At 43.9% G+C, this 56,101-nt stretch carries 62 protein-coding genes, 4 pseudogenes and 2 riboswitches (2 of these 68 running past the window's edge); of the genes and pseudogenes, 54 read left to right on the forward strand and 12 right to left on the reverse strand.

Annotated elements, in window-relative coordinates; translation table 11 throughout:
- The 3 genes from QFZ77_RS18250 to QFZ77_RS18260 all read right to left on the reverse strand — a co-directional run.
- Positions 1-115: the beginning of a hypothetical protein gene (locus QFZ77_RS18250; protein WP_307441622.1), read on the reverse strand. 152 nt of this gene lie to the left of the window's left edge; 115 of the gene's 267 nt are visible here — the first part of the coding sequence; the start codon lies at positions 113-115; its stop codon lies off the left edge, out of view.
- 606 nt (positions 116-721) lie between these two features.
- Positions 722-2,341 carry an ATP-dependent nuclease gene (locus tag QFZ77_RS18255; protein WP_307441625.1) on the reverse strand — a complete coding sequence of 540 codons (1,620 nt, stop codon included), beginning with the start codon at positions 2,339-2,341 and terminating at the stop codon, positions 722-724.
- A gap of 14 nt (positions 2,342-2,355) precedes the next feature.
- Positions 2,356-3,147, reverse strand: a complete 792-nt coding sequence (locus QFZ77_RS18260; RefSeq protein WP_307441627.1) for a restriction endonuclease — start codon at positions 3,145-3,147, stop codon at positions 2,356-2,358.
- Positions 3,148-3,315: 168 nt separating this feature from the next.
- Between QFZ77_RS18260 and QFZ77_RS18265 the strand changes: the two genes are divergently transcribed.
- The 3 genes from QFZ77_RS18265 to QFZ77_RS18275 all read left to right on the forward strand — a co-directional run bounded on the left by QFZ77_RS18265 (position 3,316) and on the right by QFZ77_RS18275 (position 5,503).
- Positions 3,316-4,050 carry a uracil-DNA glycosylase family protein gene (locus QFZ77_RS18265; protein WP_307441629.1) on the forward strand — a complete coding sequence of 245 codons (735 nt, stop codon included), beginning with the start codon at positions 3,316-3,318 and terminating at the stop codon, positions 4,048-4,050.
- A 3-nt stretch (positions 4,051-4,053) separates the two neighbouring features.
- The gene (locus QFZ77_RS18270; RefSeq protein ID WP_307441630.1) at positions 4,054-4,275 is read left to right on the forward strand and encodes a hypothetical protein; all 222 of its coding nucleotides are present in this window, start codon (positions 4,054-4,056) and stop codon (positions 4,273-4,275) included.
- Between the two features lie 97 nt (positions 4,276-4,372).
- The gene (locus QFZ77_RS18275; RefSeq protein ID WP_307441631.1) at positions 4,373-5,503 is read left to right on the forward strand and encodes a copper amine oxidase N-terminal domain-containing protein; all 1,131 of its coding nucleotides are present in this window, start codon (positions 4,373-4,375) and stop codon (positions 5,501-5,503) included.
- Positions 5,504-5,647: 144 nt separating this feature from the next.
- Here QFZ77_RS18275 and QFZ77_RS18280 read toward each other — a convergent pair whose 3' ends face one another.
- A complete protein-coding gene (locus QFZ77_RS18280; protein ID WP_307441632.1) occupies positions 5,648-5,884 on the reverse strand; it encodes a helix-turn-helix domain-containing protein in 237 nt (78 codons plus the stop codon).
- Positions 5,885-6,031: 147 nt separating this feature from the next.
- On the opposite strand from QFZ77_RS18280, the gene QFZ77_RS18285 reads away from it, so the two are divergent.
- From QFZ77_RS18285 to QFZ77_RS18295, 3 genes and pseudogenes are all read left to right on the forward strand, one after another.
- A complete protein-coding gene (locus QFZ77_RS18285; protein WP_307441634.1) occupies positions 6,032-6,763 on the forward strand; it encodes a hypothetical protein in 732 nt (243 codons plus the stop codon).
- A 302-nt stretch (positions 6,764-7,065) separates the two neighbouring features.
- A pseudogene (locus tag QFZ77_RS18290) lies at positions 7,066-7,164 on the forward strand (sporulation initiation factor Spo0A C-terminal domain-containing protein); the annotation flags it as partial.
- 39 nt (positions 7,165-7,203) lie between these two features.
- The gene (locus tag QFZ77_RS18295) at positions 7,204-7,434 is read left to right on the forward strand and encodes a helix-turn-helix domain-containing protein (protein WP_307441636.1); all 231 of its coding nucleotides are present in this window, start codon (positions 7,204-7,206) and stop codon (positions 7,432-7,434) included.
- Between the two features lie 173 nt (positions 7,435-7,607).
- On the opposite strand, the gene QFZ77_RS18300 is transcribed toward QFZ77_RS18295, so the two are convergent.
- Positions 7,608-7,703: a YjcZ family sporulation protein gene (locus QFZ77_RS18300; protein WP_082615175.1), complete on the reverse strand. Its 96-nt coding sequence runs from the start codon at positions 7,701-7,703 to the stop codon at positions 7,608-7,610.
- A gap of 413 nt (positions 7,704-8,116) precedes the next feature.
- Between QFZ77_RS18300 and QFZ77_RS18305 the strand changes: the two genes are divergently transcribed.
- The 3 genes from QFZ77_RS18305 to QFZ77_RS18315 all read left to right on the forward strand — a co-directional run bounded on the left by QFZ77_RS18305 (position 8,117) and on the right by QFZ77_RS18315 (position 10,002).
- Positions 8,117-9,013, forward strand: coding sequence for an MBL fold metallo-hydrolase (locus tag QFZ77_RS18305; RefSeq protein WP_307441638.1), 897 nt, complete (start codon positions 8,117-8,119; stop codon positions 9,011-9,013).
- Positions 9,014-9,021: 8 nt separating this feature from the next.
- Entirely contained in the window at positions 9,022-9,498 is a 477-nt protein-coding gene (locus QFZ77_RS18310) for an SRPBCC family protein (RefSeq protein ID WP_307441640.1), read from the forward strand.
- Between the two features lie 78 nt (positions 9,499-9,576).
- Entirely contained in the window at positions 9,577-10,002 is a 426-nt protein-coding gene (locus QFZ77_RS18315) for a hypothetical protein (RefSeq protein WP_307441642.1), read from the forward strand.
- A 66-nt stretch (positions 10,003-10,068) separates the two neighbouring features.
- On the opposite strand, the gene QFZ77_RS18320 is transcribed toward QFZ77_RS18315, so the two are convergent.
- Positions 10,069-10,647 (reverse strand): guanylate kinase, encoded by a 579-nt coding sequence (locus QFZ77_RS18320; protein ID WP_307441644.1) that lies wholly within the window; start codon positions 10,645-10,647, stop codon positions 10,069-10,071.
- 163 nt (positions 10,648-10,810) lie between these two features.
- On the opposite strand from QFZ77_RS18320, the gene QFZ77_RS18325 reads away from it, so the two are divergent.
- From QFZ77_RS18325 to QFZ77_RS18375, 11 genes and pseudogenes are all read left to right on the forward strand, one after another.
- Positions 10,811-11,041, forward strand: coding sequence for a hypothetical protein (locus QFZ77_RS18325; protein WP_307441647.1), 231 nt, complete (start codon positions 10,811-10,813; stop codon positions 11,039-11,041).
- 42 nt (positions 11,042-11,083) lie between these two features.
- Positions 11,084-11,285, forward strand: a riboswitch (cobalamin riboswitch).
- 141 nt (positions 11,286-11,426) lie between these two features.
- A complete protein-coding gene (gene cobJ, locus QFZ77_RS18330; RefSeq protein WP_307441648.1) occupies positions 11,427-13,121 on the forward strand; it encodes a precorrin-3B C(17)-methyltransferase in 1,695 nt (564 codons plus the stop codon).
- Between the two features lie 19 nt (positions 13,122-13,140).
- The gene (locus tag QFZ77_RS18335) at positions 13,141-14,085 is read left to right on the forward strand and encodes a sirohydrochlorin chelatase (RefSeq protein WP_307441650.1); all 945 of its coding nucleotides are present in this window, start codon (positions 13,141-13,143) and stop codon (positions 14,083-14,085) included.
- Positions 14,082-14,849, forward strand: coding sequence for a precorrin-6A reductase (gene cobK / locus QFZ77_RS18340; RefSeq protein ID WP_307441653.1), 768 nt, complete (start codon positions 14,082-14,084; stop codon positions 14,847-14,849). Before QFZ77_RS18335 ends, cobK begins: the two co-directional genes overlap by 4 nt.
- 14 nt (positions 14,850-14,863) lie before the next feature.
- Positions 14,864-15,514, forward strand: coding sequence for a precorrin-8X methylmutase (locus QFZ77_RS18345; protein ID WP_307441655.1), 651 nt, complete (start codon positions 14,864-14,866; stop codon positions 15,512-15,514).
- A gap of 5 nt (positions 15,515-15,519) precedes the next feature.
- Complete coding sequence (locus tag QFZ77_RS18350) at positions 15,520-16,650, forward strand: cobalt-precorrin-5B (C(1))-methyltransferase (RefSeq protein ID WP_307441656.1); 1,131 nt, start codon at positions 15,520-15,522, stop codon at positions 16,648-16,650.
- The gene (gene cbiE / locus QFZ77_RS18355; RefSeq protein ID WP_307441658.1) at positions 16,647-17,882 is read left to right on the forward strand and encodes a precorrin-6y C5,15-methyltransferase (decarboxylating) subunit CbiE; all 1,236 of its coding nucleotides are present in this window, start codon (positions 16,647-16,649) and stop codon (positions 17,880-17,882) included. Before QFZ77_RS18350 ends, cbiE begins: the two co-directional genes overlap by 4 nt.
- On the forward strand, positions 17,875-18,585 hold the full coding sequence (gene cobI, locus QFZ77_RS18360; RefSeq protein WP_307441659.1) for a precorrin-2 C(20)-methyltransferase: 711 nt from the start codon (positions 17,875-17,877) through the stop codon (positions 18,583-18,585). The genes cbiE and cobI overlap by 8 nt, the downstream gene beginning before the upstream one ends.
- The gene (cobM, locus tag QFZ77_RS18365; protein WP_171692432.1) at positions 18,586-19,362 is read left to right on the forward strand and encodes a precorrin-4 C(11)-methyltransferase; all 777 of its coding nucleotides are present in this window, start codon (positions 18,586-18,588) and stop codon (positions 19,360-19,362) included.
- Positions 19,359-20,516 carry a cobalt-precorrin 5A hydrolase gene (locus QFZ77_RS18370; RefSeq protein ID WP_307441660.1) on the forward strand — a complete coding sequence of 386 codons (1,158 nt, stop codon included), beginning with the start codon at positions 19,359-19,361 and terminating at the stop codon, positions 20,514-20,516. The genes cobM and QFZ77_RS18370 overlap by 4 nt, the downstream gene beginning before the upstream one ends.
- A pseudogene (locus tag QFZ77_RS18375) lies at positions 20,516-21,905 on the forward strand (cobyrinic acid a,c-diamide synthase CobB). The gene QFZ77_RS18370 and the pseudogene QFZ77_RS18375 overlap by 1 nt, the downstream one beginning before the upstream one ends.
- Before the next feature lie 46 nt (positions 21,906-21,951).
- Here QFZ77_RS18375 and QFZ77_RS18380 read toward each other — a convergent pair.
- Positions 21,952-22,218: a hypothetical protein gene (locus QFZ77_RS18380; RefSeq protein WP_029192924.1), complete on the reverse strand. Its 267-nt coding sequence runs from the start codon at positions 22,216-22,218 to the stop codon at positions 21,952-21,954.
- A gap of 180 nt (positions 22,219-22,398) precedes the next feature.
- Here QFZ77_RS18380 and QFZ77_RS18385 point away from each other — a divergent pair, with 180 nt between their 5' ends.
- Positions 22,399-22,653 carry a hypothetical protein gene (locus QFZ77_RS18385; RefSeq protein WP_307441662.1) on the forward strand — a complete coding sequence of 85 codons (255 nt, stop codon included), beginning with the start codon at positions 22,399-22,401 and terminating at the stop codon, positions 22,651-22,653.
- Between the two features lie 329 nt (positions 22,654-22,982).
- Entirely contained in the window at positions 22,983-23,159 is a 177-nt protein-coding gene (locus QFZ77_RS18390; RefSeq protein ID WP_307441664.1) for a hypothetical protein, read from the forward strand.
- A gap of 82 nt (positions 23,160-23,241) precedes the next feature.
- On the opposite strand, the gene QFZ77_RS18395 is transcribed toward QFZ77_RS18390, so the two are convergent.
- Positions 23,242-23,427, reverse strand: coding sequence for a hypothetical protein (locus QFZ77_RS18395; protein WP_047674694.1), 186 nt, complete (start codon positions 23,425-23,427; stop codon positions 23,242-23,244).
- 130 nt (positions 23,428-23,557) lie between these two features.
- Between QFZ77_RS18395 and steA the strand changes: the two genes are divergently transcribed.
- The 3 genes from steA to QFZ77_RS18410 are packed head-to-tail and all read left to right on the forward strand — an operon-like array spanning position 23,558 to position 26,309.
- Positions 23,558-24,712, forward strand: a complete 1,155-nt coding sequence (gene steA / locus QFZ77_RS18400) for a putative cytokinetic ring protein SteA (RefSeq protein ID WP_307441667.1) — start codon at positions 23,558-23,560, stop codon at positions 24,710-24,712.
- Positions 24,709-25,440 (forward strand): glycosyltransferase family 2 protein, encoded by a 732-nt coding sequence (locus tag QFZ77_RS18405; RefSeq protein ID WP_307441669.1) that lies wholly within the window; start codon positions 24,709-24,711, stop codon positions 25,438-25,440. Before steA ends, QFZ77_RS18405 begins: the two co-directional genes overlap by 4 nt.
- Positions 25,410-26,309 (forward strand): MraY family glycosyltransferase, encoded by a 900-nt coding sequence (locus QFZ77_RS18410; RefSeq protein WP_307441670.1) that lies wholly within the window; start codon positions 25,410-25,412, stop codon positions 26,307-26,309. The genes QFZ77_RS18405 and QFZ77_RS18410 overlap by 31 nt, the downstream gene beginning before the upstream one ends.
- Positions 26,310-26,318: 9 nt before the next feature.
- Here QFZ77_RS18410 and QFZ77_RS18415 read toward each other — a convergent pair whose 3' ends face one another.
- The gene (locus QFZ77_RS18415) at positions 26,319-26,576 is read right to left on the reverse strand and encodes a DUF2627 domain-containing protein (RefSeq protein ID WP_057306385.1); all 258 of its coding nucleotides are present in this window, start codon (positions 26,574-26,576) and stop codon (positions 26,319-26,321) included.
- Between the two features lie 169 nt (positions 26,577-26,745).
- Between QFZ77_RS18415 and lpdA the strand changes: the two genes are divergently transcribed.
- The 4 genes and pseudogenes from lpdA (at position 26,746) to QFZ77_RS18435 (ending at position 31,698) form a co-directional block, all read left to right on the forward strand.
- Complete coding sequence (gene lpdA, locus QFZ77_RS18420; RefSeq protein ID WP_307441672.1) at positions 26,746-28,170, forward strand: dihydrolipoyl dehydrogenase; 1,425 nt, start codon at positions 26,746-26,748, stop codon at positions 28,168-28,170.
- 108 nt (positions 28,171-28,278) lie between these two features.
- A pseudogene (locus tag QFZ77_RS18425) lies at positions 28,279-29,290 on the forward strand (thiamine pyrophosphate-dependent dehydrogenase E1 component subunit alpha).
- 3 nt (positions 29,291-29,293) lie between these two features.
- Positions 29,294-30,274, forward strand: coding sequence for an alpha-ketoacid dehydrogenase subunit beta (locus QFZ77_RS18430; RefSeq protein ID WP_307441674.1), 981 nt, complete (start codon positions 29,294-29,296; stop codon positions 30,272-30,274).
- A gap of 68 nt (positions 30,275-30,342) precedes the next feature.
- A complete protein-coding gene (locus tag QFZ77_RS18435) occupies positions 30,343-31,698 on the forward strand; it encodes a dihydrolipoamide acetyltransferase family protein (protein ID WP_307441676.1) in 1,356 nt (451 codons plus the stop codon).
- Between the two features lies 1 nt (position 31,699).
- Here the strand turns inward: QFZ77_RS18435 and prli42 are convergent, their stop codons facing one another.
- Complete coding sequence (prli42, locus tag QFZ77_RS18440; protein WP_307441679.1) at positions 31,700-31,882, reverse strand: stressosome-associated protein Prli42; 183 nt, start codon at positions 31,880-31,882, stop codon at positions 31,700-31,702.
- Here prli42 and QFZ77_RS18445 point away from each other — a divergent pair.
- Together QFZ77_RS18445 and QFZ77_RS18450 are read left to right on the forward strand one after the other, a co-directional pair.
- Positions 31,881-33,011 carry a M20/M25/M40 family metallo-hydrolase gene (locus QFZ77_RS18445; RefSeq protein ID WP_307441680.1) on the forward strand — a complete coding sequence of 377 codons (1,131 nt, stop codon included), beginning with the start codon at positions 31,881-31,883 and terminating at the stop codon, positions 33,009-33,011. The two genes, prli42 and QFZ77_RS18445, sit on opposite strands and share 2 nt — an antisense overlap.
- Before the next feature lie 210 nt (positions 33,012-33,221).
- Complete coding sequence (locus tag QFZ77_RS18450) at positions 33,222-34,334, forward strand: DUF3866 family protein (protein ID WP_307449625.1); 1,113 nt, start codon at positions 33,222-33,224, stop codon at positions 34,332-34,334.
- Here the strand turns inward: QFZ77_RS18450 and mciZ are convergent.
- On the reverse strand, positions 34,234-34,440 hold the full coding sequence (mciZ, locus tag QFZ77_RS37855) for a Z-ring formation inhibitor MciZ (protein WP_373462621.1): 207 nt from the start codon (positions 34,438-34,440) through the stop codon (positions 34,234-34,236). The two genes, QFZ77_RS18450 and mciZ, sit on opposite strands and share 101 nt — an antisense overlap.
- Positions 34,441-34,529: 89 nt before the next feature.
- Here mciZ and QFZ77_RS18455 point away from each other — a divergent pair, with 89 nt between their 5' ends.
- The 18 genes and pseudogenes from QFZ77_RS18455 to QFZ77_RS18540 all read left to right on the forward strand — a co-directional run bounded on the left by QFZ77_RS18455 (position 34,530) and on the right by QFZ77_RS18540 (position 50,408).
- On the forward strand, positions 34,530-35,084 hold the full coding sequence (locus QFZ77_RS18455) for an NUDIX hydrolase (RefSeq protein WP_307441681.1): 555 nt from the start codon (positions 34,530-34,532) through the stop codon (positions 35,082-35,084).
- A pseudogene (locus tag QFZ77_RS18460) lies at positions 35,085-36,264 on the forward strand (endonuclease Q family protein).
- A 61-nt stretch (positions 36,265-36,325) separates the two neighbouring features.
- The gene (spoIIM, locus tag QFZ77_RS18465) at positions 36,326-36,967 is read left to right on the forward strand and encodes a stage II sporulation protein M (protein WP_307441682.1); all 642 of its coding nucleotides are present in this window, start codon (positions 36,326-36,328) and stop codon (positions 36,965-36,967) included.
- Between the two features lie 105 nt (positions 36,968-37,072).
- Entirely contained in the window at positions 37,073-37,558 is a 486-nt protein-coding gene (fur, locus tag QFZ77_RS18470; protein WP_057306375.1) for a ferric iron uptake transcriptional regulator, read from the forward strand.
- Between the two features lie 180 nt (positions 37,559-37,738).
- The gene (gene ald, locus QFZ77_RS18475) at positions 37,739-38,854 is read left to right on the forward strand and encodes an alanine dehydrogenase (RefSeq protein ID WP_307449627.1); all 1,116 of its coding nucleotides are present in this window, start codon (positions 37,739-37,741) and stop codon (positions 38,852-38,854) included.
- A 58-nt stretch (positions 38,855-38,912) separates the two neighbouring features.
- The gene (locus QFZ77_RS18480; protein WP_307441686.1) at positions 38,913-39,152 is read left to right on the forward strand and encodes a DUF4227 family protein; all 240 of its coding nucleotides are present in this window, start codon (positions 38,913-38,915) and stop codon (positions 39,150-39,152) included.
- 92 nt (positions 39,153-39,244) lie between these two features.
- On the forward strand, positions 39,245-40,141 hold the full coding sequence (gene xerD, locus QFZ77_RS18485; RefSeq protein ID WP_307449630.1) for a site-specific tyrosine recombinase XerD: 897 nt from the start codon (positions 39,245-39,247) through the stop codon (positions 40,139-40,141).
- Between the two features lie 108 nt (positions 40,142-40,249).
- Complete coding sequence (deoB, locus tag QFZ77_RS18490) at positions 40,250-41,425, forward strand: phosphopentomutase (RefSeq protein WP_307441688.1); 1,176 nt, start codon at positions 40,250-40,252, stop codon at positions 41,423-41,425.
- Between the two features lie 56 nt (positions 41,426-41,481).
- Positions 41,482-42,309, forward strand: coding sequence for a purine-nucleoside phosphorylase (locus tag QFZ77_RS18495; RefSeq protein ID WP_057306372.1), 828 nt, complete (start codon positions 41,482-41,484; stop codon positions 42,307-42,309).
- 18 nt (positions 42,310-42,327) lie between these two features.
- Complete coding sequence (locus tag QFZ77_RS18500) at positions 42,328-43,182, forward strand: purine-nucleoside phosphorylase (protein WP_307441689.1); 855 nt, start codon at positions 42,328-42,330, stop codon at positions 43,180-43,182.
- 152 nt (positions 43,183-43,334) lie between these two features.
- The gene (locus tag QFZ77_RS18505; protein WP_307441690.1) at positions 43,335-43,772 is read left to right on the forward strand and encodes a flagellar protein; all 438 of its coding nucleotides are present in this window, start codon (positions 43,335-43,337) and stop codon (positions 43,770-43,772) included.
- A gap of 179 nt (positions 43,773-43,951) precedes the next feature.
- A complete protein-coding gene (locus tag QFZ77_RS18510) occupies positions 43,952-44,335 on the forward strand; it encodes a cupredoxin domain-containing protein (protein ID WP_307441691.1) in 384 nt (127 codons plus the stop codon).
- A gap of 119 nt (positions 44,336-44,454) precedes the next feature.
- Positions 44,455-45,756, forward strand: coding sequence for a pyrimidine-nucleoside phosphorylase (locus tag QFZ77_RS18515; protein WP_307441693.1), 1,302 nt, complete (start codon positions 44,455-44,457; stop codon positions 45,754-45,756).
- 160 nt (positions 45,757-45,916) lie between these two features.
- Entirely contained in the window at positions 45,917-47,092 is a 1,176-nt protein-coding gene (locus QFZ77_RS18520; protein ID WP_307441694.1) for a D-alanyl-D-alanine carboxypeptidase family protein, read from the forward strand.
- Positions 47,093-47,253: 161 nt separating this feature from the next.
- Entirely contained in the window at positions 47,254-47,607 is a 354-nt protein-coding gene (gene spoIIAA / locus QFZ77_RS18525; RefSeq protein WP_047674049.1) for an anti-sigma F factor antagonist, read from the forward strand.
- A complete protein-coding gene (spoIIAB, locus tag QFZ77_RS18530; protein ID WP_029192951.1) occupies positions 47,604-48,050 on the forward strand; it encodes an anti-sigma F factor in 447 nt (148 codons plus the stop codon). Before spoIIAA ends, spoIIAB begins: the two co-directional genes overlap by 4 nt.
- An 11-nt stretch (positions 48,051-48,061) precedes the next feature.
- Positions 48,062-48,817, forward strand: a complete 756-nt coding sequence (sigF, locus tag QFZ77_RS18535; RefSeq protein WP_029192952.1) for an RNA polymerase sporulation sigma factor SigF — start codon at positions 48,062-48,064, stop codon at positions 48,815-48,817.
- Positions 48,818-48,977: 160 nt separating this feature from the next.
- The gene (locus QFZ77_RS18540) at positions 48,978-50,408 is read left to right on the forward strand and encodes a SulP family inorganic anion transporter (RefSeq protein ID WP_307449634.1); all 1,431 of its coding nucleotides are present in this window, start codon (positions 48,978-48,980) and stop codon (positions 50,406-50,408) included.
- An 82-nt stretch (positions 50,409-50,490) separates the two neighbouring features.
- Here QFZ77_RS18540 and QFZ77_RS18545 read toward each other — a convergent pair whose 3' ends face one another.
- On the reverse strand, positions 50,491-50,700 hold the full coding sequence (locus tag QFZ77_RS18545) for a DUF378 domain-containing protein (RefSeq protein ID WP_307441697.1): 210 nt from the start codon (positions 50,698-50,700) through the stop codon (positions 50,491-50,493).
- Positions 50,701-50,878: 178 nt separating this feature from the next.
- On the opposite strand from QFZ77_RS18545, the gene QFZ77_RS18550 reads away from it, so the two are divergent.
- The 5 genes from QFZ77_RS18550 (at position 50,879) to QFZ77_RS18570 (ending at position 55,799) form a co-directional block, all read left to right on the forward strand.
- On the forward strand, positions 50,879-51,511 hold the full coding sequence (locus tag QFZ77_RS18550) for a stage V sporulation protein AA (protein WP_307441698.1): 633 nt from the start codon (positions 50,879-50,881) through the stop codon (positions 51,509-51,511).
- Positions 51,508-51,930: a stage V sporulation protein AB gene (locus tag QFZ77_RS18555; RefSeq protein ID WP_307441700.1), complete on the forward strand. Its 423-nt coding sequence runs from the start codon at positions 51,508-51,510 to the stop codon at positions 51,928-51,930. Before QFZ77_RS18550 ends, QFZ77_RS18555 begins: the two co-directional genes overlap by 4 nt.
- A gap of 186 nt (positions 51,931-52,116) precedes the next feature.
- The gene (locus QFZ77_RS18560; protein ID WP_373462752.1) at positions 52,117-53,607 is read left to right on the forward strand and encodes a spore germination protein; all 1,491 of its coding nucleotides are present in this window, start codon (positions 52,117-52,119) and stop codon (positions 53,605-53,607) included.
- A 160-nt stretch (positions 53,608-53,767) separates the two neighbouring features.
- Positions 53,768-55,099 (forward strand): diaminopimelate decarboxylase, encoded by a 1,332-nt coding sequence (gene lysA / locus QFZ77_RS18565; protein ID WP_307441703.1) that lies wholly within the window; start codon positions 53,768-53,770, stop codon positions 55,097-55,099.
- A 268-nt stretch (positions 55,100-55,367) separates the two neighbouring features.
- A complete protein-coding gene (locus QFZ77_RS18570; RefSeq protein ID WP_047674065.1) occupies positions 55,368-55,799 on the forward strand; it encodes a peptidylprolyl isomerase in 432 nt (143 codons plus the stop codon).
- A gap of 203 nt (positions 55,800-56,002) precedes the next feature.
- Positions 56,003-56,101: riboswitch (FMN riboswitch) on the forward strand (it continues 83 nt past the right edge of the window).

Consider the following 56,101-nt stretch of genomic DNA (forward strand, 5'->3'; position numbering starts at 1 on the left):
TTTGTTTACCCATTCCTGCCAAGCAAACTCCTAAGCCAATCACACATTTTAGATCATCACAGGATGCATCACAGAAAACTGCCATGAGAGATTTCTCTTTTTGATAACTGGTCATGTTATGATTCATCCCTAACCAAATCATTGTTAGTTAATATATTCAATAGCAATATAGCACAAGGTATTAATAAATTCAATAAAACATTAAATCTTACCATATTGTATGTACAGGTGTCAAATAAAATGAATTACCATTTATTTGTAAGTGATGCAAAATAAAAAGGAGTTGCTTTAGGTGTCAACTCCTCTTCTATATTTAGTTAAATAGTTATTAGTTCTTTTGATGCTCATAGCACAGAATACGGTTATAAAGCATTTGTGTTTGCCAAGCAGCAATCTTTGACCTTCTGTGTTACTTGCTTACCAAACTTGCACAGACGTGAATATCTACACCAGAAGAACCAACTGCAACTCCTAAGCCTACGATTAAGCTAACACCTAATAGTGGTGGTAGTAATTCAAACGTTTACTATAATAATTGAACAGAAGCTAAGGCAGAAGGTGCGTATAATATTAAAGATAATGAAAGTGTTGGTTGTGAGTAGTATAAGCCAGCGATTATTTAGTGGATATACCAATATACTAAGTAGTCATTTTTTGTATAATTTTTTTGCATAAAAGTAGCCACCAGTAATTATAACTGATGGCTCTTAGGCGTGAAAAATTACTGTTCATCGGTTGCTGCTACTTGGCGTTGTATTATAGACGATTTACTCTGTTCTAGGATTCTATCTCCAAGAGTTCGTATTGCATTTTTAATCTTGGTTGGAATTTCAGATTCAATCATTTCTAAAGCAACTTTTCTACCTATAGATTCGGGTGATTTTTTAATAATTTTTAATAGTTGATCTTTAACATCATCTTTATCACCAAAACTGATGGATTCAAAGTTCTTATCATGAAAAACCTTTTGTAACACATGTTTTGGATAATAATTCTCGATTTCTCTTTTGTCCAAGATAAAACAACTTTCACGCTTTAGATTAGTGTTTTTAATCAAGTATTCTGCAAACTCGTCTGGGTTTTTATCATCAGAATCCAGAAGTACAGCATATGGGATTCCTAAGTCATCAAGAATCTTTGCATTGGCAAAATAGAGTGCCTTATCCTTACCAGAAATAACAAGAATTTTGATGCCTATGCTATCTAAATTAATTCCTAGCTTCTTTGCCCAAATATCAATAACTGTTTCTTCAGTTCCACCCTCAACCATTAAGATGGCATCCCATTGTAGCCAGTCACTATTTCTTAGTTCAAGGTTCTCTTGAATAATGCTAATGTCCCTATCTTGCTTTATTCTTTTTGCAGTAACTTTCCCGTATTCATTACGCTTTAGAAGCGTGATTCCCTTTAGGTTACCTCTATCTATAAATACAGTTGAATGCGTTGTAAGAATAACTTGACCATCATTTGCTGTAATCGATTGAAGGGAATGAAATATTTTTCGTTGTGCTCCAACATGCAGGTAAGCATCTGGTTCTTCGATGCCAAAGATAAGATTTTTACCAATATGATGTTTTGCATAAGCCCTAAATAATGAAACTACCAACGAACTTTGGATACCTGAACCTTTACCGCTGATTGATGTTGTACTGAATCCATCATTTACGAGTAAGTCCATTTCTACTGCTTTATCAATAGACACATTAGACTGTGGGATTAACTTATGTACATCAGCAGTTTGTTCCTTTAAATAACCTTCAATATCTTCAACAATTGAACCTATATTATTAGATATTATTGATTTTAGTTTTTGTACACTATCAGTTACTTCTTTTTTCTTTAGAACTAAAGGCATAACGAGTTTTCCAAGTATAGAACCTGAAGTTAATTTAGTAGCTTTATCAATATCTCTTATTGATTCCACATAAATGAATTGAGGAAGGTGGGATGATATTTTTTTCCAATCAGCTGTTTTAAGTTTATCATCTTTCATATATACTTCTGCTGTCTTGAGTTTAGTTGCATCACTAGTGTCAAGGAAAATTATTTTCTTTACTTCTAACTTATCACTATCGAGATATGATTTTACCAAGCTATAAAATTCTTCATTCCCAAGTTCTTCCTCAGTTAGTTTAAAGGTTATTGAAATCTCTAGTTTATTCTCCCCATGCGATATTTCTTCCCTACTTGGTTTTAAATCGTTTAGAAAAATATCTAATGCTCTTAGTGTACTTGACTTTCCAATATCATTTTTACCAATTATAACACTAAATTCTTCGAATTTAAGGGATACATATAAAAGGCTTTTTAAGCCTTTTATAGAAACTCTGCTGATTAACAAATGGTTATCTCTCCTTAACTTCTTTGATGTTCATAGCACAGTATTTGATTATTAAAACGTTTAGGGTTCGCCAAACAGTAATCTTTCACCTTCTGTGTCACAGGCTTACTACAGCTTGCACATACGTTATTATTTTCATCATAAGAAGTAGCCGCGACTTCACGAATAGTGGTTACAATTTGTTGTTCTTGTTCTGAAACTTTTATAGTTTGAGAAGCATTGACACCAGCCATCTGCTCAATTAGAACATCCCTGTCCCATAACTTAATACCTAGTCGCTTGGCACCATCCCTAGCTTGCTCTGTAAACCTGCTGTTTGTAATAACCCAAGCTTCTGTTGCTTTATATACATCTTTGGCAGAGTAGGCTTGTTGTATCGCTTCATAACCTACGTTTTGCTTCCAACGCTTCGCTTGAACGATTACCTTCTTTGTAGCTGATTTTAAAATAAGGTCAGCACCATAATCTCCTTGACCACCAGTACGTTTTACTTCCCAACCTTGACGTTTGAAGAACTGTTCTAAGTATCGTTCAAACATAGTGCCACTCATATTATCTATTTCGTTGATGTTGGCTCTTTGAAGTTTAGCTTTTATGCTGGCAAGATAGATACCTAACGAAATTGCTAGAACGACAATTAGTATAATGAGAACTACATTTAGAAATGAACCACCAATTGGTTGGGCGTACTTACCCATAAAACCAATGTTAAACACTACAAAGAACACACACCCAATTAATGATTTGAAGAGAATTTCAATAATCATATCTTCAAACGTTTGCTTTTTACGCCTTCTTCTTGCCATGATGTACCCTCCTGATATATTGTGTAGGTACGTATTCTCCAAAATATTACAATACCCTTCATTTATAGGTCAATAGTCATAAATTACTCCTATTGATTATAGGGATGTGAGTTTTTATTGAGTTTAATTAGGTCTGTGATCTTGTCTTTTTAAGGAAAGGTGAAACGCTTGATTTCAAAATTAGTAGTTTATAGAGATTACATTACATCTTTGCCTTCAGGAAATCTAACTAAAGATGATTTATTGGTATCGAATCTACTTGTCGAAGAGCAAGGCGATTTGAAAATATACTATGCCCCATTTGACTACATAAATGAGCAAGCTAAGGTAATGATTGTAGGGATAACGCCTGGCTTTACACAAATGGAATTAGCTATAAGGCAAGCTAGGCAAGATTTATTAGATGGGGTTTCAGTGACAGAAATTGATAAGAGAGCCAAGCAGTTGGCTAGTTTTGCTGGTTCAATGCGTAAGAACCTAATAGCAATGTTGGATGAATTAGGCTTACCAGAATCGTTAGGTCTTAAATCAAGTGAATCGTTATTTGGTGAGCAAAGGGACTTGTTACATACTACATCAGTAATTAGATACCCTGTCTTTTTCAAGGGAGAGAACTATACAGGACACAAACCAGAAATCTTAAAATCCGAAATCTTGTATAACATTGCTTCTGAACTGCTGGGGAGAGATTTGAAGGCAACGAATAGCGCATTAATCGTACCGCTAGGTAAATCTGTTTCTGATGTATTGAGGACGTTTGTAAGTGACGGTTTACTTGAAGAGGATAGATGCCTGTTTGACTTTCCACATCCATCAGGAGCGAATGGTCATAGAAAAGCACAATTTGATAATTGTAAAGAAACACATAAGAATCAAGTGACTAAATGGTTTGTTAAAGTGTAAGCAATGAAAAGATGGCTTGAGATCATAACGATCAAAACAGATGAGCAGCTACAAAATTGCATTAACGCTAATATGGATGTTGAGGTATGGTTTGCTGGAACATTAGATTGTGCTTCTGAGATTAAAGAATTTGATGATAAAGTGGTTGTAGTTGAGGATGGTAAGTTTTTGCGGAGTAATTGTGTTTTGAAAATTAAGGGAAGCCATCTACGCCTAGTGAATTAAGTCTCAAAATGAATGCAAAACTGGAGAAATATAGTATACTAACTAGGGGAGTAAGGTAATAACTTCCATAAAACTCAGAATGAAGCTAGGAGTATATATGTTAAAGCGAACAATCACTACATTGGTATTAGGTGCAACAATTTTTTCTGTAACACCAGCTCAAGCAACTACAACACAAGACCTACGAATGATACCTGTAATCGTTAATGGTCAAAAAGTTAAGTTCCCTGATACAGAACCCTACATCGACGGTAATGGTCGCACATTGGTTCCTGTACGTTTCGTGAGTGAGAAACTTGGAGGAACTGTGACTTGGAACGAAGCAACTCAAACCGTTACAATCAAAAATGGATCTAAGGCAATCAGCTTGCCTATAGGCTCAAACGTTGCGACAGTAGACGGACAAGCTGTAACGCTTGATACTACCGCTGTACTAACGGAAGGACGTACAATGGTTCCTCTTCGCTTTGTAAGTGAAGCATTGTCATCAAAGGTAACTTGGGATGATGGTGGTCATGCTGTGCAAGTGAGTGATTCTGCGTATCAAGCAAAAGTTGCTAGTGGAGAAATGGTACTGGATGCTTGGGGACGTGAATTGAGTAAGGTGTGGGATGCTAAGTGGAACAAACTTACTGATATGCCTTCATATGTGTATGATTTGCAATCTTGGGCAGATACGAGCAACAAAGCATTCATGACAAAGTTTCCTTGGGTAGATAAACAGCATATAGACATGTGGTCTACTACAATTCGTAACTATTATCAGGCTCAGTTGAACGTAGATTATAGAACCATTGATGAAGATACATTTGTAGCTACAACTATGAAGAGTGTAGAAGGTGATGGTTACTCTCGTAGACAACTAGAAAAAACTTTTCGTAGTTATGTATCTTGGGTGAAGAAGAATCATGTAATAGCTAAAGGTTACGCTGATCCTGAGAACTCTTTGGTGTCTTACAGATCATCTGGTCCTGTTGTCTTGACTCATTTTAAGTTCTTCATAATTAAAGCAGATGAAACAGCTCAAACTTTCATGGACAACTGGGATGTGTCAGATCAATCCGATTCCTTTGAATTGGAAACTGGAGTATGGTACGAGGGTTATTCAGATGTAAGTCTTGGATCTCATTTTGCAAAAGAGCGTGAGGATCATTTCGGTGTAATTGCTGGTGAAAGCATGTTTGTTAAAGGTCACTATAAGTATGAGATTCTTTCATCGGAAAAGTAGGATTGAGGAAGCCTAGCTCTCTTAGTAAAACTTGTTATTACAAAGCATAGATAAAACTCGCATTTTATCTAAGTCAGTCGTAAGAAGGCACTAGAATGAAAGCAAACGCTCTAGGATTGCTCCTGAGCGTCTTTTTATGTTCGTTTAATGGTTCTGATTATCAAATTCTAACTCTACGAGCCTGACGAGTTCTGAAGGTTTCATTTTTAGTCCTTTGGCAATATCAAATAAACTTGTTAGCGAAGGTTGATATTTACCACTTTCAAGTTCAGAAATGTAGGTTCGTGCAAGGGTGCTATCAGTTGCTAATTGTTCTTGGGTTATGTTCTTTTTTATTCTGATGCTTTTAACGACTTTACCGAAAATTAGTTCAATTTGCAAGGAATGTTCTCCTTTTTGAATTAATTATCATGGAAAGCCGCATAAGTCATTGTCTGGTATACATAACAAAATGGTTTATATATCCACATTCTCGTGATATATTCAGATTGTTACACAATTGAAATATTAGAATGGGGATAATACAACATGGAAAACATGACAAGTCTACTTAGTGTTGATGAAGCTACAATTGAAAGAACTGAAGTAAGTAAAGCTTCAATAGTCCAGAAAATTGCACGTTATACATGGTGGATAGTATTTCTTTCAACATTTGTTCTTTGGTACAATTGGCAATTTTGGTGGGGAGTATTAACCTTTATCGGTTCAATTATGATTATGGGTATTGGTGAAGAACCCACAAACAAAGCGAAAGAAATCGCAAAAAATCAAAAAAATGAAAAACTTAATGAACTTCTGATTTCCAAAGGGATAAACTGCTCTCAAAAGTATGTTACTGAGAAGTATGATCTTGCAATTGCAGTTGATGAACAGAAAAATCGACTATGCTTTATTGATTATGAAGTTAGAGAGTTTTCGTTTGCCGATATACTAGAAGTAGAAATTGTTGAGGATGAAGTACAAATAACGAAAACCTCAAGGGGGAGTCAATTAGGTGGTGCAGTTATTGGCGGTGTTCTGGCTGGTGGAGTCGGAGCAATTATTGGAGGACTTTCAGGGCAAAAGACTTCAAGCAATGACAAAGTGAAGAGAATCTACATTAAGATGATCGTTAACGACACGCAAAGACCTTATGTCACAATTGATTTTCTGAATGAGAAGAAAGAGATACTTAAGAAGGATAAGAAGGTTATGAAGGCAACAAACGATGCCAATCATTGGTATGGATTGATGAGCGTATTGATTAAAAGGGCTGGATGACAGTAGATGATTTGAATGACAGGGCTTAATACTTTTTCATATATTGTCACACGTTTCTTCATTAATATAAATTCAAGCTGAAGCCCATAAGACTCCTTCGATATTGAAGTAACTTTTGGGGCTTGTTTTTTGTGTAATTATTTTGTGAGTTTATAGGCTTTGAACTTGTGTTCAAATCCATCTCATATTACAATAATCACAGACCAATAAATTATGGTCATAAAGCCTATAAATACCTAGTGAGATGGGAAAGCTATAGGTTATCACCAATTACAGAACCCTTGTTGTTCTAAGATGTGAAATTCGGATACACGATTAACATCTCAAAGTCGAAACCGACAAATTCAGAATTCATCGCGATGGTTGCTGATAAGCTTCGCATCGAGCATAAGGTTTCTTGAGAGGGTTAGAATCTTTGTAATATCTCGGAGGTCATCAGAATGAAATATGAGCTCGGTCGCTGCCTACTTAGTGAACGATTACTTGAATCCGACATGACTGCCTTTGAACTCGCTCGAACTTTGCTTTATAAGCCAGAGCGGATAACCGACTTTGTTGAAAACAAAAGAATCATGCCGCTTAAGTCTGCTATATCTATCGCTGACACTCTGGGGTGTGATGTGAATGATTTGTATGAATTGGTCACGATCGAGTCGAACGTATTAAATTGATGGTTGTAATCCTATATATCAAAAAGAGGGCGCTCTTATTCAGAGCGTTCTTTTTAGTTTATTTAAAACATACAATGAACTTTTCTTTGTTAATATGAACCATGGCGGGAACGGGGGAATGTCAGAAAGACTACCTATGAGGATAGGTAGCCCTTCTGTATTTGTTTTCTAAATTACCAAACAAAAGCGCTAGTGATGATAACCAGTAAAATGAACAGTACCAAGATTGCTGCTGAAGAAGTATAACCTACGCCAGTTCCACAACTCATCCGAATCAACCTCCAACTGATATTGGTTTGTGTTTCGAGATAGCTTATGACTATTTTTGAGGAATGTTTGGGCGAATCGACTGATTGTGCTATTGTCCCTATTTTTGAAAAAAAATCGGTTGTTAATCAAATCTTGGAACCATACGATGCGGATTTACGTTAATACATCTAGTCATAAAAAGACTATTCCTATAAGTTTAAGCTTGGAGGCGGCATAGAAGTTGTTACTTATATTGACGAGTTTCGTAGTGGGAATTGTGTGTGTTATTGTTCTTTTTGTGAATGTTTACCCTGTTTTCGGACGGAGACCCTCGAAGGAGAAGGCACAGTCTTTCTCGCGATCCTCTCAGTATTTGAATGGGAAATTCGAAAACCCTGTTCCTACCATGATGAATATGGGCTTGAGGAATACAATGGGGATCTTGCTCGATTTTGCGAAAAGCAGTCCGAATCGACGTCCAAAGACGCAATTAGAGATGGAAACCCCCAATTTGACCAAGGATCTGGAAACGAAAGTGACTTGGTTTGGTCATTCGGCTTCCTTACTAACGATCGATGGAAAAGCCCTTTTATTAGATCCCATGTTCGGGAAAGCTCCTTCGCCGTTTCCATGGTTCGGGAAGGGAAGGTATAGCGGTGGATTGCCTTTTGAAATTGCGCAGCTGCCCGTGATTGATGCCGTTATTTTGTCACATGACCATTATGATCATTTGGATTATGGATCAATCATGAAGATTAAGCATAAAGTGAACAAGTTTTTTGTCCCGCTTGGGGTTGGCGGTCATCTGATCAGATGGGGTGTGCAGCCTGAGAAGATCGAAGAGTATGACTGGTGGGATGAGTTTACGTTTGAAGGTTTAACGTTGGCTTGTACGCCAGCTACACACTTTTCGGGGAGAAGTATGACGGATCGTGGTGCTACCTTATGGTGTTCGTGGGTGATCAAAGGAAAGCAGTCCAGCATCTTCTTCAGTGGTGATAGTGGGTATTCCTCCCATTTCAAAGAAATTGGGCTTAAATATGGTCCGTTCGATCTTACTCTGATGGAGTGCGGACAATACGATGATCGCTGGTCTGATATTCATATGATGCCGGAAGAAACAGTCCAAGCCCATTTGGATGTGAAAGGGAAGCTGATAATTCCGATACATTGGGGAGCATTCACGCTGGCCTTACATGACTGGACAGAACCGGTAGAGCGTGCCACAAGGGCAGCACATGCTAACAAAGTGTCAATTGTCACACCAAAAATAGGTCAAACTGTCATCGTGAATGCCGCAGATTATCCGATAGACACTTGGTGGAAGTAGAGGAGTCAATGCCAACTATACGACAGAAGTTACTTATTCATGCACCTATCGAGGTGTGTTTTGATTTGGCAAGAAGTATAGATATCCATGCGGAATCAACCTCCCATACGAAGGAGAGAGCGATAACAGGTAGGACACAGGGGCTGATTGAGCGTGGAGAAACAGTGACTTGGGAAGCTTATCATTTAGGTATTAAGCAGCAATTGACTGCCCAGATTACTGAGATGGATAAGCCGCATTACTTTGTAGATGAAATGGTAAGAGGGGCATTCAAGCGATTTCGTCATACACATGAGTTTGTAACTGTAGAGCAAGGCACTTTGATGGTGGATACGTTCGATTACACCTCACCTTTTGGAGGATTGGGGAAGCTTGTTGATCACTTGTTTTTAGCAAAATATATGACTCAGTTTCTTGAAAAGCGTAATAACTATGTGAAGAAGGTTGCTGAAGAGATAGCCCAGTCTATCAGGTCTGCTAGGTAAGAACTGGATACTAAGACTCCCACATGGTATTATGGATAAGGCTGGTAGATCGAAGTGATCAGGAGAGAAGAAGAATCTATGGTTGAACAAAAAAGTGAACGAAAATTTCATTTTCTGGGTGTACTGCTTGGTATAGCGGTTGATAACTTGGGGACTTTGATATCGACTTCGTTAATTGGCGGTATCTATTTTGCTAATCGCCCAGTGGATGAGCAGGATGTAAGTGTTATATATTCGAATGTAGGCCTATTACTTTTGCTTCTGGTAATTGGATTGTTCTGGTCGTTTCTTGGCGGATTCATCGCCGCTAAGGTTGCGAAGCGTGCCGAATATTTCAATTCGGCCATTATTGGTGTCATCGGCGCTGCAATCGGATTTGATTCCATGTTAACCAATCATAGCATTCCGTTATGGTATGAGTTGATTGGCTTTGTTGTCATCGTGCCGGTCTCACTATTAGGCGGATTCTTGGCCTTGAAGAGGAAAAAAGCCCCATTAAAATGAATGTTGGATCGTAAAAAAGAGACTCGGTGATGTCGATCACCGGGTCTCTTGGCGTTAATAGCACACTTAACTGGTTGTAGTTGGCATATAGGCGAGCATGGTTGCCTTCACTTTGTCGATCGTTTCTTGTAAATTCATATTCTCAAAAACATGTTCACAATCCTTGCGGTAGGAGACTTCCTCTATGTAGTGGTTCATGTAGTGGTCTATGACGTCTGTTGGCGTGTTACGAGCAAGCATGCGTTCCATGATCGTTTGTTTGTTGACATAGATGAACAAGCGGATAGCTCTTTCTCCAAATGTATACTTGAAACGGTTAGCTGCATAACGATTCACAATGACATAGATAAGTCCGTCTTTGCGAAGCGCTTCATCGATGTCCGCTTTCTTAATACCATAGAAATTCCCGTCAATTTCAACAGTTTGAAAAAATTCACCTGCAATGTCACAATCGATGAACACTTTGCGTGAGATGAAGTTATAATCCTTCCCGTTGATTTCTTTGGGTCTAGGTGTTCGAGTTGTGTAGGAGACGACAGATGAGAAACCAAGCTCTTTGGCAATGTGATGGGCAATTGTTTTACGACCAGAACCGCTAGTGCCAGTAAAGACAAACACCAATCCATTCGTTTCATGACTGCTCATATCAATTCCTCCTTCATATAATGAAAGCGATATCTTGATAGATTCATTATAGTACGAAAATTCTGAAAATTAAAGAAATACTTTCTCGTTTAATAGGAATCAAAGGGTAAAAATACGCTATAATAGATAGCATCACTTCGTTTAAATGGAAAGGAACCTAACTATGCCTAAATATGCGAATTTAAGTGCGGAAGCAACGGAATTTTTACGTCAAAAAACGGGAAGCAATCACTTAGAGTGCTATACCTATATTGACCCGGAGCGTGGGAAGGATAGTTTTTTTATCGTTAAAACGATCAATAAGGTCATTCAAGTTTCTTTTGCAGAAATGACCTATAATCCAAGCAGTTACCAGAGTTTGATGGAAGGACTCTATCAAGCCATCTATGAATAAATACGTGACAACCCTATCAATAGATGGTAGGATGATCGTAATTGCATATCATTGGAATTAGGTGCCATATTTCCATTCGGATGTATGGTTAAAAGGGAAGACCGGTGAAATACCGGCACGGACCCGCCACTGTGAAAATCGCCGTTTATTACGGTAACTCCTTGCAACATGCCACTGGGTAACAACCTGGGAAGGCGCAAGGGGATGATGAAGTCAGGAGACCTGCCTAATTCAACAACACAATAACCCTACGAGGAATTAGGGAGTGTTAGAGAGCGGTTACTTCTGGTTTTGTTAACTGTAGTAATTTACCAAGCATTTCTAACATGACTTATGTTAGGGATGCTTTTTTTGTTTGTGTAATTACGGGGAAGGGTGATACAAATTGTCAGGAAAACTGCTCATTATCGGCTTTGGACCGGGGAGTTTTGAACATATTACGAAGCGTGCAAGGGAAGCGATTGGGGAAAGTGAAGTTATCATCGGATATAACACCTATGTAGATCTTATAGCAGGTCTATTAACCGATCAGCAAGTAGTTCGAACAGGCATGACGGAAGAAGTGAGTCGTGCGCAAGAGGCTGTGCGGCAAGCGAAGCAGGGGAAGAAAGTTGCCGTTATTTCCAGTGGAGATGCCGGCGTGTATGGAATGGCCGGTCTTGTCTATGAGGTATTGATGGAACAAGGCTGGACGCGTGAGGAAGGCGTTCAAGTGGAAGTGATTCCTGGCATTTCAGCTGTTCATTCGGCTGGATCTCTGCTAGGTGCTCCAATTATGCATGATTCATGCACCATTAGCTTAAGTGATCATCTTACGCCATGGGAGCTGATTGCGAAGCGGGTTGAGGCAGCGGGGATGGCTGATTTCGTCATTGCCCTCTATAACCCGCGAAGCGGTAGACGGACCAGACAGATTGTTGAGACTCAGCGTATCCTCCTTAAGTATCGTTCTCCTTTAACACCTGTTGGGATTGTCAAAAGTGCGTATCGAGATCGTCAACATATTGTTGTGACGACGCTTGCTGATATGTTGAATCATGATATTGGCATGTTAACGACAATTATTATTGGTAATTCCGCAACCAAGCTGTATGACGGACTCATGATTACACCACGCGGTTATCAACGGAAATACACATTAGGTGCTGAAACACAACCGCTCAAGCCACATCAAAGGTTGAAATCCGAGGCAGAGCCCTGGGCTTTGGAACAATTGGATGAGCAGGATTGGGATGAATCCATGGAGGAGTTAGATGAAGAAGATGAACTCTTGGAGGATGAGGTTACTGAAATTAAAGAACCTTCCCAGCTGAAGTCATCGCCGAATTTGTCACCTAGTAACTCCTTACAGCTTGCAATGGAAGCCTTGCAGCTAGTATCCAAAGGGAATGAAGAGGTGTCTTTTGAATTTGACAATAAGCTGACTGCGACCCAATCTATCTTTGAGTTTGCAGTAAGCCCCGGCATCGCGAATAAAAAATTAACAGCAGCCCAACTGTGTGCGTTAGGCGAGATTGTTGGAGATCGTGGAGATATTGAATATTCGCCACATCATCAACTGATTGTTCGTGTGCAAACCAATAACCCTAACCAGATTACATCCGAACTAAGTGCACTTGGTTTATTGTTATCACCGATTGGTGATGTTGCCCAAATCAAAGCATGCGATTTTTGTAATTTGGAAAAAGGTGAATCTATTCCTTATGCGGAAGCAATCCATCATCGAATTGGCAATCTAGAAGTACCTAAAGAGTTGAAAATTGGCTTTAACGGGTGTGGAATGGCTTGTTATGGGGCTGTTCAGCAAGATATCGGCATCGTCTACCGCAAAGAGAAATTTGATCTATTTCTTGGCGGAAAAACAGTAGGTCGAAATGCACATGCGGCTCAGCCTGTTGCAGAAGGAATTGAACCTGCGGAGCTTGTTGAATTAGTTGGCAGGATCGTGGAACGTTACCAAAAAGAAGGACATCCGAACGAACGGTTTCATAAATTTTTCAAGCGTGTCAAAGAAATTGAAGGTTACCGCCATCAAGAAATGGTAGGTTTCGTCATCGAAAATGCCATTTGCGGCGATTAGAATTAGGGGGAAATAAAGGATGAATGCTGTTTTATTTGTGGGTCATGGGAGTCGGGAAGAAGGCGGGAATGAGGAAGTTCGCCTCTTTGTTTCAGAAATAGCGAGTAAGATGCAAGAGCAAATTGTGGAGACATGTTTCCTAGAATTTGTTCAACCAACGATCATGCAAGGAATTGATCGCTGTGTAGAACTGGGGGCAACTCATATTGTGGTCATTCCTATTATCTTATTTGCAGCTGGGCATGCGAAAATTCATATCCCGTCTGCTGTTGATGATGCGAAATTTAAATATCCATTGGTGAAATTTACATACGGTAGACCTATTGGGGTACACGAACAAATTCTGGATATTTTATCCTCCAGGGTAGAAGATCTCGGAGTTCAAGTGAAAGAGGACTTAGGTGAAACAGCTTTACTTATAGTTGGACGTGGAAGCAGTGATGCAGATGCGAATAGTGATCTGTTTAAAATCTCTCGCTTATTCTGGGAGAGGCTTCAGGTGAAATGGGTGGAAACAGCCTTTATCGGAGTTACAGCACCTCTGATGGATGCTGGGATTGAGCGCTGTTTGCTGCTCGGCGCAAAAAAGGTTATCATTTTGCCGTATTTCCTGTTCACAGGCGTTTTGATTCAACGTATGGACCAAATGGTTCAAGGGTATCGGGAAACATATCCAGATAAACAATTCCAGATGGCTCCTTATTTTGGCTTCCATCCGATGCTGCAAGAGATTCTGATTGGACGCGCGCAGGAAGCGCTTCAGGATGAAGTGAAGATGAACTGCGACATGTGCCAATATCGTCTAGAGGCGATGAAGCATATCGATCATCATCACCATCATGATCATGACGATCATCACCATAATGATCACGATCACAAACACGAGCACGACCACGACCACGACCATGACCACGCCCATGACCACGACCATGACCATGACCATGCTAGAGGTGACAAACGATGATTCTCGTTCTTGCAGGTACGAGTGACGCTAGGGAGCTGGCGTTAGGGATTCGCGCAGCAGGTTATGCTGTGCTCACAACAGTTGTGACCGAAAGTGCAGCGAAGAGCATGGAGGCGGAAGGGCTTCCGGTACTCACAGGTCGCCTGACCGCGGAAGATATGAACCAGCTAATTCAAGAAAAAGGCTTACGCGTAGTAGTTGATGCGACCCACCCTTTTGCTGAGGAAGCGTCGAAGAATGCGATGGCGGCGGCTAAAATGGCAGCAGTGCCTTATGTTCGTTTCGAACGTCAAAGCTTGTCCATCGAGCAGGGGGCGCTTATCACGACGGTTGATGATTATAAACAGGCTGCAGAGTTAGCGGCTGAGAAACGTGGCAGCATTATGCTGACAACCGGCAGCAAAACGTTGAAGATTTTTGCTGATCGTCTGATTGGACTTCCCGATACGAGGCTTATTGCGCGGATGCTTCCGCGCCAAGATAATATGGAGAAATGCGAAGAATTGGGCATTGAACAGAAAAATATTGTGGCTATGCAGGGCCCTTTTTCCAAAGAGTTAAATAAAGCACTTTATGACCATTACAAAGTTACCTTAATGATAACGAAAGAAAGCGGAAAAGTCGGAGCCGTGGATGAGAAGCTCGAAGCAGCACTGGAAATGGGTATTCCGAGTATTGTGATAGGTAGACCAGAACTTGAATATGGGACGCTCTATTCTGACTTTCAAGGTGTTATACAATTTGTAAACGATAGCATTCATTAGGAGGGTTAAATAGGATGGATTTTCATACGGATTTTAAACCATTAACGGTACAACCGCAGGAAATTGAAGAGAAAAGCTTTGAGATGATTACAGAGGAATTAGGCGAACATTCGTTTACTGCAGAGCAATATCCAGTTGTACAGCGTGTAATTCATGCTTCAGCAGATTTTGAATTAGGACGCAGTCTTGTCTTTCACCCGAGAGCAATTGAAGCAGGCATTGCTGCCATTCGAGCTGGTAAAATCGTTGTAGCCGATGTTCAGATGGTGCAAGTCGGCATTAGTAAACCGCGTATTGAGCAATTCGGCGGCGATGTGAGAGTGTATATCTCGGACAAGGATGTCATGGAGGAAGCCAAGCGTCTGAATACGACACGGGCGATTATTTCAATTCGCAAAGCGATTAAGGAAGCGGATGGAGCTATTTATGCCATCGGGAACGCACCGACAGCCCTGCTGGAGTTGATTCGACTCGTCAAAGAAGGAATCGCGAAGCCGGGGCTCATCGTCGGTGTTCCTGTTGGATTCGTTTCCGCAGCGGAATCGAAGGATGAACTGGCCAAGCTGGACATTCCGTTCATCACGAATATCGGCCGCAAGGGCGGCAGTCCCGTTGCCGTGGCAGCAGTCAACGCGCTGTCGATTATGGCGGCGCGTAAGGAGTAGCGCCTATGGAGGAAGTACCGGGCAAGCCACTGCGCCACGGCTACACCACTGGCTCCTGCGCAACCGCAGGAGCCAAAGCAGCACTAGTGGCGCTCATCGAGCAAGCGCCACAAACGCACGTACATATCCGTATCCCCATCGGGGAGACGGTTGAATTTGCCCTGCACAGCTGCGAATACACGCAACTGTGGGGCGAAGCCGCCGTCATCAAGGACGGCGGCGATGATCCCGATGCGACGCACGGTGCGGAGATCATCGTGCGCGTAAGCTTCCGTGCCGAGCCTGGCGTCGGCATCGATGGAGGCATAGGCGTTGGGCGCGTGACGAAGCCTGGCCTGCCCGTCGAGATCGGTCAAGCGGCGATCAACCCGGTCCCGCGGAAAATGATCCGCGAAACCGTGCAGGAAGTGCTTGACCATTACGAGATCGTGCACGGTGTTGACGTGCTCGTATCTGTGCCCGCCGGCGAAGAAATCGCCAAGAAGACGCTGAATGGGCGTCTTGGCATCCTCGGCGGGATCTCGATTCTCGGCACCCGTGGCACGGTGGTGCCGTTCTCGAGTGCGGCCTACAAGGCCAGTGTCGCACAAGCGATTCGCGTAGCCGTGAAATGCGGCTGCAAGCATCTGGTGCTCTCGACCGGCGGCCGGACGGAAATATTCGGGATTAACATGTATCCCGAGCTTCCGGAGGAAGCTTTTATCGAGATGGGCGATTTCGTCGGGTTTGCCCTGATTCAAGCCCAAAGGCAAGGCATTCGTAAGGTGACTTTGGTCGGCATGATGGGTAAATTCTCAAAGGTGGCACAGGGTGTGATGATGGTGCATTCGAAGAGTGCTCCGGTTGATTTTGGGTTTCTTGCACAGGTCGCGATCGAATCGGAAGCGTCCGATGCGCTTGTTGAAGAAATCAGGGGTGCCAATACAGCCTCACAGGTTGGAGATTTAATGGCGGGTACAGGAAATTTACGTTATTTTGAGCGTTTATGCGAGCGCTGTAACCTAGCTGGACTAGAAGAGGTTGCGAGAGACGGGTTTGATTTCATAGAAACAGTGATCATTTCGATGAAAGCTGAACTCTTAGGGAAATCGGCGATGGTGAAGCTAAGCGAGAATGGAGAGAGTGCATACGAATGAGTAGAAGCGTGAAAGTGATTGGTGTCGGCGATAACGGACAAGGGAGCCTGCTCCCTTTATATATCAAATGGATTAATGAAAGTGAAGTGCTTGTTGGCGGAGAGCGTAATCTTGCCTTTTTTCCAGAATATAAGGGCGAGAGGATCGTCATAAAAGGCAGCTTGCCTGAGCTCATGAGTAAACTTCAAAAAGAAGAACGTTCCATTGTCATCTTGGCTTCTGGCGACCCGCTCTTTTATGGGATTGGCGGTTATGTAGAGAAGAAGCTGGAAGGTGTACACATTTACCCGGCTGTTAGCTCGATTCAACTGGCTTTTGCCCGGATGGGGGAAAGCTGGCACGATGCTTATATCTCAAGCGTCCATGGACGGAGTATCAAGGGCTTGGCGCAGCGAATAGACGGGAAAGACAAAGTGGCCCTGCTCACGGATGAAACGAATTCACCGAGTGCGATTGCGGCTTATTTGCTTTCTTTTGGCATGACCGAATATCGTGCCTTTGTGGCAGAGAATTTGGACGGAGCCGAAGAACGCTGTGGTTGGTACGATTTGGACCAGCTGGTCACGGAAACATTTTCACCACTCAATGTGGTTATTTTGAAAAAACAAATCCAAGGTCCTGTTTGGCCGCTTGGCATTGAAGATGATCAGTTCGCCCAACGCAAACCGGATAAAGGGCTAATAACGAAAAAAGAAATTCGCGTATTAAGCATCAGTCAATTAGCTTTACAAGTGGATAGTGTCGTATGGGATATTGGAACTTGTACAGGCTCCATAGCCATTGAGGCGGCACGCGTAGCTCGTGAAGGTGCTGTATTTGCCATCGAGAAAAACGAAGACGATCTCCATAATTGCTTGGAAAACAGCGCCAAATTTCGTGTTGATCTTACGGCCGTACATGGCAGAGCACCAAAAGGTCTCGATGCTTTCGCTGATCCGGATGCCATCTTTATTGGCGGAAGCGGTGGAGAGATGCAAGAGCTGTTAGAAATATGTGCAGCTAGACTGAAGCCGAATGGCAGGATTGTGTTGAATGCAGCAACGATAGAGACGTTATACGAAGCTGATAAGACGTTTGAGAAGGTTGGTTTTACAACGCAGATATCGCTTGTACAAGTATCGCGCAGCAAGCCTATCCTACATATGAAACGATTCGACGCACTGAATCCGATCTACATCATCACAGCGCAGCGCAAGCAGACGGATATGGAGGGAGGAACAGGCGATGAGTAATCTCGGTACACTATATGGTTTGGGTGTTGGCCCAGGCGATCCGGAATTAATTACGGTCAAGGCTTTTCGATTGTTAAAAGAATGTCCGGTGATCGCTTACCCAAGAAAGAAGCGTGGGGCCAAGAGCTATGCGCTAGCGATTACAGAGCTGTACGTGAATACGGAGCAAAAAGAAATGATGGGGCTCACTTTTCCAATGACAAGGGATAAAGAAGCGCTTGAAATGCAGTGGACGAAGACAGTTGAAAGTGTTTGGGGACATTTGGTGCAAGGGAAAGATGTTGCCTTTGTGACGGAAGGCGATCCGATGATTTACAGCACCTACATTCACTTGATGCGTCTTATGAACGAACGTCATCCCGAAGTAAAGGCTGTCTCCATTCCAGGGATTTCTTCGATTAACGCGTCTGCATCTCGTTTGGGCGTCCCCTTAGCGGATGGTGACGAGCAAATTGCTATCGTCCCGGCGATGGACGACTACGACAAGATGCGCAAGGCCATTGAAGAACATGATTGTGTCGTGTTCATCAAGGTCGCTAAAGTGATAGATTTGATGCTATCCGTACTTCGCGATCTCGGACTCGTGAATAAGGCATCCGTTTTAACCAAAGTTACTTCCTCGGAGGAAGAGATTTGGCGTAATGTGGAAGAACTGCAAGGACGAGAATTAGAATATTTAACCTTGATGGTGGTGAGAAAATAGATGAAACTCTATATTATTGGTGCAGGACCGGGAGATCCGGATTTGATCACTGTGAAAGGCTTAAAGCTTCTTCAACAAGCAGATGTTGTGATGTATACAGACTCGCTTGTGAATGAAGAGTTGATCGCTAAGGCGAAGCCTGAAGCAGAAGTACTGAAAAGCTCGGGCATGGAGTTGGTGGAAATGGTTGGTATCATTGTCGACCGCCTTAAACAGGGGAAGATGGTCGTGCGTGTGCACACCGGAGATCCGGCCATGTTCGGTGCAACGATGGAACAAATCGCTTTGCTGCGTAAAGAAAACATTGGCTATGAAATTATTCCAGGCGTAAGCTCCGTTTTCGCTTCAGCCGCGGCTGTTGGCGCAGAGCTCACGATACCAGATCTTACCCAAACGGTTATTCTAACTCGAGCGGAAGGCCGTACGCCAGTGCCGGAGCTTGAGAAATTGCGTGATCTTGCCGCACATCATTGTACAATCGCCTTGTTTCTGAGCGCGACTTTAATCAAGAAAGTTGTTAGCGAGTTTATTGAGGCGGGGTGGAGTGAGGAGACACCTGTTGCGGTTGTTCAGCGTGCTACTTGGCCTGATCAGCTAATTGTTCGTACAACGGTAGGAAAGCTGGAAGAGGATATGCGGAGCCATGGTATCCGTTCGCATGCGATGATATTGGCAGGCTGGGCATTGGATCCGGAAATTCACGGCAAAGAGGAGTATCGCTCCAAGTTATACGATAAATCATTTACGCACCGCTTCCGCAGAGGTGTTAAGCCATGACGATTAGTCTTCAAGAGGGAGTCATTCCTGTTATACGACAGCAAAATGACTATGCGATCGTAGCTATTACGAAGCATGGCGTCGAGATTGCACGTAAGCTGAATGAGCAAATGAGCGGCACGGATGTATATTACATGAGCAAATTCGTCAAAGGTGACGAAGAGCAGCGCTCGATACAACTTTTTACAGGTAGTGTTCGGTTACTATTTCCAGCCTTATTTCCTGCTTATCAAGGACTTATTATCATCATTTCCCTCGGTGCTGTTGTTCGTATGATTGCTCCGCTCTTACAGGATAAAAAGAAAGATCCGGGGGTTGTCGTCATTGATGATAACGGGGAGAATGTAATCAGTATGCTTTCAGGACATTTGGGTGGCGCCAATGAGCTGACCCATGAGGTTGCGGCAGCCATTGGGGCTAGAGCTGTCATTACGACGGCTTCGGATGTTCAAAAAACGATTCCTGTTGATCTCTTCGGCCGTCGTTTCGGCTGGGTTTGGGACTCGGCAGATAAACTGACCCCGGTCAGCGCTGCTGTCGTTAATGAAGAACGAATTGCTGTTATTCAGGAATCGGGTGAACCGAATTGGTGGACGCACGAACGCCCAATACCCGCCAATATTGGGCGGTTTACATCGATTTCGGATGGTCGAGCAAGCGAGCCGAATGCCGTTCTGCTCATTACGCATCGTCTTTTGGAGCCAGAGGAGGAAAGCATTCTAACTAACGGTGTGCTGTACAGACCGAAAGTTATCATTCTCGGAATAGGCTGTAACCGCGGAACTTCAGCTGATGAAATTGAACAAGTCATACAATTAACACTTGAAGAGCTTTCATTTTCCATACGAAGTGTGAAAGCAGTTTGTACGATTGATTTGAAGAAGGACGAAGTAGGCTTGCTCGAGGTTACGCGTAATCACGGCTGGGAGTTCATCACCTATTCACCTGAAGAGTTGAACACTGTGACCGTTGAGGCACCTTCTGAGACTGTGTATCAGTTTACAGGAGCGTATGCGGTAAGTGAGCCGGCTGTTATGCTTTATACGGGCCAAGACAAACTAGCAGTAGTTAAGAAAAAATCAGGAAATGTCACCATTTCTGTGGGATTACTCGACTTTACTGGTTCTGCTCCATTCGAACGAGGTGCCTTGTGATGGATCGGCGGATTGTCATTGCAGGCACAGGCAGTGGTGTAGGGAAGACCACCTTGACCATCGGTATTATGGCTGCTTTACAGAAACGAGGAATTACGGTTCAGGGATTTAAGTGTGGTCCCGATTATATTGATCCAACCTATCATTCGGCAGTGACGGGAAGGCCTTCACGCAACTTGGATTCATGGATGACTGGGAGTGAAGCAGTGAAGGAAATATTTGAACGCGGAAGTCAAGCTTCAGATATATCGATAATCGAAGGTGTTATGGGGATGTTTGATGGCAAAAACCCACTAACAGATGAAGGCAGTACCGCGGATATAGGACGCATCCTAGGTGCTCCGATCGTATTAATTGTCAACATTGCCAGTATGGCTAGAAGCGCCGCTGCAATCGTGAAAGGCTTTCAGCAGTTTGGTCAAGGCGATAGCATTGTCGGTGTTATTGTCAATCGAGCAGGCAGCGAAGGGCATTATAAGATGGTAAAGCAAGCTATCGAGCAGGAATGTGGTGTTCCTGTCCTTGGGTATCTGCCGCGTGATGCGAACATTGAACTTCCTGAAAGGCACTTAGGTCTAGTTCCATCGATTGAGCGAGGCGAGCTCCAACCTTTTTTTGAGTTTTTAGCTGAAAAAGTGACCGCACATATAGATTTGGACCTTTTGTTGGATTTAGCCGCAGCTGAGCCAATAGATTGTAAGCCCGTTTTATTCACTAGCAAAGATCAACTTGAGGTATCGAAACGAGTTAAAATCGCGATCGCCAAAGATGCCGCATTTCACTTTTATTATCCGGAAAATCTGGAGCTGTTAGAGGCGGGGGGGGCGGAATGTGTATTCTTTTCGCCGCTTGCAGGTGAAGTGGTTCCTCTTGATGCGGATGGACTTTACATTGGTGGAGGATTTCCCGAGGAATTCGCGGAGCGATTAGCTGCCGAAGAAGCAGTTAAGTCTTCTGTCCGCAGCCGAATTGAGGAAGGTATTCCGACACTCGCTGAATGCGGTGGATTTATGTTCCTCACGGAACAAATTGTAGATACTGCAGGAAATGAATTTCCAATGGTGGGCATGATCCCGCGGAAAAGTCACCATGCAAACCAAGTTAGCAGCGCTAGGTTACCGCGAGGCTGCAGGTGTAGAGGAAAACTTCTTGCTGCCCGCAGGTGAACAGGCTCGCGGCCATGAATTTCATTATTCAACTTTTCAAGCTAATGAGGGTGCGGATGTGAAAGCTGCCTTTCAATCGAAGGGCAGGCTTGGAACCAAAGCAGATGGATATCTCACAGGGAATCTTGTTGCCGGCTATACACATTTGCATTTCGCATCTAATCCGAACATGGTGAAGGAATGGATTCATGCGTGTAAGCAATATCAACAAAGTCGTAAATAACAATGAAACCCCTTAGCTGAGTTAGCTAGGGGGTTTCGTCATGCCATTATTTTATGAATGTTAGAGCTTGATCCGCGATTGAATATTTGTAACGGTCAAGACAGTTGCAAAGGTAATCTTTGCGGCATATCGGACAAGGTTCTTTCATCAATCTATTCAAATCAGTCACTTTGCCGATACCGGTTTCGGAATCTCTTTCGAAGAAAAGACGGCATTTGTTGCGGTCTTTCAGTGAGACAACGACTTCGAAAAGACCATTTTTTTTATTATCACTAACTATTGTTGCATCTACTACCTGCGGATCGTATGCCATTGTAATTCCTCCTAAGAGTTTTGCTTTAGCAAAACTTTCTACGTAAGCTTAAGCATAAACTAGCATTGTCGTATAGGGATCTTTGACCTCGGATCAAAGTCTCACCTCGTTGTTTAGCTTGTGCGCATTAGTATATTATATAAATAAAAAAGATTTAATTCAATAGGAGGACCTACACTGGTGATTATGGACTATTGTGAGCAGGAAATTATCGAAGGGAAGGTACAGCTCCACATCGGACTTCAGTTTGAAGATGAACCTGATTCCTTATATGTAGCGGAGTTAGAGCTGGGAGATAACGGAGTTGTGAGGGAGTGGAAGCTGTTCTTTAACGGATTTGATTGTAATTATACCTTTCGTCCTGCGGAAAGAGATGCGTTAGTCCGTTATGCAGCCGAACAAGGAATCACGATCCAAGAGCATAATGAAGCATGAAAAAAGGAATCATCACCATGCGAATGGTTCAAATTCCTTGATTTGTGTTTATGATTTTGTTTAGTTAGTAATTGTTTCAATGTAGGCATCGTTTTGGTTACGGGGTTGACTCCATGCCAGTGCAGTCGATTGATAGCAGGATCGAGCTTGCCTTCGCGTAAACTTCGTTGTCGATTTTTTTGTGCTTGGGTTCGTGACATTGGGATTCCTCTTTTCCTCTTACAAATTTGATTGTTACTCATGTTAATTGTAATTAATCAGTTACCTAGCTGCAATGGAAAGTTTTCTTATCAATCATATATTCACTTCATTTAGAAAAGGGTGAGGGCTTGCGTATTCAAATTCAACTAGCCGTGTCGGGCGAAATGGTCAAGCAGGATGTACTTGAAATAGCGGAATATAAACTTGGTGAAATGACGGATGAAGAAATCGAAAGTGCGATTGAAATAAAAATCCGCACATGGGTAGATCGAATGGTGCAAGTTGAATGGGAAGTGCTTGAATAACGAAGCAAGGAACGTAGAATATACAGAGCTCCGAAGGAGGTTAAACCCCCTTGGAGCTCTTTGTGTGCAATCTTATGTATGTTTAGTGAACGATGTTGCCTACTCCAGTCTTTTGCAAGGCGTGCTCCCAGCTAGGGTAGTAATACAGGGCATTTTTCATAAGATCAGGATGCAGCTTCTTCACATTTTTTTTGGCTAGCGACTCTCCGGTGTTGTGAAGCTGTACAATGTGGCCTAACACTTCGTCTGCGCTCATGTTTAGCTCCATGGATGTTTCATCTCCTTTCAATAAGAATATAACCCAATACTTGCCATCAGATAGGTAAAATATACATAGAATATAGTGGCGAAGGGCAAAATAAGTAGGCCAAGAGACGAATGGAAAGTCGGTGTCTATCATGAATTGGCCCTCGTTGTCATTGTTTTCTTCGAAGCCGCTGCCGCTCTGCAAAGGGAAGATTAGCGTAGGGGCGATTACGAAAGTATTGCTGCGTGATTTGCCGCCAGGCCGAATCGTTGTTCTTCAGCACCGTGACCTGGATGAAGTCATTGCACAGGAACTCATCGATCGTAAAGTCAAAGCGATCATTAATTGCCAACAAACGATGAGTGGCACGTATCCGACCCAAGGACCCCTGTTGCTGCTGCAGCAGCAAATACCGATTTGGGAAGTGGAATCATCTGCGTTCGAAGCTTTTGAATCGAATAAGGAGATTTCGATTTATGAAGATAGGATCATCGCCGAAGATCAGCATATCTCCTGTACCGCATTTACACGTGAAAATTGGATAAGCTTGCAGCAGCTAGCGAATGATCAATCGTCAAGGCTATTGGAGCAATTTATTGATAATACGTTAACCTATGCAATTCGGGAGAAGCAAGCTGTTATGGAGCCGCTGCCCTCACTACCCTTACGGACGAACTGCGAGGGTAAGTATGTGTTGGTTGTATCCAGAAGGAAGGGATTTAAGAAGGATTTGCTTGCCGCAAAAGCATTTATCTCTAAGGTCAAGCCGATTCTGATTGGGGTAGATGGGGGAGCCGACGCACTGCTGGAGTGCGGTTATCAGCCGGATCTTATTGTAGGCGATATGGACAGCGTGACGGATCGAGCCCTTTTGTGCGGTGCGGAGTTAATTGTCCATGCTTACCCGAATGGAACGGCACCGGGGATGGCTCGTACGAACGCATTAGGGTTATTCGCGCATGTACTGCCTTGCTTCGGAACCAGTGAGGATGCGGCGCTTTTACTCGCCTTTGAGCAGCGGGGGGAGTGGCTAGTTACGGTTGGCGCGCATACCCATATGATTGATTTTCTGGAAAAAGGGAGGGAGGGCATGGGAAGCACGCTTCTTGTTCGGATGAAGGTAGGATCGCGTTTGGTAGATATCAAAAGTATAGGCGCCCTATATAAGCAGCCGTATCTATGGACGAAAGAGGTTGCCACCACTGCTTTTCTTTCACTTTTCTTTATTGCTTTAGGGCTTTTTCAGCTTCACTGGATTTTGAAGCGAGTTGCTCACGTTGTTTGGAAGCTTGGAGGTGAAGGATGAAGCCGTATCTATCCATCATTATTCCAGCTTGGAATGAAGCAAGCACGATTCCGAGTACACTTCAACATTTGTTAAATCAGGCCGACTTTATTAAGAGGGCGGGGATGAGGTTCGAAATTATTGTAGTCGATGATGGCAGCGTCGATAATACCTACGAGGCTGCTTGGCCTTGGGTGGACAAGCTGGTCAAGCATGATCGCCGCCGCGGCAAAGGAGCGGCGATGCAATCAGGTGTCGCCAAGGCACGCGGCGACCTGCTGCTCTTCCTTGACGCCGACCTGCAGGCCACGGCCGGGGAGGCGCTCGTCCTCATCGAGCCGCTGCTGCGGCGCGAAGCGGATATGGCGATAGCGAAGCTGCCGCCGTCCGGCGCCAAAGCAGGCTTCGGCTTGGTCAAGGGCTTGGCCCGCCGCGGTATTCACCGGCTCAGCGGCTATAAGACCGAAGCTCCCTTGTCCGGACAGCGCGCGGTGCGTGCTGATCGGCTTCGGGAGCTTGGAGGGTTCGCGCGCGGCTTCGGCGTGGAAGTCGCGCTAACGATCGATGCGGCGCGGCATGGCCTGCGCATCGTGGAGCTGGACGTGCCCATCACGCACCGTGAAACGGGGCGGGATTGGCACGGGTGTGTTCACCGCGGCAAGCAATTCGCCGCGGTTGGTTTGACACTGCTGACTCGCTGGAAGGAGAGGAAGCGGGTATGGTTCTCATCGGATCGATCATCGATCTGATTGTGCTTGGAGCGGCAGGGTGGTGGATGCTGCCGCACGTAAGGCGCTTTCTGGAGGCCCATGGGCAAGTAGGGCCGAACTATCTTGGCCATACCATCCCTCGCGGGATGGGGGTCGTTCTTTGGTTGCTATTATGGCTTCAGGAGCTGGTTCTTCAAGGCGCTGTAAGGTTAGAATCTTCAGTCTTGATGGGCGGAATTTCATTGCTGAAAGAGCTTAGTTCCCTTGAAGTGAATAATCGGGTATTCACCTTTGCCGCTACATTCATTTTCTTATTAGGTTGGACAGATGATTTAATAGGCAGTAAAGCCATAAAAGGTCTAAAGGGACATTTCCGGTATTGGATGGATACAAAATCTTTATCGATGGGAGCCGTAAAGGCATTAGGCACATTATCGATTGCCACATGGCTTGTATTAACGGTCGAAAACGATCAAACCCCCCTCTGGCAGATGGGGGTTGAGCTTATATTGCTGATACTAATGACGAATACCTTGAACTTGCTTGACGTTCGACCAGGTCGTTCATTAAAAGCATTTTTGGGTAGTACTTGTGCGGTTTTGCTCATGGGCTTGTATGTTTTAGACTTGGAAACGAGTGTGTTTTTTCCAATGATCCCGGTATGCATGGGTGGATTGATGTTATATAACCTTGATATTCGTGGCTTCGGGATGCTTGGTGATGCCGGTTCGAATCTACTTGGTTTTACTTTAGGTTATGGAATCATCATGATCTTGCCTTGGGAAGCACAATGTGTGATTGTTGCTGTAATTGGCTTCCTTCATAAACAAGCGGAGGTGAGTTCCATTACGCAAATGATTGAAAAGAACCGGTTCCTTCATTGGTTAGATCGTTTAGGCCGAACTTGAAAGTTCGGTCTATTTGCGGCGATTAGGTTTAAATCTTGGAGCCACATAATTTCGTTTACGATCACGGAAAAACGTCCATCCTCCAATAAAAGCAACACCTAGGAGAAACAAAATAAGCCCAAGGATAAATTTTCCCCACAGGAGATGACCGTCCGTATCGAATTGAGCGAAAAAGGCATCCTTCATGGCAAGGAACCCATAGGTGGCTGTCAAACCAGGAATAACGAGAAGAAGAATAGCAATAAATCGATAAAATGGCGCTCTCATAGCTGCTCCTTACTTTGCATGATACATGTTTTATATCATCATACTCTGAATCTGTTAGTGTGTCTAATTCACAAATAAGACTATGATTTGGTGACCAAAAAAGGGTAATATAATAGAGAGAAGTGTATACATATGAGGTAGTGAACGCTTAATAGGGAGGAAATACATAATGAGTGAACATAGATATGATGTCGTAGTTCTTGGTGGTGGTATTGGAGGTTATACCGCGGCTATAAGGGCTGCACAATTAGGGAAAACTGTGGCTATCGTGGAAAGGGACAAGCTTGGAGGCACTTGTTTACATCAAGGCTGTATTCCAAGTAAATCTCTCCTTCGGAGTGCTGAAGTATACGCAACAATGAAGAAAAGTGAGGAATATGGCATTTCTGCGGAGTCCATTGAGGTGAAGTTTGACAGTGTGCTTAACCGTAAACAACGTATTGTTGATCAACTGCATCAAGGGCTGCAATTTCTGATGAAGAAAAATAAAATTACGGTCCATTACGGCAATGGCCGAATTATTGGACCTTCTATCTTTTCACCACGCAGCGGTGCTGTTTCTGTAGAGAAAGAAGACGGGGATATCGAAACGCTTCTATCGAGTAATTTGATCATTGCTACAGGTTCCAGACCGCGTAGTTTACCAGGTTTAGAGATCGATGGTACCTATATTTTAACAAGTGAAGACGCTTTGCGTATGGAGAGCCTTCCGAAGTCAATCATTATTGTCGGTGGCGGTGTGATTGGCGTAGAATGGGCTTCGATGCTGAGCGATTTCGGCGTAGCGGTTACCATAGTCGAGCAGGATAAACGATTAGTGAGCTTAGAAGATGCGGATATTTCGAAAGAGCTAGAGCGCTTGTTTAAGAAACGCGGCATTAACCTAGTTACCGGAGCAAAAGTGCTTCCTGATTCCGTGAAGGTGACGGAAGGCAGTGTTACTTTACAAGCGGACAAGCAAGGGGAGATCGTTGAATTAACGGCAGATAAGGTGCTTGTTTCTGTTGGACGTATAGCCAATATTGAGGGAATCGGGCTTGAAAATACAGATATTAAAATAGATAAAGGTGTCATTCGTGTGAATCGGTTCATGCAAACGACGGAATCACATATCTATGCGGTTGGCGACGTTATTGGAGGACTCATGTTGGCGCATATGGCCGGTCATGAAGGGATTTTGGCAGCTGAACACCTGGCTGGTCAAACTCCGCATGAATTGCAAGCGCATCTCGTTTCAAGATGTACGTATACAAGACCGGAGATAGCTAGTGTTGGTTGGACCGAACAACAGGCTGTCGACCAAGGACACAAAGTGAAAATTGGCAAATTCAGCTTCAAAGGGATTGGAAAAGCACTTGTTTATGGAGATACAGATGGCTTTGTAAAAGTTATAGCAGATAGCGAAACGAATGACATTCTGGGTGTACACATGATTGGACCGCATGTGACTAACAGCATATCCGAAGCAGCACTTGCACAAGTACTGAATGCGACCCCTTGGGAAGTGGGCCAAACCATTCATCCTCATCCAACTTTGTCGGAAGCTTTAGGAGAAGCGATGCTGGCCGTCGATGGGATTGCAATTAGCGGATAAAAATTGTAATCATAAACATTTGCGTTTATAATAAGCATATAGAGTCAAGTACTAGGACCAGGTAATAAATTTATGTGGTACCTAAAATTTCTAAAGGAGGCAACCTCCATGTCTATTGGTCAACTATATAAACATAGAAGTTTAGGTTTGTCTGACGACGAAGCCGTACGTATGTATACAGTCATGAGTCTTGCAGCTAAATATGATGAGCGAGCTTTCATGCTTCAACGTGCAGGTAAAATACCTTTTCACGTATCTGGAATGGGACAATATGCTGGTCAGGTAGGGATGGCTTTTGCGATGAAAGCTCAAAAAGATTATTTCTTGCCCTATTATCGTGACTATGCGTTTGTACTATCGGTAGGCATGACAGTGAGGGATTTAATGCTTGCGGTTTTTTGCAAAGCAGAAGACGTCAACAGGCGGTGGAAGACAAATGGCTGGTCACTTTGGCGATAAGAAAAATCATATAGTCACAGGGTCGTCCCCTGTTACGACTCAAGTGCCGCATGCTGCAGGTATCGCGCTTGCTGCCAAAATGAAAAAGCAAGACTTCGTCACATTTGTTTCCTTCGGTGAAGGCTCCAGCAATCAGGGGGATTTCCACGAGGGTTGTAATTTCGCGGGTGTACATAAGCTTCCTGTTATTTTCGTTTGTGAAAATAATCAATACGCGATTTCCGTTCCTCTTCATAAACAAGTGGCAGGAAAAATCGCGGATCGTGCGCTGGGATATGGTTTCCCGGGTATTCAAGTAGATGGCAGCGATGTATTAGAAATGTATCGGGTGACGAAGGAAGCAAGAGAAAGAGCAGCTCGTGGCGAAGGTCCGACGCTCATCGAAATGATTTCTTATCGACTCATGCCTCATTCAACGTCGGATGATGACATGCTGTACCGGACGAAAGAAGAAGTTGAACAGAACCGTCAAAAAGATGGCATCCTTAAATTCAAAGAATATTTAATGGAATGCGGACTATGGAGTGAAGATCAGGATCGTGACCTTCAGGAACGGCAAAAGCAAGAGATTAATGAAGCTACAAAGTATGCGGATCTCGCGCCTTATCCGAAACCGGAAGATACGCTCCTTCATGTTTACGCGGAAGGAGATGACCAATAAATTATGGCTGTAATTACATATTTGGAAGCAATCCGCTCTGCCATGCAGGAGGAAATGCAGCAGGATGATAACGTCTTCGTACTCGGTGAAGATGTTGGTAAAGGTGGTGTGTTGAACACGACCAAAGGTCTGCGTGATTTGTTTGGTGAGGAGCGTGTTCTAGACACGCCACTAGCGGAGTCTGCCATTGTAGGCGTGGCTATTGGTGCGGCGATGTATGGGATGAAACCGATCGCCGAAATTCAGTTTGCTGATTTCATCTTCCCAGCAACGAATCAAATTCTTAGCGAAGCGGCTAAGATTCGCTATCGTTCTAATAATGACTGGACATGCCCAATCGTCATTCGTGCTCCCTATGGTGCGACCGGAGCAGGCGCCTTATATCATTCCCAATGTCCGGAATCTGTTTTCTTCGGCACGCCGGGTGTTAAGATCGTAGCTCCTTCGAATCCTTATGATGCTAAGGGGCTGCTGAAGGCAGCAATCCGAGACGCAGATCCTGTGTTATTCTTCGAGCACAAGAAGTGCTATCTGGCGCTGTCCGCAGACGTACCGGATGAAGATTATATCGTGCCGATCGGCAAGGCCGACATCAAGCGCCAAGGCACAGACATTACGGTCATCGCCTACGGTATGGTTGTAAATTATGCACTACAAGCAGCTGAAGAGCTTGCGAAGGAAGGCATTTCCGCACACGTACTCGACTTGCGCTCCCTGCAGCCTCTAGACAAAGAGGCTATCTTGGAAGCCGCTAGGAAGACGGGCAAAGTGCTCATCGCTCATGAAGACAACAAAACAGGCGGTGTTGGTGCTGAAGTGTCAGCGATTATCGCCGAAGAAATGCTGTTCGAGCTTGATGCACCTATCGCAAGACTTTGCGGCCCTGATGTTCCGGCAGTGGGCAGCAATCCACCGATGGAGAAATTTTTCCTGCTCAATGCAGATAAGCTGAAGGATGCCATGCACCAGCTTGCAATGTTCTAATTTACACATCTAAATTTACACATCTAATTTCCTTTCATTGATCATTTCCTGAACTAGGAGGTACACCCATGAACCAAACCAACAGCCGACTAACCGAGGTTACGGTCCCGCATCTAGCGGAGAGCCTCGTTTCGGCTACAATAGGCAAATGGCTCAAGAAGCCTGGCGATTATATCGAGCAATACGATGTAATTTGTGAGCTTTTCACTGAGAAAGTGAACACGGAAATGCCTTCACCAATTGAAGGCACACTTGTAAAAATTATTGTCGGCGATGGCGAAACAGCTGCTGTTGGAGAAGCCATTTGTTTGATTGAAGAGCCCGGGGCAGGCTTAGCGAACGGATCATCAACCGCAGGAGCTTCAGCTGCTAGTCAAGCTGGAGCCGCGATTGCGGAAGACTCAGACCAAAGCATGCGTGGTCGTTATTCACCAGCTGTACACCGGCTTGCACAAGACAATCGCGTAGATTTGTCTCGTGTTGCAGGAACGGGGCTTGGCGGAAGGATTACACGTAAGGACGTTGAGCAATTCATCGCCTCCGGTGGAGCCAATGCAGCTCCTGCAGCCGTGCAAACGAATCAATCGGCAGCTGCTGTTGCTCTTCAAACCGCTGAACCAGCTGAGTCGCAGCAGGCTCACCAGCCTGTTCGCAGCTCCGGCATCCATTTATCCGCCAATCCGCAAACGCCGCTGATTGAAGCGGAAGGACATTCATTAGACGCTCGCAATGAGCATTTCATTGATGTTACGCCAATGCGCAATGCCATTGCTTCAAAAATGCGCCAGAGTGTAACAGAAATTCCGCATGCTTGGACAATGATTGAGGTCGATGTAACGAATCTTGTTGTTCTGCGGAATAAAGTGAAAGACGAGTTTATGCGCCGAGAAGGCATTAACTTAACGTACTTGGCATTCATGCTGAAAGCGGTTGTCAATGCCATTAAGGATTACCCGATCATTAACTCCGTCTGGGCCGTCGATAAAATTATCGTGAAACGCGATATTAACATTTCGTTGTCCGTAGGAACGGAAGATTCGGTCTTGACGCCGGTTATCAAAAAAGCGGATCAAAAAAATATCGCAGGACTTGCCAGAGAAATTGATGAATTGACGAAGAAAACACGCGCGGGGAAATTATCGCTGAATGATATGGTTGGCGGGACATTTACTGTAAATAATACAGGCTCCTTCGGTTCGATTCTGTCTTATCCGATCATCAACTACCCACAAGCAGCTATAGTGACCTTCGAATCGATTGTGAAGAAGCCTGTCGTTATTCAAGATATGATTGCGGTTCGTTCGATGGTTAACCTTTGTCTTTCACTGGATCACCGTATTCTTGACGGTGTCATCTGTGGTAGGTTCCTACAGAGAGTGAAAGAAAATTTAGAAAGTTATAACGCGGATACAAAGATTTATTAAACTATGAATCAAAAAATAATCCCGCAGTAAACAATATGCTTGATAACAGCATCGTGATCAACATAAGGTAAATCACGATTTTAAACCAACGCTTATTCTGTAACAATGAAGATTCACTCCTTTTTCGTGAAAAAGCTTGTACGGTTTTATTGTAACTCATAGTGTGTATCGGAGGAAAGTACATGATTCAGCAAAATCGTTTGGTGGAAGAGTTCATCTCCCTTGTGCAAGTTGACAGCGAGACGCGATTTGAGCAAGAGATTTGTGTTGTTCTTAAAGAAAAGTTCAGTCGTTTAGGGTTGCATGTCGTGGAAGATAATTCGATGGCGAAAAGCGGTCACGGATCAGGGAATTTGATCTGTACACTTGAAGCAACCGACAGCAACGCAGCTATTCCGACCATTTTCTTCACTTCTCATATGGATACGGTAGCTCCTGGGAAAGGTATCAAGCCGCAAATTGGCGATGATGGCTATATCCGCAGCGACGGTACGACGATTCTAGGCAGCGATGACAAAGCGGGTATCGCGGCGATGATCGAAGGCATACAAGTGTTAAAAGAGCAAAACATCCCACATGGCCGCATTCAATTCGTTATTACGGCAGGGGAAGAGAGCGGTCTGAAAGGCGCACGCGCCATGGATCGCAGCGTTATGGAAGCAGAGTTCGGCTTCGCACTTGATTCGAACGGCAGCATTGGCGATATTGCGACAGCGGCGCCTGGACGTGCAGAAATTGAAATTATATTCCACGGAAAGTCTGCTCATGCCGGTGTCAATCCTGAAGATGGCATAAGTGCCATCCAAGTAGCGAGTAAAGCGGTTTCGCGTATGTCGCTCGGTCGAATTGATAGCGAAACTACTGCGAATATTGGCAGTTTCTCAGGAGTAGGTCCTTTGAACGTGGTATGCGATAAGGTGAAGATGGAAGCGGAAGCACGCAGCATTGTTCAGCACAAACTGGAAGCGCAAATCGCCGCAATGAAAGAAGCTTGCGAATCAGCAGCAGCTGATGCTGGCACCACTTGTGAGTTTAATGCGGATATTGTATATGCCTCCTATATGCACGATGACTCTGCTCCGATTGTACAATTGACCGCTAGAGCACTCTCAACCCTTGGATTGACAGCTCGAACATTCCATTCCGGTGGCGGCAGTGATGCTAATATCTTTAACGGAATGGGCATTCCAACGGTTAATCTCGCTGTTGGTTATCTTGAAATTCATACAACCAAAGAACATATTGCCATCAGTGATTTAGTCAAAACGGCTGAATTACTCGTTGCTCTTGTGAAGGAAGCTGCGAAAGTTTAATTCACCTCTTTTCTAAAGAACCGATTAGTCTGCCAAAGTCATGGCATGGCTGGTCGGTTTTTTTACACGATCTCATCTACTCCCAATTTCGCCCTCGAGTCGCATAGACTCTGATTTATTTTTACTCCTTACACGCGTTATATGGGGTAAAACTAAGTGATTCCTCATATGCTTCGAGTAAGACACGTCCAGGAAGGGGAAACTGGCTTGATGATACGGGATGAGGGCATAGTTGCGGATATTATTTCGGTCAGAGAGGGAATACAGTTTGTCACAGTATCGATGCGGAACGGTGAGTTAGAGCGCGCTGTACACTACACGGATACATTACCTTTGTTAACTCCAGGGGACGTGGTTGACTTAAATGTAACAGCCATGAAGCTGAGGTTAGGTTCAGGGGGATTTCATATCGTAATATCCATTCGTGACCGAGGATTGGATCATCGTTCAGCTACATCATCAAATGGACATATTATGAAGCTCAAATATACCCCGATGCAGCGAAGTGTGTTCGCTATTGAAGAGCCGGCCAGCTCGTTTCATTCTTCGTTTCAAGGTGATATGAATCTAGAGGGGATGCCCGTCTTGCTAGGAGAATTGCACAGTATGCTGCCTGTAGTGATGTGCTGGCTCAGATATCGACATCAACAAAGAAAATCATCTGATCGTGCTTTGGAGGTCGCCTATATCATGACAGATGGGGGTGCTCTTCCACTTGCATGGAGTGAGCATGTGGCCATACTCGAGGGGATGGAATGGCTTAAAACCTCCATTACTTATGGTCAAGCCTATGGAGGTAAGGTGGAGGCGGTTAATAAATTTAGCGCATTAGTTGCAGCGAAGCATGTAGTCAAAGCAGATATCAGTCTTGTAACCATGGGTCCAGGCATCGTGGGAACGAATACCCGATACGGTTTTTCAGGTCTTGAGGTTGGTGAACTCGTAAATGCCGTATACGCTCTTGGTGGGATTCCAGTGGTCATCCCCAGAATTTCTTTTGCTGATCCGAGGACTCGGCATCAGGGCATAAGTCATCATACACTTACTGCGCTGCAGCTGGCAGCTAGATGTCCGGCGGTAGTACCTCTCCCACTTTTGGAGACGAATGAAAGTGCTGTCGTACAGAAACAAGCGCAGAATCTGCAGCTGCATCAAATTATAGCTATGCCGAGCCCATCGATAGCGGAAATCGCTGAAGCTTGTTCCCAGTATCCACTGCCCATTACCTCGATGGGAAGGGGACTATCGCAGGACCCAGCTTATTTCCAAGCGATTTGTGCGGCTGCGGATTGTGCAAGCCAGCTACATAATCCACTAATGTAATTGAATTCCCACCTTGCTGCAGCATGAGCTGCAATTGACGTTTGATTTCCCATGCCTTCCCTACAAGACGAATTTGACGGTCGGTTACATAGCTCTTCATATCCATTTTCCTCTTTTCAGGTAAAATTTTGATATAATGAACGATATGCGTAAATGGGACAAGTTAGACCAACTTTAACAAGAAGAGGTGTTCGTATGACATTACACAAAAAATTCGAAGAAAAAACCATCAAGACTGAATCTATTTTCAAAGGAAAAATCATTTCGCTGCAGGTGGATCATGTTCTATTACCTAATGGGGAATCCGCAACACGTGAAATCGTAAAGCACCCTGGCGCTGTGGCTGTGATTCCGCTGCTAGGGGATAAAATGATCGTTGTGGAACAGTATCGAAAACCGCTGGAGAAAAGTCAGGTCGAGATCCCGGCCGGTAAGCTGGATGCAGGGGAAGAGCCGCTAAAGGCAGCTTTACGCGAATTAGAGGAAGAAACGGGCTTTCGGACGGAAAATATCAGGCTGGTCAGCTCCTTTTATACCTCTCCAGGTTTCGCGGATGAAATCATTCATCTCTATATCGCAGAAGATTTGGTGAAGGGCGAAGCGAATCCGGATGAGGATGAATTCCTGGAATGCGAAGCGATCACATTGGAACAAGCTCAGCATTACATACGTGAAGGGCGAATTAGCGATGCTAAGACGATTATGGCTGTTTATGCTTGGCAGCTGTACCTTTTAACGGGTCAAATCTAAATGAAAGCTTATTATGTTGATCTCCATATTCACATAGGTCGATCAGAGAAGGGCCAAGCGGTGAAGATCAGCGCTGCGAATGACCTGACTTTCTTCAATATTGCTCAGGAAGCTGCCGTCAGAAAAGGAATGGAGATCATCGGGATAATCGATTGCCACTCGCCTTCTGTACAGGATGACATCATGACTTACTTGGATCGGGGCGAGATGGTGGAGCTGGAGGGCGGCGGCATCCGGTATCAGGACACAACGATTATGCTGGGCAGTGAAATAGAGGTGCGCGATCCAGGCATGGGCCCGGCCCATTTGCTTGCCTATATGCCTAATCTGAAAGCGATGCAGGGGTTCACTCAATGGATGAAGGGTCACATGAAAAATGTGGAGCTAAGCTCTCAACGCATTTATGTACCTGCTCACGTACTTCAAGAAGAAGTGCTCGGCAGGGGTGGCATCCTTATACCCGCGCATATTTTCACTCCGCACAAAAGTGTGTACGGAAGTGCATCCTCTAAGATGGAGCACCTTCTTGATCTTAAGGGCATCTCTGCTGTTGAACTTGGTCTAAGTGCTGATTCCGATATGGCTGGTTTAATTTCGGAGCTTGATCCGTTCACATTCGTTACGAACTCAGATGCGCATTCCCTTGGCAAAATCGGTCGTGAGTACAACGAGATGAAGCTGGCTGCCCCTACGTATGAAGAACTCGTTAAAGCGCTGCATCGTCAAGAGGAACGCGGTATAATAGCCAACTATGGCCTTAATCCACGACTTGGTAAATACCACCGAACCTATTGCAGCTTATGCGAATCCGTTCTGGATGAAAGTGAAACGACCGTACAACGCTGTGCCGACTGTGGCAGCAATAAAATCATCAGAGGAGTCATGGATCGGATCCTGAACTTAGCGGACCGTGAAAAGGCTTATCTCCCGTCTTTTCGACCTCCGTACCAATTTCAGGTTCCGCTAGAATTTATCCCAGGCCTAGGGCCTAAAAAGCTTGATCAACTGCTTTCGCCGCTTCGGAACGGAAATGAATGTGCTGCATCGCACGACACCAGATGAGCTTGCAAGTGAGATTGGTGAAGAAATTGCTGCTTATATTGTAAAAGCGCGAGAAGGCACCTTACAGCTTGAGGTTGGCGGTGGGGGTAAGTACGGCAAAGTTAAAAATCGTTCATAGTTTCCAGCACTCGCTCATAAGCTTGTCTTTGTAGAGGTTGACACAAGGAAGGAGCTGCGAGATGAATAGGAACCTAACGATGAAACAATATATGAAGGATAATTTGCCGCTATTTATATTCGTCTCCGTACTTTTCATCATAGGGGTCGTGTTCGGCGCCGTGATGGTGAATGCACTTTCTTTGGAACAAAAGCAAGAAATGACTCGTCATTTGGGTAGTTTCTTTCATGAAATTAATGAAGGCGCTGAGTTTGACAGCAGGCAATCGTTCGTTCAAGCTTTCGGCATGCATATGAAGTGGATTTTGTTGATATGGCTCTTTGGTTTGTCTATTGTCGGGCTGCCATTGATTCTCGTTTTAGACTTTCTCAAAGGTGTGCTAATTGGGTTTACGGTTGGGTATCTTGTCGGTCAAATGTCATGGAAGGGCATGTTATTTGCACTTGTTTCCGTTGCGCCGCAGAACCTCATTGTTATTCCAGCTATCTTATTCTGCAGTGTAGCTGCCATGGCGTTCTCTATCTATATGATCAAAAATCGCTTTATGAGCCGTAATGGAAACATATACCAGCCCTTTATGCGCTATACAACGCTGACACTCCTGATGGGGGTATTCCTTCTTGGAGCAGCGCTTTGGGAAGGATATATGTCACAATTGATGATGAGATGGGTAACACCTATGCTTGTTGGCCTATATGGATAACAGATCCACTTATGTTTCTGTTTGACTTTGTCAGTCAGCTCCCCCTATAATAAAAAGAGTGGCTAAAACTGGGCTTGGATGCCCACCTTTCTGAGGGGGAGGCATATGGAAGCAAGGATCGAGAAGATTAAGCAGCAATTGCAATCCCAAGGGTACAAACTAACCCCTCAACGGGAAGCGACAGTACGCGTACTTTTAGAGAATGAACAAGATCATTTAAGTGCTGAAGATGTGTTTATGCTTGTGAAGGACAAGGCCCCAGAGATCGGACTGGCAACAGTTTACCGAACTTTAGAGCTCCTGAGTGAGCTGCATGTCTTGGAGAAAATGAATTTTGGCGACGGAGTCGCGCGTTACGATTTACGTGACGATAGTACACGTCATCATCACCATCACTTAATCTGCGTGCAATGCGGAGCCGTGGATGAAATTATGGAAGATTGGCTTGGACCTTTGGAAGAACGGTTAGAGCAAGATTTTCATTTTCAAGTGCTAGATCATCGACTTGATTTTCAAGGTATATGCTATCGCTGTAACGATCGAGGAAAACCGGACTCATTGGACAAATCTAAAATAACAGTTTCGGAATAGAAGCTGTTTATACAATGAAAATGCCTGTAAGCACAGCTAGTGCATACAGGCATTTTTGTGTTCTTTTCATATACTAGCTAATAAGAAAGCCGGATACTTACTCACATAATTAGCGTAGAAGCATGGCACATTATGCTTAGGATAATAAGGAAGAAGGTAGTAACTATGACTCAGCAACCTATTGTAGTCGGGGTTCCTAAAGAAATTAAAAACAATGAAAACAGAGTAGCTTTAACGCCTGGAGGAGCGGGTATGCTCTTGGCGGCAGGACATCAAGTGTTTGTTGAATCTGGAGCTGGTGTTGGCAGTGGCTTTGGGGATGAGGACTATGTTCGTGAAGGCGCCGTTATTGTCGTGGATGCTGCTGAGGTATGGGCTCACAGTGATATGATTATGAAAGTTAAGGAACCATTACCAGCAGAGTATGGTTATTTCCGGGAAGGGCAGATGTTGTTCACTTATTTGCATTTGGCTGCAGCAGGAGATTTGGCCGAACATTTGCTTAGCAAGAAAGTGACAGGGATTGCCTACGAAACGATTCAACTTCCGAATGGCTCACTGCCGCTTTTGACACCGATGAGTGAAGTTGCTGGCCGGATGTCGGTACAAATCGGCGCCCACTTTTTGGAAAAGTTCTATGGGGGACGCGGAATTTTATTGGGTGGTGTACCTGGTGTGCCGCCTGCGGATGTCATTATTTTGGGCGGAGGGATCGTTGGAACGAATGCGGCCAAAATGGCGCTCGGTCTTGGAGCTAATGTTGTAATTATTGAACGGAGTGCCGATCGGATGAGAGCTCTGGACGATATATTCGGGGGAAGACTGCGAACATTGATGTCTAATCCTCATAATATTGCGAGTGCTGTACAGAAGGCGGATTTATTAATTGGCGCTGTTCTTATTCCTGGAGCTAGAGCTCCGAGATTAGTAACGGAAGCTATGGTTCAAAGCATGAAGCCAGGTGCTGTGATTGTGGATGTTGCCGTGGACCAAGGTGGATCGATTGAAACGATTGACCGTGTGACAACGCACAGCAATCCCACTTATGAGAAACATGGCGTGCTTCATTATGCTGTTGCCAATATGCCTGGTGCCGTTCCGAGAACTTCAACTCTTGGGTTAACTAATGTGACGATACCTTATGCAATGGAGCTTGCCAATAAAGGTTTTATACAAGCCGTAGCTGCCAATTACGCATTACAATTAGGAGTGAATACGTACAAGGGGAGTGTAACGCATCCGGCAGTGGCTGAAGCTCTAGGCATGCCGTATGTGAAGTTGTCCGATCTGTCATAATCAGAGACCAAGCCTCATATCCTGATCATAAAAAGGGGATAGAAATGGGGGACTGGCTATGATATTTTCATATCGAAAACTCGTTGTTCGCTTACGTTTTATTTTACTTTTTATGACTTTGACTGTGATTCTATATCAAGTTATGCTTGTACTAACAGGTTGGATTCAACCTGTGAACAAGTATAGAACACCAACGGGAAAGTCCGTTAAGGTGTTTGACCAACACGAGCATGCTTCCGTTTCGGATACAGGTACAATGAGCGACCGTTTGCGTTTATTTTATTGGTATGGGGAATAAAGAAAGCGTAAAAAAGAGGAGTTCGCACTGGAATCGTTGAATGCTAGTCGGTATGAAGATATGGCATGATAACGAAGGAGTATATCGGCATGATGACGAATGACCTGCAATCCTTCATCCGATTTTTGTCAGTTGAACGGGGATTATCGCGGAATACGCTGGAATCCTATGAGAGAGACCTACAACATTTTGTTGATTATCTACAACAGCAAGGCATCAAGGCTTGGAGAGATTCAGGTAAAACTCACATTGCAGGATACCTATCGCAGTTGAAAATGCTCGGACGAGCATCGGCAACCTTGTCTCGCAATATGGTTTCCATTCGAGCACTTTATCAATATTTAGTGAAAGAACGGGTAATGGATTCAGATCCAAGTATTTATGTAGATGCCCCTAAGTTGGAAAAAAAGCTTCCTAAAGTGCTGACGATTGGAGAGGTAGAGAAGCTCCTCGAAGCACCACATACTGAGCTTGTAAGCGGCGCGCGTGATAAGGCCATGCTGGAACTGCTCTATGCGACTGGGATTCGAGTATCGGAGCTCATTTCTCTGAATGTAACAGATATCAATTTGCAGATGGGCTTCATCCGCTGTATGGGGAAAGCAGATAAAGAACGTAATATTCCACTGAGCTCAATCGCCATTCGGTGTTTAACGACCTATATACATAATTATCGGATGAAGTTGTTGAAAAAAAAGGTGGATGAAGAAGCCTTATTTATCGGTCATTTGGGAACAAGGATGACAAGGCAAGGGTTTTGGAAGATTTTGAAAAAATATGCAAATGAGATGAATATCACGAATGAGATAACACCTCATGCCTTAAGGCATTCCTTCGCTGCCCATTTAATTGAAAATGGTGCAGATCTGAGATCGGTTCAAGAAATGCTAGGACATTCCGATATTTCCTCGACACAAATGTATGTTCAAGTCACCAAGCTCAAAATGAAAGACGTTTACAACCTTGCACACCCAAGAGCGAAATTGTAACCTCACAGCGGCATTTCCCCTAGGGGGAGGCTGCTGTTTTGCATTCATAGAGTGGAAGTGAGATAATCGAGGGTGGATGACATTAGGAATTGATTTGGAGGGACAAGAGTGCGCTTTGAACGTATATGTTTAATTGTATTGGATAGCGTAGGCATCGGCGAATTACCGGATGCCAAGCAGTTTGGCGATAGTGGCGCTCATACACTAGGACATATTGCAGAGAAAGTAAACGGATTTGCACTCCCTAATTTACAACGAATGGGACTAGGGAGCATAGCTGATATTAAAGGGATTCCTGGAACAGATTCACCAGAAGGATATTATGGAAAAATGGCTGAGGTGTCGGTTGGGAAAGACACGATGACTGGACACTGGGAATTGATGGGGCTTCGAATGACTACGCCATTTAATGTATTCCCCGATGGATTTCCAGAAAAATTAATTTCTCAATTTGAGCAGGAGACAGGGCGTAAGGTCATTGGAAATAAGCCGGCCTCAGGCACTGAAATTTTAGATGAGCTCGGAGAAGAGCAGATGAAAACAGGGGCTTGGATCGTTTATACATCTGCTGATAGTGTATTTCAATTAGCTGCGCATGAAGACATCATCCCGCTAGAAGAGCTGTATCGGGCATGCAAGATTGCCAGAAGGTTGACCATGCAGGATGAGTTTGCGGTAGGCAGAGTAATTGCAAGACCGTATCTCGGGGAGCCTGGTGCTTTCAAACGTACTCCGAATCGGCATGATTATGCCGTGAAGCCGCCAGCGCCTACTGTCATGAATTATTTGAAGGATGCTGGATTTGATGTGATTGCGATTGGGAAAATTAATGATATTTTTGATGGTGAAGGTGTTACGAAAGCCACATCAACAAAAAGTAATCTAGATGGTATTCAGAAGACAATAGAGGTATTGGGCACCTCGTATAAAGGACTGGCTTTTACGAATCTTGTAGACTTTGACTCGCTGTTTGGGCATCGACGTGATCCTGAGGGATATGGAAGATCACTGGAGGAATTTGATGCTTATGTGCCTCAGCTCAAAGCGGGTCTAGGGCCGAAGGATCTATTAATCCTTACAGCGGACCATGGCAATGATCCTGTGCATCCGGGAACCGACCATACGCGCGAATATGTTCCTATTTTGTTATACAGCCCAAGCTTCCAGTCACCTGCTTCGCTTGGTATCCGCGGAACCTTCGCTGATCTGGGAGCGACCATTGCAGATAATTTTGGCGTGAGTGCAACCGATCAAGGCGAGAGCTTCTTACATCTTTTAAAATAAATAATTACGTAATACTCAGTTTATGTGAACTGAGATCGCTTAGGAGGAATCTATCCATGTCCGATACGTCCATGATTCAAAAGATTCAAGAAGCAGCTGCATTTATTAGCAAGGAAACGAATATTAAACCCCAAATTGGACTGATTCTAGGTTCAGGTCTCGGCGTTCTTGCTGATCTTATTGAGCAGCCTATTGTTGTAGACTACTCGAGAATCCCTCATTTCCCTGTGTCTACCGTGGAAGGGCATGCTGGGGAATTGGTCGTTGGTACGATTCAAGGCAAGCAAGTGTTAGTGATGAAAGGCCGTTTTCATGCTTACGAAGGCTATGGCGCGGAAACGGTTTCTTTTCCAGTAAGAGTGATGAAAGAACTAGGTGTAGAAACGTTGATCGTAACGAATGCAGCTGGTGGAATTAATGAATCCTATCAGGTTGGCGATCTTATGGTCATAAGTGATCATCTGAATTTGACATACCGCAATCCGCTCATCGGTCCGAATGATTCTGCTTTAGGTGTTCGTTTTCCTGATATGTCGGAAGCTTACAGCAAACGTCTACGTAAATTAGCGCACGAAGTTGCGGCTTCACAGAACTTCCACTTACAAGAAGGCGTCTATGTGGGACTCCTCGGTCCTAATTATGAGACTCCTGCTGAGATTCGCATGTTCCGCACACTTGGCGGCGATTCCGTTGGTATGTCGACGGTACCTGAAGTGATTGTAGCACGTCATGCAGGAATCGAAGTGCTTGGTTTCTCCTGTATTTCAAATATGGCATCAGGTATTTTGGACCAGCCACTCTCCCATGCAGAAGTGATGGAAACGACGGAGAAAGTAAAACCTAAGTTTTTGAAATTAGTACTAGGCATTATTGAAGCACTTTAACTAGAAGAGGAGAACAAAATGGAACTGACTTACATAGAGAAAATTAAAGAAGCAGCGAGCTTTATTGAGCAGCGTTTAGGCAGTGTTAAGCCAGTTATCGGATTAGTTTTGGGATCAGGATTGGGAGACATGGCTAATCAGGTTGAGCAGCCCATAGCAATCGATTATAGTGAGGTTCCTCATTTTCCCGTTTCAACTGTTGAAGGACATGAAGGTCGTTTTGTTGCAGGTACACTAGAAGGTAAGCAAGTCATCGTAATGCAGGGGCGTTTTCATTATTATGAAGGCTACGATATGAAAAAAGTTGTATTTCCTGTTTACGTTATGAAAGCCATTGGCGTTCAAACGGTTGTGATGACGAACGCGGCAGGCGGCATGAATCGAGATTTTAAAGCAGGAGATCTAATGGTCATTAGCGACCATCTGAACATGACGGGAGATAACCCGCTTATCGGGCCTAACCATTCTGAGCTCGGTGTTCGTTTCCCGGACATGTCGGAAGCGTACAACCGCGAATACCGCAAGCTGGCTCATGCGCTGGCACAAACGGTCGTAGGAGAAGATGGCGTGCCGCTGAAGCTGCAGGAAGGGGTCTATGCGGGGATTACAGGACCGACCTACTGTACGCCAGCTGAACTTACGATGTTAGCCCGTATCGGTGGCGACGCGATTGGCATGTCTACGGTGGGAGAAGTTATTGCAGCGCGTCATACAGGTCTTAAGGTATTAGGGATTTCGTGTATTACCGATATGGCGATAGGTGAAGAACTTGAACCATTGACGCATGAGCAGGTTGTGGCTGTAGCCAATCGGACGAAACCGAAGTTCATTGCTCTTGTTAAGGCCTTTGTTCGCGAGGTCCGTCTGGGATAATTTGGCTATATTTTTTATGAACTTTTAATGAATATAAGATCCTGTAGACCTATGAATTCAGATGAAGTCATGCTAAAATATAGTTAATTAGAACTATATTAGAGGGTGCAGTAGATACGGATACCCCTTCCATAACAAGGATGTGATGGAGCATGTCAGTCCAACAATTAATGGTCGCTAACTGTCCTAGATGCGGGAAAGTGTTCCAGAAAAATTTGCGAAATCAATGTTCAGATTGCAGCAGCACCATGGATTCCATGCTCACGAGCAGTCTTGAATTTCTACGTAAAAATCATCGCTCAACGAATACGCAATTCAGCGAAGCGACAGGTGTTTCACACGAGCAAATGCATACTTGGATCAAAGAGGGAAAGCTGCTGCTATCAGATTATCCAAATTTGAACTATCCTTGTGCTTCTTGCTCGAAACCTATTCGTGGGCAAAAACTGTGCCCGGATTGCGCGTACCGAATAAATCGGGATATTAGAGAATTGAAAGAGAAAGGCCGATCTTTTCAACCACTTCTTAGAGAAAAACAAACAGCATCTGCTGGAGGTTTCCAAATACGTGAACGACTTAGTGGTGTGTAATATATAACAAAATGGGCAATAGTAATGGTGATATCCCCCGCTAAGGGGGATGTTTTTACGAAAGTCTCATTCACAATTTCGTCACAAAATATTCAAGGATTCGCCACTGACTATGTATGGGATTGTCTTAAGATGTTAGGTAGAATAGATGAAGTGAACACATTATGAGGGGGATATGCATGCAAAAGTGGATTTTCTTTGTGTTATTTATACTTGCGGGCGCATTGGGGCTGGGAGTCCTCTTTCAAGATATTTCTGACCGCCAAGTGGCTAAGGAAGCAGAGGCTGCCGCTGGCAAAAGTCAACAGCTTAAAATTGTAGCTTCTAACTGGCAGTTCGATTCAGCGGATTATACGATTAAAAGTGGAGAGCCTACGAAAGTTTCCTTGTCTTTAAAAGAAGGCGTTCATGCGATTGAAATTCCAGGGTTGGATATTAAGCTGGATAAAGAAAACCCGTCGAAACAAGTAACTTTTGACAAACCAGGTACATATGAAATTATTTGTGTCCTTCCATGTGGTGAAGGTCATGCCAAAATGAAATCCAAATTAGTTGTTTCTTAATAAAAAATGTTAGTATCAGAGGGGGCTCATGCAGCTCCCTTTTTTTCGATTTTGAAGAGTATGCTTACCATGCTAATTATCTAACGAAAACTCTTAGGTAATCTTAAGGAGGAATGCAAATGAGAATGGTTGATTTAATCCATAAGAAACGTTCTGGTGAAGTGCTTAGCGAGCAGGAAATTACGTATATCGTTAACGGATATACACATGATGATATTCCGGATTATCAAATGTCGGCTTTACTGATGGCTATTTTCTTCAATGGGATGACAAGTGAAGAGATCTCTGCCCTCACGCTAGCTATGGCAGGATCGGGAGAAATGATTGATTTATCGGAGATTGCTGGGATTAAAGTGGATAAACACTCAACAGGCGGGGTTGGGGACAAAATAAGCTTAATCGTTGGACCTATTGTGGCTTCGCTTGGAATTCCTGTTGCCAAAATGTCTGGCAGAGGATTAGGACATACGGGTGGTACGGTAGATAAGCTGGAGTCGATTCCAGGCTTTCAGATTGAATTGTCTAAAGAAGATTTTATTCATGCCGTGAATACAAATAAAATTGCCATCGTTGGCCAGAGTGGTAACTTAGCTCCTGCTGACAAGAAGATGTATGCACTTCGTGACGTAACAGCAACGGTAGATTCGATTCCCTTAATCGCTAGCTCAATTATGAGCAAGAAGATTGCTTCAGGAGCAGATGCCATCGTGTTGGACGTGAAAATCGGTTCAGGCGCTTTCATGAAAACAGTGGACGATGCAAGAGCTCTTGCTCGTACGATGGTCGATATCGGAACGCAATTGAAGCGGAACACGATTGCCATGATTACAGACATGGAACAGCCGCTCGGACGTGAAATCGGAAATGCAAATGAGATTCGTGAATCTATTGAAGTGCTCCGCGGTACCGGTGATAAGGAACTGACTGAGGTAGCCATCTCGGTTGCAGCCTACATGTCGCTGCTGGGGAAGGTGTTTGAGAGCTTCGAGGAGGCTCAGGCGGCTGTCCGCGATATTGTCTTGAATGGAAAGGCGTTAGAGACGTTCAAACGCTTCATAGCAAGCCAGGGCGGCGATCCGAATGTGGTAGACCAACCTGAGCTCCTTCCGACGGCAGCTTATCATTTCGAAGTGATGGCTGAGAAAGATGGTTTTATCAATCAGATCAATGCGGAACAAATCGGCATTGCCGCGATGCTGCTTGGTGCTGGTCGAGCGAAGAAGGAAGATCAGATTGATTATGCAGTGGGTCTTACTTTGAATAAGAAAATCGGTGACAAGGTTCAGATTGGGGAATCCATATGTACCATTCATGCGAATCAACAGGATGTGAAGGCAGTCGAGACCATGATTCAAGGGGCCTATCGCGTTGAGAATAGCAAGCCTGCTCCTGTTCAATTAATTTATGATGTCATTGTTTAATGCCAAATAATCGCCCAAGCACTTTCCACATGGAAAGTGCCTTTTTTATTTTCTTCCTCTTGGAATATTTTGTGCGGAAATCGTCAAGACTGATTAGCAGTCATTCAAGCTGCAAGTGTCAGGCTTTCACTTCATACATCACAGGAGGGGTACAATTGCTATGCGAAAAAAAGGGCTAATAAGTTTAATCTGTTTACAGCTATGTTTGATGCTGTTCATACCGGCCGCATTTGCGGAAGAGAAGAAGGCGCCATCCGTCGATTTGACACCGAATGCACAGTCCGCTGTGTTAATGGATGCAGATACGGGCACGGTCATTGCCGAAAAGAATAAGGATGCAAAGCTTCCTCCAGCCAGTATTACGAAAATAATGACGATGCTGCTCATTATGGAAGCTGTCGACAAAGGCAACATTAAAATGGATGAAAAGGTTAAGGTCAGTGAATACGCGGCTTCCATGGGTGGATCGCAAATTTTCCTTGAGCCTGGCGAAGAGATGACCGTAGAGGAAATGTTGAAGGGGATTGCCATGGCTTCCGGCAACGATGCATCTGTGGCAATGGCTGAGAAAATCGCAGGCTCGGAAGAGAATTTTGTGCAAATGATGAACGACCGTGCACAGCAGTTAGGTATGAATAATACCCATTTTTCAAACTGCAACGGACTGCCTGTAGCCAATCATTATACAACTGCGAATGATATCGCCATCATGTCGAGAGAACTGCTCAAGCATGAGGTAATCACTAAATTTACAGGTGCCTATCAAGACTATCTACGAAAAGAAACGGCAAATCCATTCTGGCTCGTGAATACGAACAAGTTGGTACGCTTCTACAACGGTGCGGATGGTCTGAAAACGGGATACACAAGCGAAGCGAAATTCTGCTTATCTGCAACAGCCAAACGGGAAAATTTACGCGTCGTTGCCGTGGTGCTTGGTGAACCGAATACAAAAACACGGAATGCCGAAGTAACGAAGCTGTTTGATTACGCTTTTGCGCAATTTACGAACTATCCTTTGTTTAAGTCAGGCGACAGTCTTGGAAATTTTACGATTAATAAAGGCCAGGTTTCGACAGTACCGTTAGTCGCGAAGCAAAATTATAGTATTTTAATGAAAAAGGGTTCCGTGACTGGGGAGATTCGACATGAACTGAAACTCGATCCAAACATAAAAGCACCGATTGTTCTGGGGCAACCTATCGGTAGAATTATTGTATACAATGGAGATAATTTGCTTGCTGAATACCCGCTCGAGTCTCCTGTTGCCGTAGATAAAGCGTCATGGTGGAAGTTATTTAAGCGAACCACATCGAATCTGTTTCATACGGATTAATGGTGAGAATTCGCGAATAAGCGCAGTTTTCTTCTAGTTTTAGCAGTTTTCTTCTAGTTTTGTCGGGGTGCAGGAGTTTCCATCTCAGTTGTAGAAACTTAAGTTTCATGACGGGATCTTTGAGTGAGCTCAAAGTCTCTCAGCTGAGAGGAGTGAACATGTTGAGCCTGCAAATTGAATTCGAGCAAGGCCGAAGAGCTCTAATTGTTAGATTGAAAGGCGAGCTGGATCATCACACAGCCGATGTTGTGAAGGCGAGGATGGAGGAAGCGATTGCCAAAGAGCATACGCGCCATTTAATCCTTAGTTTGAAGGATCTATCCTTCATGGACAGCTCGGGTCTAGGCGTCATTCTCGGCCGCTATAAGCAGATTACGAGTAAAGGCGGCAAAATGGTCGTTTGTGATGTTGCTCCTGCTGTCTACCGCTTGTTCGAGCTTTCTGGAATGTTCAAGATTGTATCTATACAGGACAACGAACGCAATGCAATGTCCAGTTTGGAGGTTGCATTATGAGTGAACATAATTTTATGACACTAGAGTTTGCTAGTCGTTCTGAGAATGAAGCTTTTGCTCGTGTAGCCGTTGCTGCTTTCGTCTCTCAATTGGATCCTACGCTGAATGAATTGACCGACATCAAGACGGTTGTTTCTGAAGCGGTAACAAATTCGATTATTCATGGTTATAACAATCGAACAGATGGCGTTATCATCATTTCGACGCAAATTGATGATGATGTGGTTCGGATTACGATCGAAGACAAGGGCTCAGGTATTGCTGATTTAGAACAAGCGAAACAGCCACTATATACATCCAAACCAGAGTTGGAACGCTCTGGCATGGGTTTCACGATTATGGAAAATTTCATGGACGAAGTAGAAGTTGTGACGGCCGTCGGAATCGGAACCAAAATAAACATGTTGAAGCGAATTGAATCTAAAAAAGCTTTATACAATTAGGGGTTTGATCTATGGATGTCGATCTGAAACATGCTTCTCATAGTTATTTAGACGATTCGGAAGTCAAACGGTTAATCGCCCTCAGCCAATCCGGAGATGGACTCGCCAGAGAAACACTTGTCAGCTGCAATATCCGTTTGGTTTGGTCTGTAGTTCAACGTTTTTTGAACCGGGGATACGAAGCCGAAGACTTGTTCCAGATCGGTTGTATCGGACTGCTCAAGTCCGTTGACAAATTCGATCTATCTTATGATGTGAAGTTTTCAACCTATGCGGTACCGATGATAATCGGTGAAATTCAACGTTTTCTTCGCGATGACGGAACACTTAAAGTAAGCCGTTCCCTCAAAGAATTGGCGAATAAGATTCGCAAGACGAAGGACGAGCTGTCGAAGCGGCTTGGCAGATTGCCTACGATCAAAGAGGTCGCAGAGGAGCTTATGATAACAGCAGAGGAAGTTGTTTTCGCGCAAGAGGCGAATAAACCTCTCTCTTCTATCCATGAGACCGTCTTTGAGAATGATGGTGATCCTATCACACTAATGGATCAAATCTCGGATGAGTCTGGCGAGAAATGGTTCGAGAAGCTTGCGCTGAATGAAGCCATTGGGACGCTGTCGGAGCGAGAACGGCTCATTGTTTATCTCCGTTATTTCCGGGATCAAACACAATCCGAGGTTGCAAGCAGGCTAGGTATTTCCCAAGTGCAGGTATCACGATTGGAAAAGAAAATATTGCAATCGATTAAAGATCAGATTGCTCAATAACAGGTTTTTGATAAATAACCGTTCCTCCTAGGAGGAACGGTTATTTATCTATGTAGAGACATAGGCTCAATTTGTGTATAATAAAAACTGCAAATAACGGTCCCGGCTTTTCTGAGAGGGAAAAGTCAACAAAATTAACATAGGAGTGTGTATTTTTTTGATTTATAGCAAATGGAAGGATTCATGGTTTTTTAATACTCGTAAGGATGTATTATCCGGTATAACGGTTGCCTTAGCTTTAATTCCCGAAGCCATTGCGTTCTCTATTCTAGCAGGTGTAGATCCTATGGTTGGCTTGTATGCTTCTTTCATTATTGCCATAGTAATATCATTCACAGGTGGTCGGATGGGGATGATTTCAGCGGCTACAGGTGCGATGGCCTCTCTAATGGGTCCTTTAGTTGCGAAATATGGGATTGAATATTTGTTTGCGGCCAGCATTTTGACTGGTGTTATTCAATATGTGATGGGTGTTTTGAAATTCGGCAAATTCATTACGTTTATTCCGAACTCTGTCATTGTTGGGTTTGTTAATGCACTCGCCATTATTATTTTCATGGCTCAACTTACGAATTTCAACGGGGCAAGCTGGCAGATGTATGCCATGGTAGCTGGCACTTTGGCTATTATTTATTTGCTGCCTTTGATCACGAAAGCCATACCTTCTGCTTTGGTTGCCATTATCGTGATGACGATTTTGTCTATGAACTTACAGCTGGATATACGAACAGTTGGTGATATGGGTGAAATTACACAGACCTTGCCTTTCTTCCATATTCCTGACTTAACTTTAACTCTTCAAGCAATTGGATATATATTTCCTATTTCCTTGGCATTAGCAGTTGTAGGTATGACAGAATCCCTCATGACAGCTACGATTGTAGATGAAATGACTGAAACGAAAAGTGATAAAAATAAAGAGGTAAGAGGGCAGGGCATAGCGAATATTGTGTCTGGCTTTTTCGGTGGAATGGCAGGTTGTGCCATGATAGGTCAAACGGTCATAAACGTGAAATCGGGTGGTCGATCCCGACTATCTACCTTTGTTTCGGGAGTTTTCCTACTGTTCTTAATCATGGTATTAGGTAATGTGGTCAAGCAAATTCCAATGGCCGCGCTAGTAGGTGTAATGTTTATGGTATCCGTGGGCACATTTGATTGGCACTCGCTTAGAACCTTAGTCAAAATTCCGCGAAGTGACGCGCTAGTCATGATCATTACAGTAGCCATCGTTGTAACAACTTCCAATTTAGCAATTGGCGTATTATCAGGCGTTACGTTAAGTGCAGTGATATTTGGTTGGAGATCGGCCAAAATTAAGGCGCATATATCAAACGACAAAAATGGCGCAAAAATATATCGCATTTCTGGCCAGCTGTTTTTTGGAACAATGGCACATTTTATTGATTTATTTGATTATAAGAGTGACCCAGATATGATTACGATTGATTTCAGCTCGTCACATGTTTGGGATCATTCCGCGGTGACAGCTATAACTAAAACCATTTCAAAATATGAGCAATTGGATAAAAAAGTCATCTGTATTGGTTTGAACGAGGAAAGTAAATTAATGTTCGAACAAGTCAGATAGTCCGTACCGCATAAAAAAGAGCCGCTGATTACCCCAATTCTTCACTGGGTAGTTTGCGGCTTTTTGTGAAACGCGAACATGTTTATCGGGCAGAGTGCCTGTCGTCTGAATAAAATCTCACGCAGTAAATTCCGCATAAGCCCACTACCGTATAAATGATGCGGCTTAGACCGGAAGATTCACGATGAGAATCTCCTCCCAATAAAGCAGAAACTAAATCCCACTCGAAAAGCCCAACCAAGAGCCAATTCAGCGCACCAATAATGACTAGTGTTAACGCGAATTTTGCCATGTTATCACCTTCTTTATATGGAATAAGTTATCGTTATTCGATCTTACTATGCCATATAGATGGTGACATTATTCCTGGAGAATTTACCATCTTATAAGGTGTTTATGGGAAGGAAAGATTTTGCATACTACTCCTATACATGGATGATTCACCGTAAAGCTCTGAGGGGAGTGAAACCATGGTACAGGATGGAAAACCATATCTATACATCCGGCTTCGTCGAAAAGCTAGCATTCGCAAAGGGAATGTCGTGTATTTACGTCATATCGCTCAGATTTTCGTGGAGCCTGAATATGAGCAAGCTCTGAACGAATTGATCATTCATCATCCTCAACATGAGGATGGCAATCGCGTTCTCATTGACATGATGCTGATTGTTCGTAAAGTGAAAGATCTTTATCCACAGCTGCAAATTGAGCATTTCGGAGAACCTCATGTGCTTCTCGAGATCATTTCCGATCCTAGAAAGCCAAGTCCTATACTTATCGGTTTGGTTTGGTTGCTCTTGTTCATCGGTTCGGGACTGGCCATCATGAATTTCCATGCAGATGTGTCCATGCTGGAAGTTCACCAACGCATTTATGAATTGATGACAGGGAAAAAGGTGGAGCATCCGCTCATTCTGCAAATCCCTTATTCCCTAGGGATTGGTGTTGGAATGGTCATTTTTTTCAACCATCTGTTCAAGAAGAAATTCAATGAAGAACCAAGCCCGCTCGAAGTGGAAATGTTCATGTATCAGGAAAATATAAATCATTATGTGATAACAGAAGAATATATCAAAATTCATGAGGAAGGGGACCATTCGTGATTACCCTAATTGGGGAAGCCTTCTTAGCGGCTTTTATCGGGTTAGCTGGTGGAATCGCTGTTGGCAGCGGCATGGTCGCGTTCCTTGTGGTACTGGATATTATTCCAAGACTTGCCCAGATCACACGTTCGTTTTCGAAAATTCATGCTTATGAAGCAGCGGTTGTGATGGGCTCACTCTTATTTACTTGGGTTGATTTCAGCGATGCTAAGGTGCACCTTTTTCCGATGGGAACAGCAGTGGTAGGTATATTTGCCGGTTGTTTTGTTGGCATGCTAGCGGCCGCATTAACGGAAATCATTAACGTGCTGCCCATCCTCGCCAAGCGTGTTGGCATGGGATCCTATATGATTTTGCTGCTCATGGCGATGATTTTTGGTAAAGTATTTGGATCCTTGTTTGAATGGTTATTTTATTAACATGTGTTGAAGGAGGCGCTCAAAGTGAAGTTTGTTGTGAGAAAGGGAAATGGGAGCGATAAGTCTGATTCGAACGAAGTAGACGAATCAAACGAATCAAATGAATCGAACGAATCACAGGGGCATACGGAGAAACTGGCCGTAGATGAGGAAGGAAATTTATCTGCTTACAATCCAATAACAAATATGACGCCTGAGGAAAAGGCACTCAAAATTCAGGAAGATATCCCCAGAAGTATTCGAGAAGTTCGAAGGGTGCTGGAGGAACGAGTAGGACTCGATCGAAGCTTCGATCTCATCCTCAGAGAAATGGTGTTCGGATCCAAGCGCGTAGGCATCTTCTATTGCAATGGATTTGCCAAAGATACGGTGTTAACCGATATCATTACACGACTCACTTATGCGGACGAAGAAACCGTTTCACATCATACACTGGAAGCATTCATTGAGAAATTAATTCCGCACATTCAAGTGAAGTCCTACAAGAAAATGTCTGAAATCGTAGGACAAGTATTGATGGGCGGAACGGCATTTTTCATTGAAGGTGAGACAGCAGGGATTACGATCGATGTCAAAAATTATCCTGTTCGTTCGATCGCTGAACCAGACTTAGAGCGAGTTGTCCGTGGTTCACGAGATGGCTTCGTGGAAACCCTATTATTGAATGTGACATTAGTCAGACGAAGAATTCGCGATGAAAGATTTAAGTTGGAAATCATGCAAATCGGTAAACGAACCAAGACGGATGTCTGTGTGGCTTATATCAACGATATTGCTGACGCGGATTTAGTCCAAGCCGTGAAAGATAAAATAAATGATGTTGAAATCGACGGCCTTCCTCTCGCTGAAAAACAGCTGGAAGAAGCGATTGTTAATAAGGGTTGGAACCCGTATCCGATGGTTCGGTATTCGGAGCGGCCGGATGTTGTCTCCGCCCATTTACTAGAAGGTCATGTATGTGTTTTCGTGGACACATCACCGAGCGTCATGATTCTGCCGACCACATTTTTCCATCATGTGCAGCACGCTGAGGAATATCGTCAAACCCCATTCATCGGTACTTATTTAAGGTGGGTGCGCTTTGTTGGCATTATGGCTTCGATTTTCCTGCTCCCGCTTTGGTTTATGATGGTTATGGATCCTTCCTTAAAGCCGGCTGGATTAGAATTCCTCGGTCCGCAGAAGGAAGGAAGCCTGCCGCTATTGGTCCAGTTCTTGTTAGCGGATATTGGGATTGATCTCATGCGAATGGCTGCTGTACATACACCTACACCGCTCGCTACCGCAATGGGTTTGGTGGCAGCCATTTTGGTCGGAGATATCGCGGTAAAAACGGGTCTCTTTATCAATGAGGTTATTCTGTATTTGGCACTCGCCTCCATTGGGATGTTCGCAACACCGAGCTATGAATTGGGTCTAGCTAATCGAATAGTAAGACTGGCTCTCTTAATCATCGTAGCGATCTTCCACGTCCCCGGATTTGTAGTAGGCTCAACGTTATGGCTGATTCTACTAGCCACAAGGAAATCCTTTAATGCACCCTATATGTGGCCCTTTATTCCATTTAACGCCAAAAGCTTCTTTGCCATCCTGGTTCGTCGTCCGGTGCTTGCTGGCAAAACTCGGCTAAGTATTACTAAGCCAATCGATGGCACACGTCAACCAAAATCCAAATAACAGAAAAAGGGCAGGGAATTCTCCTGTCCTTTTTTGCTTTTATGTCGAAGCGTGTATTGTCAAAAGAGCATGCCATATGGTACTTTTAATAGTAATGTACATTAACCTCTTAGGCGGAATATAGCAAGAAGATGGTTCAGGGAGAGAGGGAAATAAAGCTATGTATTTACATGGTACTAGTAAAATAAACGACCAAGGCCACCTCGAAATCGGCGGTGTCGATGCAACGAAATTGGTTGCTGAATACGGCACTCCTTTATATGTTTTTGACGAAGCGTTAGTACGTGGGCGCTGCCGTGAATTCGTTGAAGCTTTCAAAGCATCTGGTCTGAAATTCCAAGTGGCTTATGCAAGTAAAGCATTCTGCGTAATGGCGATGTGCCGAATTGTAGATGAAGAGGGAATGTCACTTGACGTTGTTTCCGATGGTGAGCTTTATACGGCGCTACAAGCAGGCTTCCCAGCGGACCGAATTCATTTTCATGGCAATAACAAAACAATCTCAGAATTGGAAATGGCGATTGATGCCAAAATCGGCTGTTTCGTCGTGGATAACTTCATCGAACTTCAAATGTTGAATGCGATTGCCGAAGAGAAGCGCCAAAAGGTGAAGATCTTACTGCGTATTACGCCGGGCGTTGAGGCACATACGCATGAATATATTTCTACAGGCCAGACGGATTCCAAATTCGGTTTCGACATGGGCAATGGATCGGCATTCCGCGCTGTTCAAGAAGCTTCGCAATTAAGCAATTTAGAATTATTGGGCGTTCATTCGCATATTGGTTCCCAAATTTTTGAAGTGGAAGGCTTCCGCATGGCAGCTGAGAAAGTGGCTGGTTTTGCCGTTCAAGTTCGCAAAGAAATAGGCGTTACGTTCAAGGTCATTAACCTTGGCGGCGGTTTCGGGATTCGTTATGTGAGCGAGGATAGCCCACTTCCGGTTGCCGTTTATGTTAAAGCAATTACAGACGCGATTAAAGACAACTTCGGCAGCAATGATTTTCCAATGCCTGAAATTTGGGTTGAACCAGGTCGCAGCATCGTTGGTGATGCAGGAACTACGTTGTACACAGTAGGTACAACTAAGGATATTCCAGGAGTGCGTAAATACGTAGCTGTAGATGGCGGCATGACTGACAACCCACGTCCTGCTTTGTATGAGGCTGTGTATGAGGCGATGTTGGCTAACCGTGCTACAGAGCAACCGACAGAGGTTGTATCTATTGCAGGGAAATGCTGTGAGAGCGGTGATATGCTGATCTGGGATCTGAACCTGCCCAAAGTAAGTTCAGGAGACGTTCTCGCTGTATCTTGTACAGGAGCATACAATTATGCAATGGCAAGCAATTATAACCGTATCCGCCGTCCTGGCGTTGTCTTCGTGAAAGATGGTCAAAGTGATCTCGTCGTGAAACGCGAAACGTTCGATAACATCGTTGGCAACGACATCATTCCTGCAAGAATGAAACAAATGAGCGAGACCGTTTAATTGGTTTTAAATGAAAATGAAGGAAACCTCAGCTTCACGGGGTTTCTTTCTTTGCGTTTTTTTTCATCTCTTAATCGCGGAATAGTCATTCACATCACAGATGATTTTTGGTGAAAATCAAGGACTGATTCATGCAGCGCGAAAAGCGCATATTCCAGTCAAATAGGACAAGGTCGGGGGAGAATTGTGTTAGAAGTATAGCGCAGTTTGTGAAATGGAAGTTTTCATAGTAGAATAAGATATTATTTCCTAAAGGAGTGGACCACAAATGGCCAAACAAGCAAAAATTAAACTAGCAGGTGGCGGCGAAGTCGTTATCGATCTTTTCGAAAACGATGCACCGAATACCGTTGCAAACTTTGAAAAATTAGCAAACTCCGGTTTCTACAACGGACTTGTTTTTCATCGTGTTATTCCAGGATTCGTAGCACAAGGTGGTTGTCCTACAGGAACAGGAACTGGTGGCCCTGGTTACCAAATCAACTGTGAAATCAACCCGAACAAACATGAGCGCGGCTCCTTGGCTATGGCTCATGCAGGCAGAAATACAGGTGGAAGCCAGTTCTATATTGCTTACCAACCGCAACCGCATTTGGATGGACAACACACCGTATTCGGTAAAGTATCTAAAGGCATGGAGTTAGTCGATGCTTTCAAAGGCAAAGATTTGATGGAGAAAGTTGAAGTTGTAGAAGTATAATTCGCCATATTCGAAAAGAAGCCTGTTGATTTATTTCAATAGGTTTCTTTTTAAATTTAATTCCGAGTGAATTCATTGAAAAAGTAAGAAATAATTGTGAAAAGGAAAAAAGCACTTGCTTTTTGTAAGTGTGAGTGATAAATTTTTCATTATCAAAGTAATTTATAGCTAGTTCTTAGTTGTAAGTTACTTTTATATGTATGCAAAACCTTCGGGGCGTGGTGAAATTCCACACCGGCGGTGATTCGATAGCATGTACCCGTTACATGTTTCGATAAGTCCGTGACCCGTTTTGAAGCTAG

Origin of the sequence: Paenibacillus sp. V4I3 (genome assembly GCF_030817215.1) — a bacterium.
In the GTDB taxonomy this organism is placed as follows: domain Bacteria; phylum Bacillota; class Bacilli; order Paenibacillales; family NBRC-103111; genus Paenibacillus_E.

What these genes read in the sequence shown, in the direction of transcription:
- QFZ77_RS18480 (WP_307441686.1), top strand. Translation starts at nt 38,913, where the DNA reads ATGATATTTTCATATCGAAAACTCGTTGTTCGCTTACGTTTTATTTTA.
- QFZ77_RS18495 (WP_057306372.1), top strand. Translation starts at nt 41,482, where the DNA reads ATGTCCGATACGTCCATGATTCAAAAGATTCAAGAAGCAGCTGCATTT.
- fur (WP_057306375.1), top strand. Translation starts at nt 37,073, where the DNA reads ATGGAAGCAAGGATCGAGAAGATTAAGCAGCAATTGCAATCCCAAGGG.
- cobK (WP_307441653.1), top strand. Translation starts at nt 14,082, where the DNA reads ATGATTCTCGTTCTTGCAGGTACGAGTGACGCTAGGGAGCTGGCGTTA.
- QFZ77_RS18285 (WP_307441634.1), top strand. Translation starts at nt 6,032, where the DNA reads ATGGAAAACATGACAAGTCTACTTAGTGTTGATGAAGCTACAATTGAA.
- QFZ77_RS18510 (WP_307441691.1), top strand. Translation starts at nt 43,952, where the DNA reads ATGCAAAAGTGGATTTTCTTTGTGTTATTTATACTTGCGGGCGCATTG.
- cobM (WP_171692432.1), top strand. Translation starts at nt 18,586, where the DNA reads ATGAAACTCTATATTATTGGTGCAGGACCGGGAGATCCGGATTTGATC.
- steA (WP_307441667.1), top strand. Translation starts at nt 23,558, where the DNA reads ATGAATTGGCCCTCGTTGTCATTGTTTTCTTCGAAGCCGCTGCCGCTC.
- xerD (WP_307449630.1), top strand. Translation starts at nt 39,245, where the DNA reads ATGACGAATGACCTGCAATCCTTCATCCGATTTTTGTCAGTTGAACGG.
- spoIIAB (WP_029192951.1), top strand. Translation starts at nt 47,604, where the DNA reads ATGAGTGAACATAATTTTATGACACTAGAGTTTGCTAGTCGTTCTGAG.
- QFZ77_RS18520 (WP_307441694.1), top strand. Translation starts at nt 45,917, where the DNA reads ATGCGAAAAAAAGGGCTAATAAGTTTAATCTGTTTACAGCTATGTTTG.
- lysA (WP_307441703.1), top strand. Translation starts at nt 53,768, where the DNA reads ATGTATTTACATGGTACTAGTAAAATAAACGACCAAGGCCACCTCGAA.
- prli42 (WP_307441679.1), bottom strand. Translation starts at nt 31,882, where the DNA reads ATGTACTTTCCTCCGATACACACTATGAGTTACAATAAAACCGTACAA.
- cobI (WP_307441659.1), top strand. Translation starts at nt 17,875, where the DNA reads ATGAGTAATCTCGGTACACTATATGGTTTGGGTGTTGGCCCAGGCGAT.
- QFZ77_RS18315 (WP_307441642.1), top strand. Translation starts at nt 9,577, where the DNA reads ATGGTTGAACAAAAAAGTGAACGAAAATTTCATTTTCTGGGTGTACTG.
- QFZ77_RS18435 (WP_307441676.1), top strand. Translation starts at nt 30,343, where the DNA reads ATGAACCAAACCAACAGCCGACTAACCGAGGTTACGGTCCCGCATCTA.
- QFZ77_RS18395 (WP_047674694.1), bottom strand. Translation starts at nt 23,427, where the DNA reads ATGGAGCTAAACATGAGCGCAGACGAAGTGTTAGGCCACATTGTACAG.
- QFZ77_RS18310 (WP_307441640.1), top strand. Translation starts at nt 9,022, where the DNA reads ATGCCAACTATACGACAGAAGTTACTTATTCATGCACCTATCGAGGTG.
- QFZ77_RS18325 (WP_307441647.1), top strand. Translation starts at nt 10,811, where the DNA reads ATGCCTAAATATGCGAATTTAAGTGCGGAAGCAACGGAATTTTTACGT.
- lpdA (WP_307441672.1), top strand. Translation starts at nt 26,746, where the DNA reads ATGAGTGAACATAGATATGATGTCGTAGTTCTTGGTGGTGGTATTGGA.
- QFZ77_RS18305 (WP_307441638.1), top strand. Translation starts at nt 8,117, where the DNA reads ATGGGGATCTTGCTCGATTTTGCGAAAAGCAGTCCGAATCGACGTCCA.
- cbiE (WP_307441658.1), top strand. Translation starts at nt 16,647, where the DNA reads ATGAGTAGAAGCGTGAAAGTGATTGGTGTCGGCGATAACGGACAAGGG.
- QFZ77_RS18500 (WP_307441689.1), top strand. Translation starts at nt 42,328, where the DNA reads ATGGAACTGACTTACATAGAGAAAATTAAAGAAGCAGCGAGCTTTATT.
- QFZ77_RS18370 (WP_307441660.1), top strand. Translation starts at nt 19,359, where the DNA reads ATGACGATTAGTCTTCAAGAGGGAGTCATTCCTGTTATACGACAGCAA.
- QFZ77_RS18300 (WP_082615175.1), bottom strand. Translation starts at nt 7,703, where the DNA reads ATGAGTTGTGGAACTGGCGTAGGTTATACTTCTTCAGCAGCAATCTTG.
- QFZ77_RS18455 (WP_307441681.1), top strand. Translation starts at nt 34,530, where the DNA reads ATGACATTACACAAAAAATTCGAAGAAAAAACCATCAAGACTGAATCT.
- QFZ77_RS18430 (WP_307441674.1), top strand. Translation starts at nt 29,294, where the DNA reads ATGGCTGTAATTACATATTTGGAAGCAATCCGCTCTGCCATGCAGGAG.
- QFZ77_RS18320 (WP_307441644.1), bottom strand. Translation starts at nt 10,647, where the DNA reads ATGAGCAGTCATGAAACGAATGGATTGGTGTTTGTCTTTACTGGCACT.
- QFZ77_RS18275 (WP_307441631.1), top strand. Translation starts at nt 4,373, where the DNA reads ATGTTAAAGCGAACAATCACTACATTGGTATTAGGTGCAACAATTTTT.
- QFZ77_RS18545 (WP_307441697.1), bottom strand. Translation starts at nt 50,700, where the DNA reads ATGGCAAAATTCGCGTTAACACTAGTCATTATTGGTGCGCTGAATTGG.
- QFZ77_RS18415 (WP_057306385.1), bottom strand. Translation starts at nt 26,576, where the DNA reads ATGAGAGCGCCATTTTATCGATTTATTGCTATTCTTCTTCTCGTTATT.
- QFZ77_RS18260 (WP_307441627.1), bottom strand. Translation starts at nt 3,147, where the DNA reads ATGGCAAGAAGAAGGCGTAAAAAGCAAACGTTTGAAGATATGATTATT.
- QFZ77_RS18570 (WP_047674065.1), top strand. Translation starts at nt 55,368, where the DNA reads ATGGCCAAACAAGCAAAAATTAAACTAGCAGGTGGCGGCGAAGTCGTT.
- QFZ77_RS18450 (WP_307449625.1), top strand. Translation starts at nt 33,222, where the DNA reads ATGATACGGGATGAGGGCATAGTTGCGGATATTATTTCGGTCAGAGAG.
- QFZ77_RS18380 (WP_029192924.1), bottom strand. Translation starts at nt 22,218, where the DNA reads ATGGCATACGATCCGCAGGTAGTAGATGCAACAATAGTTAGTGATAAT.
- QFZ77_RS18550 (WP_307441698.1), top strand. Translation starts at nt 50,879, where the DNA reads ATGGTACAGGATGGAAAACCATATCTATACATCCGGCTTCGTCGAAAA.
- QFZ77_RS18515 (WP_307441693.1), top strand. Translation starts at nt 44,455, where the DNA reads ATGAGAATGGTTGATTTAATCCATAAGAAACGTTCTGGTGAAGTGCTT.
- QFZ77_RS18345 (WP_307441655.1), top strand. Translation starts at nt 14,864, where the DNA reads ATGGATTTTCATACGGATTTTAAACCATTAACGGTACAACCGCAGGAA.
- QFZ77_RS18505 (WP_307441690.1), top strand. Translation starts at nt 43,335, where the DNA reads ATGTCAGTCCAACAATTAATGGTCGCTAACTGTCCTAGATGCGGGAAA.
- QFZ77_RS18445 (WP_307441680.1), top strand. Translation starts at nt 31,881, where the DNA reads ATGATTCAGCAAAATCGTTTGGTGGAAGAGTTCATCTCCCTTGTGCAA.
- sigF (WP_029192952.1), top strand. Translation starts at nt 48,062, where the DNA reads ATGGATGTCGATCTGAAACATGCTTCTCATAGTTATTTAGACGATTCG.
- mciZ (WP_373462621.1), bottom strand. Translation starts at nt 34,440, where the DNA reads ATGGATATGAAGAGCTATGTAACCGACCGTCAAATTCGTCTTGTAGGG.
- QFZ77_RS18295 (WP_307441636.1), top strand. Translation starts at nt 7,204, where the DNA reads ATGAAATATGAGCTCGGTCGCTGCCTACTTAGTGAACGATTACTTGAA.
- QFZ77_RS18270 (WP_307441630.1), top strand. Translation starts at nt 4,054, where the DNA reads ATGAAAAGATGGCTTGAGATCATAACGATCAAAACAGATGAGCAGCTA.
- QFZ77_RS18560 (WP_373462752.1), top strand. Translation starts at nt 52,117, where the DNA reads ATGACGCCTGAGGAAAAGGCACTCAAAATTCAGGAAGATATCCCCAGA.
- QFZ77_RS18405 (WP_307441669.1), top strand. Translation starts at nt 24,709, where the DNA reads ATGAAGCCGTATCTATCCATCATTATTCCAGCTTGGAATGAAGCAAGC.
- QFZ77_RS18410 (WP_307441670.1), top strand. Translation starts at nt 25,410, where the DNA reads ATGGTTCTCATCGGATCGATCATCGATCTGATTGTGCTTGGAGCGGCA.
- QFZ77_RS18335 (WP_307441650.1), top strand. Translation starts at nt 13,141, where the DNA reads ATGAATGCTGTTTTATTTGTGGGTCATGGGAGTCGGGAAGAAGGCGGG.
- spoIIM (WP_307441682.1), top strand. Translation starts at nt 36,326, where the DNA reads ATGAATAGGAACCTAACGATGAAACAATATATGAAGGATAATTTGCCG.
- QFZ77_RS18350 (WP_307441656.1), top strand. Translation starts at nt 15,520, where the DNA reads ATGGAGGAAGTACCGGGCAAGCCACTGCGCCACGGCTACACCACTGGC.